The organism is Bifidobacterium aesculapii (assembly GCF_001417815.1).
In the GTDB taxonomy this organism is placed as follows: Bacteria; Actinomycetota; Actinomycetes; order Actinomycetales; family Bifidobacteriaceae; genus Bifidobacterium; species Bifidobacterium aesculapii.
In genome coordinates this window covers 1-40,748 of the sequence record NZ_BCFK01000073.1, presented here as the reverse complement: position 1 = coordinate 40,748, position 40,748 = coordinate 1, and the positions used below count along the sequence as shown (strand labels likewise).

Sequence of the window (40,748 nt, the reverse complement as noted above, 5' to 3'; positions counted from 1 at the left end):
CGAACTGGAATACGCGACGATGCGGTGGGTGGCGTGGTACAACTCGAAACGACTGCACGCCTCACTGGGCTACAGGACACCACAGGACGTGGAGAACGAGTACTATAGACAACAAGCGGCACAAGCCGTCTCACAGTAGAGGCGGAACAAAAACCAGGCCACTTCAATGCATAAGCGTCAGCACGACGAGACAAACCGACGCATTGGAATGACGCACCGGCGCCCGCGACATCAATGCTCCGACGAATCGAACCTCGATCAGCCTGCAACGAACCACTGGGAGCAAGGATGCATGAGCGAGCGCATCGCCAACGCGAACGTGGCCGCAGTCTGCACGGCAGCGAACCGTGATGATGTAACGACACTCACAGTGGCGCACGGGAACGGTCACAGTACGCTGGTGGATGGTTACATCTCACAACGGAGGGGACGCCATGGGCGACGAGGCGATATACAACACGAATGATTCCAATCATCCGGATTCGGACATGGAAGCGGCGCTTGAGGGCATGATCGCGAAACACGCGCATGATTTCGAGGACACGGACCCCACGGGCACCTCGGACACGCGGGGCACCATACACGATCCGAACGCCCCGACCTTCGACGTGAACCAATTCCTCGCGGGACTCGACGCGATCTTCGACGCGCATGACGCCGCCACGAAGGCGGGGCCATACCTCCAACAGGCCGCCATCGACGCGGAGAACGCCGGCGACGAGGCCGGTCTGCTCACCGTGCTCAACGAGACGATGGGCTTCTACCGCTCGCAGGGCCTTCACAAGGAGAACCAGTGGATCGTGCAGCGCGCCATCGAACTCGCCCTGCACATGGGGCTGGAAGGCTCCGAAGCTTGGGCGACGACGCTCATCAACTGCGCGACGGCGATGCGCGCCGCGAAACACTACGACCAGTCGGAGGACCTGTACCAGCAGGCGTTGGCATGCGCGGAGAGGACCTTCGACCCGAAGGACCGTCGTCTCGCCGCCCTGCACAACAATCTGTCGATGCTGTACAGCGAGACGAACCGCACGCCCAAGGCGGAGCAGGAACTGCGCGAGGCGCTGCGCATCATGGAATCGTCGAGCGTGAACCCGGACGAGGACATCGATGTGGCGTCGTCGCACACGAATCTCGCGCTGGTGCTGCTCGAGGAGGGCAAACTGGAGGGCGCGGACTGGCACGCCGAAAAGGCGCTGGAGATCTACGCGGCCGGGCATCTGGAGCACTCCGCGCATTTCGCGTCCGCACTGGCCGGGCTCGCGCAGGTGCGCTACGCCGAGCACCGCTACGGCGACGCGGCCGCGCACTATCGCCGCGCGTTGGCCGTGATCGAGGAGTGCTACGGCAGAAACACCGATTACTACCGCGTGACCGCGGCGAACCTCGCCGAAGCGGAACGCAAGGCCGGCGACGATACCACGGTCCGCGCCTCATCCGACGCGTCCACTCCGTCCTCCTCATCCGACGCAACCGCACCATCCGACCATAGTGCGACAGGCGAGGCGGCCACCGATCGTGGCATCGCCGGCACCGCGCCACGCACTCACGCCGCCGGCGATGCGGCTCCGGCCCACACGCTTTCCGGACTCAAACTGGCGAAGGCATATTGGGAGGAGGTCGGCAGGCCGATGATCGAGGCGAAATACCCCGAGTACGTGGGGCGAATCGCCGTCGGTCTCGTCGGGCACGGTTCGGAATGCTACGGGTTCGACGACGGTTACTCGCACGACCATGATTTCGGCCCGCGTTTCTGCCTGTGGCTCACGGACGAGGATTATGCGGCGATCGGCGCGCGACTGCAGGCCGACTACGACGCGCTTCCCCGCGATTTCCGCGGGTTCGTGCGCCCATCCGCGGATGCGGACGAGCCGACGACGCACATCGCGACGGGCAGTGCGTCAAACGTTGCATCCGGTGTCTCCGCCGTCGCACCACACGGCACCTCCAGTGTTTCACACGATGTTTCACGCAATGGCAAGACCGTTTCACGCAATGTTTCACGAGAAGACGGTGACGCCAACGCCGCTGTCAAAGCCGATGCCGACGGCGACACCGCATCCGACACGGCCGCGTCACCGCTCACGCCACGCGCGCAGGGCGCATTCCGGCGCGACGGCGTGTTCCGCATCGGCGATTTCTTCGAGTCCCTGACCGGATACCGCAAGGCTCCCGCGCAGGACGCGCCGCACGAATGGATGATGCTGGACGAAGCCACCCTCGCCACGGCCACGAACGGCCAGGTGTTCGCCGACCCGCTCGGCGCGTTCTCGAAGACCCGTCAAGGGTTCAAGGACATGCCCGAGGACGTGCGTCTCGCACTGATCTCGAAGCGGCTCGGCATGATCGCACAGGCGGGCCAGTACAATCTGCCGCGCAGTCTCAAACGCGGCGACGCGGCGGCGGCATGGCTGTCCATCAGCGAGTTCGCGAACGCCGCGTCCTCGCTCGTGTTCCTCATCAACAAGCCGATGATCGCCGGGTACGCGCCGTACTACAAGTGGCGGTTCGCGGCGCTGCGCAAGCTGTCCGGCGGGATGTTCGCCCGTCTGGGCGACGTGTGTGGCGAGTTGGAGACGGTGATGCGCCTCGCCTCCGCCGCCTGCTATGGCGGCGCGGGCTTCGGCGAGGGAGGCAAGGGCTCCGCGCCCGCGGCCGACGCGATCGAACGGGCGGTGGAGCATGTGGCGGCCTCCGTGGTCAAGGAGCTCGCACGCGAAGGCCTCACCCGTTCGGACGAGACCTTCCTGGAATGGCAGCGACCGTACGTCGAGGAGCACATCGTCTCCTCCGCCCCCTGCCTGCACAGCCTGTGACCGGCATGCCATGTCGCGCGTCGCCCGCGCGACATGGCATGAAACCGGCTCAAGACACATTGAATGCATCGAACACATCGAGCCGCACTACAACACCTACGACAAAGGAGACCCACGTGAACGCCGAATCCACCGATCTCACCGCCCTGCGCGAGCGGATCGTGCGGCATGAGTGGAACCAGTTCCAGCGCACGAACAACGAGGGAGGCCGCGCCGCATGCCAAGGCAACTGGCCGGTGTTCCACCAGATGCGACTCGCCCAGTTCCTCACCTGGGATCGGCCGCTGCTCGAATCGTATGCCGCGGACCTTGATGCCGCCGACCATATCGGGCGCAATCTCGTCACGGAAAAGTACGGGCGCATGATGGTGTCCACCGCGCCGATCGAGTATGCGCGCACCATCGAACCGTACATCCCGCGTCTCGATGCCGACCGCATCGCGCGTCAGGAGCATGTCATCGCCGTGCAGGTCGCGTGGGCGCGCGACTTCCGCGCGCGCTGGCCGCGGCTCGGCGAGGCGATGCGCGTGCTCACCACCGCCGAGGACACGCCTGCGGCCACCTCGTTCGAAACGTATCTGCGCGGCGAGCTCGGCACGTACTCGGATGCGACGTTCGCCCTGTACGAGGCGATGATCGAACACCGGAAGGCGAACGACGCCACCGCCCATTCCCCCCGCAACATCACCGAGGAGACGCTGCTGCACACGGTACGTCTCGGCGGATTCGCCGGCCTTGACGAGGCCGAGGCCGCCCAGGCCGGGTGACACGGGCCGTTCCCGCAACGGATATGGGTCGTACGGACAGGTTGCGACGCAGTTGCGATGCGATTGCCGACCATGTAGCGGATTGTCGGGTTACGAGGGGTACATTGGAGCCTCTGAAAAGACCCATCTGGCTTACAAGGGGTGCCAAGCACGGTCAAAACCGGGTAGAACACGCGTTATGCCACCGTTCATACTCGAAATACCCCGAGCGAGGCACCCCTTATAGCGCAGATAGATGTCCGTGACCGAGCGAATCAACCCCTTGAAACGTAGATAGGCCGCAAACAAGTCGCAGACGGATCGCAGACCAAGGTGCAGACCATATGCAGACAGGTCGCAGACGCACGATGACCATACGGCAGGCCATGACCCGTGAGAACGTCAGGCCCTGACGTCACAGCCTACAGCGAGAACAAGCCCCAGAAGGCCATGACCACCAGCGCGAGCAGCATGCCGGTAAGCGCGACCAGCGCGACCAGCCAGTGCCACCGCCCGACGATCCACGTGGAATGCGGCTCCGTACCCACGCCATACGCGGACACGCCACGGCGGCCGGCGCCCCGACCCGCCTGCCATGACTCCGCTTCCGGGTATATGCCATGCGCGATATAGGCGCGTCGGATGCGCCACGCATGCCATAACCGCACGATGAGCCACGCGCACAGCACGGCACTGGCGACGCCGCCGCATCGCAGCATCGCGAATCCGGCCTGCAGAAGGCCCGGCGCCTGCCACACATTCAGCGCGTTCACGCCCACATAGGAGAGGTATGCGGCGATGGCGAGCAGTGTGAACACGGCCATGCCTACACCCCAGCCGATAATGCGGCGGAGGGCGCGCGAATAGCCGATGTTGCGCAGGAACGCGCGGCTGGTGCCCGGCCATGCCTCGGTCGTGTCCGCAGCCGCGCCACCACGCCCATCAGGTTCGTCGCGCCCGGCCCGTTTCCGCCCGACGGCGGGGAACCGCGCGCGCAATCCTCCGGCCACGTGCGAGGCGCCACGCGCGACGCGTGCGGCGAGACGGCGGCGACGCGCGAGTTCGGCGACGCCGAATCCCGCCGATCCGACGGCCGCGATCGCGAAGCATGCGAGTGCGGCGACGGTGAGGCCGGCGAGCGCGCCGAGCGACCCGATGATGCCGGAAGCGGTGCTGCGCGGCGCGGCGTACTGCTGGTGCGGCACAGCGCCGGCGATCTTCGGCGTGGCCCAGCCGTCGGCCCGTGTTCCCGCGGCGATGGCGTTGACCCAGTCGGCGAGGTCGCGCGTGTAGCCGTCGGCGAGCGGCAGTCCGGGGGCGAACAGTCCCTGGCCGGCGCGCATCTGATGGTTGGCGGCGTAGTAGCGGACAGTGACGTTGCGGTTGCCGCGGCGTGCGGCGTCGTCGATGATGGTGCGCGCGCCTTGTTCGATGGGCATGGCGGTGTCGTAGGTGCCGTAGTTGACGAGCAGCGGCATGGTGAGCGAGGCGCGGGCGGTGTCGGCGTCGAAATCGGCGTAGGCCAGGTCGAACGGCGCGAAGTCGAGCGAGAGCAGTTTGGCGAGGTCTTTGACGACGGGCGTGGGTGCGCCGGCCTGGCGCACGTAGGCGCTCACCGCCATGGCCATCTGTTCGCGGCCTTTGTACACGGGTGCGGAGGTGAGAATCGCGAAGGCCACGTCGCGGCGTTGCGAGGTCATGAGCATGCTGATCCAGGTGCCTTCGGATTCGGCGTACAGTCCGGTGCGTGCCGGGTCGACGCCGGGGATGAGCGTGAGCAGGTCGTATGCGGTGCCGTAGTCGTGCGCGAATCGCGGGTAGTCGCGGTGGAGCGGCGTGTAGCCGTCGGTGCGTTTCGCGGGGACGAGCGTGACGATGCCGGCGGAGCTCATCGCGTTCGCGATGTCGCCGAAATCTTCGTCGCTGCCGGTGCCGGAGCCGTGTACGAACAGGCATGCGGGGCGGCGTCCGGGCGCGCCGACGGGTTCGCGCAGGATGGCGGGTACGCTGGTGCCGTCGTCGAGGTGGATGGCGAGTTCGCGGGTGCGCGTGCGGTAGGCGCCTTGGTGTTCGGTGATGGACGTGCGTGAGGCGATGGCGGTGTCCGATGCGGCGACGGCGATGTGGTCACGGTAGGGTTCGGGCTGCCAGCGCGGCATCATGAGCTGGCCGAGCGTGGCGAGGATGACGAGCAGTATGATGGCCGCCGCCGCGACCTGTGCCGTGATACGCCACCTGATCATCCACCGCTCCTTCGGCTCCGATTTTCGGTTCCGTTTTCGGTTCCGGCGTCCGCCGTCTCCACTGTAGCGCCCGGCGCGACGCCGGGGTACCCGTGCGCACACGATACCCGTGTGGGAATCGTGTGCGCACGGGGGTTTCGTCATCCGGCGGATGACGTGCCGTGCGGCTGGTGCGCGGTCACCTGGACGGGTCACCGCGCGGAGTCGCCGCGCAGCCTACTCATGCGGCTCGCCGGTGCGTCGTCTCGCGCCGGCCACGGCTTTGGCGACGGCCCAGACGATGGCGACGACGACGCACGCCACGCCGATACCCCCGACGGCCAGGGCGCTGACGGCCTGCGGGTTCAAGCCGACCAGCCACATCGTGACGTTGGGGAACCACAGTCCGAGGACGAGACCGACAAGGCCGACGATGACGCCGGCAAGCCCGAGCAGGATGGTCGGCAGGCTGGGCCCGGTGGGGCGGATCGGTTCGGGCGAAATCGGTCGGGCACCGCCCTGCGGGGCGGAGACGGGGCCGGGCGCGGTCGGCGTGGTGCCCGCGGCATTGTGCGGGGTGCCCGCGATATTGTGCGGCGCGGCCGCAGGCGCGGCGGACGGGTAATCGTGGCCGCCGGACCGCGCGCCCGGCTTGGCGGCGGATGCCGTCTCGCCTGTGGATGCCGCTGTGTCCGTGGATGCCGTTGCGCCGCCTTCGTCCGTCTTGCCGTCGTTTGGCGCACGCTTCGCTTCTGGCGCGGCGGCGTTCGCGATCGGCGCGGCGATCGGCTTGTCGAGCACCTGCTCGGTCGGCGGCGCCGTTTCGGGTTTGGCGTCCGCGGGGGCCGCCATCGCCTGCGTGTCGACGATGTCCTGCAGGGAGCGGTTGAGGTCGGGCTTGAAGCCCTTGTCGTCGTCAGTCATCGGAGTGCTCCTTCTTGTCGTTCCGGCTGCTGTTCTGTTCGCCGCCGGAGGTTCCTGCGTCGTCGGTTCCGACCTCCGGAGCCGGCTTATCGCCGTTCTGCACCTCATAGTGGCGTTTGGTGGTGAGTTCGACCGATGCGAGGTCGTTCTTCGTGACCTGCCGGACGAACTCCGTATAGCTGGGCAGCAGCGTTTCGGAGGCGTAGCGCACGGTCACCTTGCCGGAGACGCCGGAGACGTAGTTGACGAGGAACGAGCTTTCGTCGGTGACGCCGTTGCCCTGCCAGTCGTAGTTGCTCGGATTGTAGGCGTCGGATTTCATCATACTGTCGTCGCGGTATTCATGCCCGGCGAACGGCACGTGCGCCACCTCGCCGTTGCCGCGTACGAGCGACCCGTACCCGCCGAGATTGTCGGACTGCGAGAAGACGAAACCGCCGGAACCGAACGCGTACGGGCAGCCGTCCGGCAACGTGACGTACACGTGCGCGTTGTCGACGGACAGGTTGATCTGGCCGGCCGGGCATCCGGATTTGTACTTGTTCGCCTGCTTTCCGTCGTACGCCCAGTTGGCGTATTTGCTCAGGTCGATGTTGGCGATGCTCATGTCGTAGTCGTCGCCGCGGAAGTGCACGCCTTGTTCGAGCCGGCGGAACGTCTGCGGGCTGGAATCCGAAACCCAGTAGCTCATGTTCGGGTTGATGCCCGAATCGATGCTATAGGGTTCCGAGAAGTAGTCCACGGTGGAGTTCTTGTCGATGCGCGCCTGCAGGGAGATCGTGCCGTTCGCGTTCTCGGATTCGTGGTTGCCGGTCCGCGCCGAAAGGCTCACTTCGGCGTATCCGTCACGGCTCGTATCCATGTCGCGGTTCACGTAGCCGATGCTTGCGGTGGTGAGGATCATGCAGCATGCGGTGAATCCGGCGATCAGCGAGATCGGGATCAGACCGCCCGCGCGCCGCCCGATGGCGCCGAGGATGATGAGCAGCACGCCCATCGCGACGCACACCGCTCCGATCCAAATCGTCATCGCGGTGACGGTGGTGACGATGCCCATGCCGCCGCCGAAGTATGCGCCGCCCACGTTCCAGGCCACGCCGGCGCCGGAGATCAGCGTGATGCCGATGACGAGCAGCACAAGGAAGGGGCCGGCCGGCTTGCGGCGGGCGCGTCGGGGAACCGGCGCGGCGGCGGGCGCCGGCGACGGTTCGGGCATGGCGTATGCGGGTCCGGGGTATGCGGGGCCGGCGGCCATCGGAAAGGGTTGCGGCGCACCGGGGACAGCGGAACCGGCGGGACCGGCGGGATTATATGAGCCGAAAGGAGGCACCGGCCCCGCGTACGGCGGCAGCGGGCCGCCGCCCGGCGTGCCGTTCGCCGCTGCCGGGCCGGAGTACGGCGCAGCGGGGCCACCGTATGGACCGTTCGAACCACCGAATGATGCGCCAGGGCCACCAAATGCACCCGGCCCGCCGGGAGCGTTCGGATCACCGGAAACGTCCGGACCACCGGGGACGTTCGGTCCTCCGGGGACGTTCGGCCCACCGGAAACACCACCGGGCACGTTCGGACCACCGGCGCCTCCGGGCGCGTTCGGCGCGTACGGTCCGCCCGGCCCCTGACGGCGGTACCCGTACCCGTAACCGTGCTGCTGGCGCACGCTTTTCTGACATATCGCCCACAGCGCCACCGCAGCGACGCCGATCGCCACCCAGCCGGCACCGACCATGAGCACCGCGACCGCCAGCAGCGCGAACGCGCCGAGACAGCTCCAATCCCACCGTCCGGCGAGGAGTTCCTCGGCGAGGATGCGCCCGTCACGCGCGTCCGGCAGCAGGAGCCAGGCGAACGCGTACAGGGCCGCGCCGAAACCGAAGACGAATGTGAAGACGATCATCAGCGCCCTCACCAATGTGGGGCTCCAACCGAGCCGCGCGGCGATGCCGCTGCACACGCCGGCGGCCCACCGGTCGTCGCCACGGACCACGCCGCTGGAGCGGAACCAGGCGAATACCTTGCCTGCCATCTTGTTGTTGTCGTTCATGCCTCCATTACATCAGCAGCCCGCTTGCACGGCCGTCGGGGAAACCCCTGATTCTTCCCTGAACCCCGGCTCAACGCCCCCATTCGCACTCCCTGAGAGGGCACAATAGAAGGCATGACCCCGCCCACCAACCGGCCCGCGAACCCCACGCCACAGACGCCAGCACCACAGCCACCCGCATCACAGACGTCCACTCCACAACCACCCGCATCACAGGCACCCATGTGGCCGCAGCCCGCCACCCAGCCGCGCTACCCCCTCCAGCCGCTCCACCCCGCGAAACTGCCGCTGATGCGCCCGAGGCGGGGCCGCTGGCTCGTCGGCGTGTGCCGCGGCGTCGCCCTGCATCTGGGCGTATCGGTCGTATGGGTGCGGCTCGTGTTCGTCGCGCTCGTCTTTCTGTGGGGCGCGGGCCTCGCCGCCTACCTGTTCCTGTGGATGTTCGTGCCGGCCGGCGACCCGGTCGCGGCCGCCGCGGCGCAGGCGCGGAACGTATCGGCCGCGCAGGCGCCACTCGCAGCCGGCAACCGCGACATGCGCACCGGCCGCACACGCGCGGAAGCTGCCTCCGCGGCGATGACCGGCACCAACGAGGGCGCGGTCGCGGCGATACGCAACGCGCCGAAACCCGCTCTGGTCGCGATCGTCGGCGTCGCGTTCATCACGATGGGCATCGTCCTCGGCGGCACGAATCATGGCGAACTCATCGTGCCGCTCATTCTCGTCACCGTCGGACTGCTCGTCGCATGGTCGCGCGCCGATGCGAGACACGGGCCGATCCCGTCGATGATCATCGGGCTCATCCTGATCTTCCTCGCCTACGTGACGTACGTCATCAACGTCATGTATTCGGAACTCGCGTTCCCGCCGCGCATCATCGTCGCCGGATTCCTCATGCTCGCCGCCGTCGTGCTCGCCATCCTGCCGTGGGCGGGCGCGACGCTGCGCACCCTGACCGCCGAACGCGCGATGAAGGAGCGCGAGGAGGAGCGCGCCGACATGACCGCCCATCTGCACGACGGCGTGTTGCAGACGCTCGCGCTCATCCAGCTGCACAGCGCCGAACCGGACACGGTGTTCACGCTCGCGCGCGGGCAGGAGCGCGAGCTGCGCGAATGGCTGTATCAGGAACGTGTCGCGTCGGACCGTTCCGTGAACGCCGGACTGAAGGCCATCGCCGCCGAAGTCGAGGACGGGCACGGCAAGCCGGTCGACGTGGTCACCGTCGGCGACGCGCGTCCGAGCGCCGCGACGGACGCGCTGCTCGACGCGACGCGGCAGGCGCTCGTCAACGCCGTCACGCACGGCGGCGAACCGGTGAGCGTGTACTGCGAGGCGAGCGCGACGGCGGTGGAGGTGTTCGTGCGCGACCATGGCGATGGGTTCGACGTGGACGCGATCCCGCCCGACCGTCTCGGCATACGCGAGTCGATCATGGGGCGTGTCCGTCGGCGCGGCGGTACGGTGGAGATAGTGTCGCGGCCCGGCTGGGGCACGGAGGTGCGCATGCGCATGCCGATTGCGGCCGGCGGCGGCGCGACGCACGGCGGCGACGGCGGCGCGGCGTGAACGGACGCGCGGCGGGTGCGACGTGCGCGGTGCGGACGCGCGACGCATGCGGCGCGAGCGCGGCGTGCACGCGCCGTACGCTCGCCGCGTGGAAGCACAGTGCAGAGGCACGTTACGGAAAAACGTTGCGCAAAACGTTGCGGAAGAACGGTAAGAGAGAACGATAAGGAGCGATGATGGACGAGACGACGCAGACGGATGGCGCGGCGGAGCGCATTCGCGTGGCCGTGGTCGACGATCACGAGATGTTCCGCGCGGGGGTGAGCGCGACGCTCGCACCTGAATTCGACGTGGTCGGGCAGGGCGCGGACGTGGACGGTTCCGTGGCGATGATCGCGGCCGTGAAGCCCGACGTGGTGCTGCTCGACGTGCACGTGCCCGGAGGCGCGGGCGGCGGCGGCGCGGAGATTCTGCTGAAATCGCGGGAATACTCTCCTGCGACGCGGTTCCTCGCACTGTCCGTGTCCGATGCGCCGCAGGACGTCGGATCGGTGATTCGCGCCGGCGCGCGCGGCTACGTGACCAAGACGATCACCGGCGCCGACCTGATCTCATCGATCCGGCAGGTGCATGAGGGGTACGCGGTGTTCTCGCCGAAACTGGCGGGATTCGTGCTGTCCACGTTCCAGGGCGCGGGCGGTGCGGGTGCGGGTGGTGCCTCCGGTGCCAGTGTGGGCGTGTTCGGCGGATTCGGCGGTGCGGGCGCAGGCGGCGTGGGCGCGCATGACGAGGAGCTCGACCGGCTCTCGAACCGCGAACAGGAGGTGATGCGCCTCATCGCGCGTGGTTACACGTATAAGGAGGTCGCGGCGGAGCTGTTCATCTCCATCAAGACCGTGGAGACGCACATGAGTTCGGTGCTGCGCAAACTGCAGCTGTCGAACCGCACCGAGCTGACGCGCTGGGCCGCCGACCGCCGGATCGTGTGAGCGGGTGCTGGGTGCTGTATGGTGGACGGCGGTTACGCCTGCCTGACGAGGTCGAGCAGATCGGGCGTGGCCTGTGCGATGACGCCGTCCGCCAGCAGCCTGTAGCAGCGCTTCGACGGGTGGAAGTCGTCCGACGCCCAGAATTCGGCGTCGGTCAGACCGGTGTCGTAGTGGGTCATGTCGACGAACCTGACGTGCTTGGCGGCGCAGATGCCACGGCTGACCGCGGTCTGCGCGTCGGTCATGTCGAGAATCGCCTTGCGCAGGGTTCGGCCGAGCGCCGGCGAACGATATACCTGCCCGGAGCTGATGACCACCACGCGCAGGCACAGCGCCTTCGCCTCGTCGATGGCGGCGGTGAGGTCGGCGCGCCACTCCTTCATGCTGCGGCGGGCCATGAGGTCGTTCGAGCCGGCGCACAAGACCAGCAGGTCGGGCGTTTCCGTGACTTCCGGCAGCAGGCGGAAGCGCACGCGGCGCATCGTGGCGCCGAGCTTGCCGTGGGTCGACCATTGGATCGGCCGGCCGGTCCTGGCGGCGAGCGCATGCGCCATGGCCGGTGTCAGGCCGTCGCTTTGACGCTCTACCCCGCAGCCGACGGTGAGCGAGTCGCCGACCGTGACCAGCGTGAGCGGGCGTGCGGCGGGCGACACGGGTGCCTCGGGTGAAACTGACGCCTTACCGGACCGATCCGCTGAATTCCGTGATGTCTCGGATGCACCGGTAGCGGTTCCGTTTGTGGAACCGGATTCCGACTGCACATCGCTCGACTGCCCAGAGGACGAGACAATGACCAGCCCCTCGCGCTCCCCCGCCGGTTCCGGCGCGAGTCTGACGGTGTGCTTCGCCACCAACGCCTCGGCCAACGCTACCGGCCTCTCCCATAACGGCAACGACATGTCCCTCTCCTTGCTCGACTCGCACGCTTGCGGTACGTATATGCGCTCGTGCGTATGAAGATCCACATCCCCTGATGACGAATACTCCCTAAGTGCCATCGGTTCAGGATTATAAAAGACCGTTTCACCATCGAAAACGGTCAAGTACACGCCGTATGCGGAGATTCACGCGAGACACGACAAGGGCCGATGTTCCAGCACCGACCCTTTTGCCACCAGCTTCCGCCGGCAACGGTCCGTCATATCAACGGGGACACCGCATGTTACGGCGTCGATGTTTAGTCGATCGACTACGTCGCCAAACCATTCAGGCCTGGATTCATTCAGTCTCCATAGCCCGAAATTACAGGCTGAAATTACAGGCATTTCGACATGAAAGAAGGGTTTCAGGCAATTGCCTGAAACCCTTGGTGGCGGGCAGAGCGAGATTCGAACTCGCGGAGGGTCACCCCTCAACGGTTTTCAAGACCGTCTCTTTAGACCGCTCAGACATCTACCCATGACGTGCGCGAACCATTTCGGCTCGCGCACGACGTTCCATTATACATGCAGGCACGAAAACACCCTCGCACAACCCGCGTCCGTGCCACGTCCGTGCCCGCGCCCACGGCCATTCCCACGGCTATTTCCCATGGTGCGGTAAAACCCTCATGGTGCGGTCGCCCAAAACGGCTATATTCCGCGGATTAAGCCTGCGGCTTAACCGCACCATGGGGATAGGGACGGGCGTGACGGCCCGTCAGGCTTCCCACTTGACGAACAGTCCAGTGGACTGTTCGTAGCAGCGCGCAGCGAAAGCGTCGCGCGCGTCGCAATCGACTCGCGGGAAGCCTGATGAAATCAGGCTTCCCACTTGGTGGGTTCGATGACCTCGCGGCCGCCCATGTACGGGCGCATGGCCTTCGGGATCTCGATGGAGCCGTCCTTCTGCTGGTGGTTCTCGAGGATCGCGACGAGCCAGCGGGTGGTGGCGAGCGTGCCGTTGAGCGTGGAGACCGGGCGGGTGGAGCCGTCCTCGGTGCGCTCGCGGATGTTGAGGCGGCGCGCCTGGTATTCGGTGCAGTTCGAGGTGGAGGTGAGCTCGCGGTAGCGGCCCTGGGTCGGCACCCACGCCTCGCAGTCGAACTTGCGGGCGGCGGAGGAGCCGAGGTCGCCGGCGGCGGTGTCGATGATGCGGTACGGCACCTCGACCTTGGCGAGCATCTCCTGCTCCATCTCGAGCAGGTGCTGGTGCTCCGCGTAGGAGTCCTCCTGCTTGGCGTAGACGAACATCTCCACCTTGTCGAACTGGTGGACGCGGATGATGCCGGAGGTGTCCTTGCCGGCGGCGCCCGCCTCGCGACGGTAGCAGGAGCTCCAGCCGCAGTAGCGCAGCGGGCCGTTGCCGAGGTCGAGGATCTCGTTCTCGTGCATGCCGGCGAGCGCCACTTCGGACGTGCCGACGAGGTACTGCTCGTCGGGCTCGCGCAGACGGTAGATCTCGTCGGCGTGGGAGTTGAGGAAGCCGGTGCCGCGCATCACTTCGGGGCGCACGAGCGTCGGGGTGATGGCGAGCGTGAAGCCGTGCTGCTCGGCCTGGTCGACGGCCATGGTGAGCATCGCGATCTGCATGCGGGCGACGGCGCCGCGCAGGAAGTAGAAGCGGGAACCGCCGACCTTGACGCCGCGGCGCATGTCGATGCCCGCGACCTCGGTGCCGAGCGTGAGGTGGTCCTTCGGTTCGAAGCCTTCGGCCGCGAAGTCGCGGATCTGGCCGACCTTCTTGACGACGACGTAATCGTCCTCGCCGCCTTCCGGTGCTTCCGGCTCGACGATGTTGGACAGCTTCCACATGGCGGTGGTGTATTCCTCGGACGCGGCGTCCGCGGCGGCCTTGTATTCGGAGACCTTGGCGGCGAGGGCCTTGGTCTCGGCGATCAGCTTGGCCTTCTCGTCCGCCGGGGCGGCGGCGACCTTCTTGCCGATCTCCTTCTGCTGGGCGCGGGCGGCCTCGAATTCCTTGAGGGAGGAGCGGCGCGCCTCGTCGGAGCGCAGCACCTCGTCGACGAGTTCGACGGATTCGCCGCGCTTGCGCTGGGATTCCTTGACGACATCGGCGTGTTCGCGAATGAATTGAATATCAAGCATGCGGCAAGCCTACCGCCGTAAGCCGACACGCGGGGATGCGGTTTCCGCAGGCGGATGAGGGCAGCTGCGGCCCCACCGCACGTCCGCGCGATTCTCGTGCGCTCGCGGCGCGATTTGCGCACGAAAATCGCGCGGAGAGGACTGGGGGCATCGAACGGGACACCGAGAAGAACCGGCGGAATGTGCCGCCTTTCCCTATGCGGCCTTGCGCCGCGGTATCGCGGAATCCCGCATGCCGTTGATGATGGCGCAGATGCCGTCCAAGTCCTGTTCGTCGGGGAACAGGCTTTCCGGACCGCCGCCGGCTATGTCGCTGAACGGCGGATCGTAGAGCCGGCCCGCCTCCATGGTGCCGTTCGCGACGAGCTCGTCGATGATGAGCCTGACGAACGTGATCTGCCGCGCGTTGTACCGTTTGCCGTCGAGGAACCGGGCGAACTCGGCTTCGACGGCGGCGCGGTCGAGTCCGACGAGCGATCGGATGAACAGGCCGAATCCGCCGTCGTCGTCGTTCGCCGCGGCTACCACGTCGGCTGCGTCTCCCACGCCGTTGTCGATGAGTATGCGTTCGAGACGTTCGAGGTCCTGCGGGGTGAGCTGCCGTCCCATGCGCACGCGCGCGAGCGTGATGTCGCCGTTCAGTCCGTGCAGGAATTCGGTCGCTCTGGCGCGGAACCGTTCCATATCGACGGCGGCCACGTCCCCGCCGGGGACGACGACGCCCGATTCGTCGTAGGTGAGTTCGTCCTCGAAATCCGTGTAGACGACGTTGCGTTGCACACCGGTCGCATACCGCGCGATTCCGCGCAGCTGTTTGCGCGCGGTCTCGAGCATGGGAATGGTGACGTCACGCCACCAGTCGTCGTCGACGATCATGTCGAGCAGGTCGGCTGCGGCGGCGACGTCGGGATTGACGCGTTTCTTCGGGTCGCGCAGCTGTTCGGCGATGTCGCGGATGCCGCGTTGCGCGGCTGCGGGCGACATGCGCGGCGACGCCACGCCGTAGTCGGGCGTGGTGGGCTGCCCGGACTCTCCCGACGTGTCAGGCTGCGCCGCACGCAGCAGTGCGAGCTCGTACGTGTAGACCAGCAGGTCGAGGTGTTTCGCATCGACGCCGGAACCCGCGTCGGCACCGGTCTCCTGCGCGTCGCCGTCCGGATTCGCGCTGGGCAGTCCGGCGAGCGTGGCGGCGAGACGCGCCTTGTCCGGCGTGACCGTATCCCACCAGCCGTGCCGCGTCACGTTTTCGACGTCGCGGCGATGCGGGCGCACGAGGACGTTCTCGTCCGGGCGCATGCCGGAGACGATGCCGTCGAGCGTGCGCGCGAGTTCGGCGCGGTACCGCGCGCGATCGTCGCGCCCGCCGCCGAACGCGGCGCCGTCGGCGGCGGCGTCAAACGCGACGGACGAACCGGACGTGACGGACGCGTCGGACGCGCCGGACGCGCCGGCCCCGCCCGCACGGTCCAGCGTCTCCAGCAGGCCGAGCCGCAGCCGGAACAGGCGTTCGCCCAGCGACGGCTGCACGGGCACATCACGTTCGGGGATGTTCTCGTTGAAGTACGCGACGTTGTCGCAGCAGTCGATGACGAGGAATTCGGTCTTGTCGCGCCCGAGGCCGAACAGGTCGGGGCGCGGACGGGTGCCGCGGCCAATCATCTGCCAGTATTTCGTGCGGCTCATCACCGGTTTGAAGAACACGAGGTTCACGGCTTCGGGCACGTCCACGCCGGTGTCGAGCATGTCCACGCTGATGGCGATCATCGGGTCCTTGCCCGGGTCCTCGAAGTCCTCGATCAGGGACTGCGCGCCGCGCGTGGCGTGGGTGATGACGCGCGCGAACGCGCCGCCAAGCTCGGGCCAGTTCATGTCGAACCGGGCCTTGATCTCCTCGGCGTGGCGCTGGTTGCGCGCGAAGATGATGGTCTTGCCGAGGCGTTCGCCGTCGTCGACGTGGATGCCGCGTTCCATGAGCACGCCGAGCACCTTGTCGATGGTGTCGGCGTTGAACAGTTTGCGGTTCACGTCGCTCGCATCCACGCGGTCGGGTATGTCGCCGTCCTCGTCCCAGTCCTTGGACTCCCATTCGGCCTGCTCTTCGGGGGTGAGTTCGTCGTAGCGGATGCCGCGGTCCATGATTCGGGTGCCGATGGACACCGACCGCGCCGGCACGAGGTGCCCTTCACGCACGGCCTGTTCGAGACCGTAGGCGTAGGTGGGCACGCCGCCGGTGCGCGCGTCGTAGTCGAGCCCGAAGAGACGGTACGTGTTGCGGTCCACCTCGTTCTTGGGCGTGGCGGTGAGGCCGACGAGCAGCCCGTCGAAGTAGTCGAACAGGAACCTGTATTTCGCGTACACGCTCCGGTGCGCCTCGTCGATGATGACGAGGTCGAAGAAGCCGGGGCCGAAACGCCGCGTGCCGTCGCCGCCGCGCGCGTTCACGAGGTTCATCATCGTCGGGTACGTGCTCAGGTAGACGCGGCCCGACGCGTTCCTGTCTTCGAGCAGGTTGACGACGGGCACGCGCTCGCCCAGTCCGTTCACGCGGTGTCTGAACGCCTTCGCAGCCTGGTTGACGAGCGCGGTGCGGTCGGCGAGGAACAGCACGTTGCGCACCCACCCGGCCCGCATGAGCTGCTGGACGAGGGCGATGGCGACGCGCGTCTTGCCGGTGCCGGTCGCCATGACGAGCAGCGCGGCGCGGCGGCGGCCGTCGAACGCCGCGTCCACGGCTTGTATGGCTTCCTGCTGGTACGGCCGCCCGGCGATGTCCGCGGAGATCGCGCGCCCGGAGAGACGTGCGGCGGCGCGGCGGGCGAGAAGTCGTTTGAGTTCGTCTTTCGCGTAGAAGCCCTGCACGACGCGCTGCGGGTATCCGCCCTCCGTACCGTCCGCGGCGCGCCACTCGTCCCAGATGCGCGTCTCGTAGCCGTTGGTGAGGAAGATGACGGGGCGTTTGCCGGGATCGTGCGTCGGATTGTAGCGCAGGTCGAGTGCGTCGGCGTAGCGCAGCGCCTGCTGTTCGCCCGCCGCGACGCTCACGGACGTGCGTTTTGCTTCGATGACGGCGAGCGGCATACCGTCGTCGTCCCACAGCACGTAGTCGGCGTATCCGACGCCGGTGGGCTGGTCGGGCGTGGGCGGCATGCCTTCGACCTTGACCTCGCGGTTGCGCTCGGTGAGGTTCCAGCCTTCCTCGGCGAGCAGGTCGTCGATGAGTGCGGCGCGCGTCTCCGCTTCGCCGTACGTGTAGTCGTGCGTGTCCTCGCGCGTGTTGCGCGCCTGCGCGGCCTTGATCTGCGCGCGGAGGGCCTCCGTCTGTTCACGGTATCGCGCGAGTTCGGCATCTTTGCTGGCGAGCGCCTCATCTTTGCGCGCGATCGCCTCGTCGCGTCGGGCGATGTCCTGTTCGCGACGGTCCAGTTCCTCCGACTGTTCCTTGATGCGTTGTTCGCGCTCTTCGATGATGCGCCGCTGCTCGTTGAAGCGTCCCTGCGTCCGTTTGAGCAGCGTGGCGGCTTCGGCCGCGTTGAGCGCGCGTGCGCGTTTGGCGAGTGTGGGATCGAATTGTGTGTCGAGCGGCACGGCTTCGGGATGATCGGACATGTGGTAGCCGGTCCAGACGAGCACGTGGAACAGCTCGTTCATGACGGCGAGCGATGTGCCCGTGTCGATGTCGGGCCGCTTGTCGTGGAGCGCGTGGTTGCCGATTTTGCGGATGAAGTGGAGCTTGCCGAGGATGTTCCGATCGACCTTCCGCGTGAATCCGTCCGCCTTGAGCAGATCGAACAGGTCGTCGCCGCTACTCGGCGTGCGCAGTCCGAGCACGTCGTAGTAGAGGTGCGGGACGAGGACGTTGATGGCGCGGCGCGCATAGGCGCAGCAGGTGACCGGGTCGGACTGCACGTAGGATTCCGCCTTCGCGCAGTCGGCGTGCGCGTCCGGGAACACCGTGTGCACGAAATCGAAGTTGCCCATCCGGAACCTCCTCATCCCGTCACCGGCCGGGCGTGGCTTGCGGCGACGTCTCTTATCGTACCTGACGCTTCTCGGAACCGGACAATTGTTGCCGAGGCGCGACGCCGGGAACGCACGCGGAGCGGTGGAACGCACTATTCAACGAACAACTATGGGAAAATGTCATATGCTACATTTTTTCATATATAAAATTGTTTGATACGACAATAATTCACAGTTAAAGGTAAGGACCGCAATGCGACGGAATCTGATGATACGGCTGAAGGATTGGGCGGCCTCTCCCAATCGCAAACCGTTGCTGCTGTACGGGGCGCGCCAGACGGGAAAGACGTACCTGCTGACCGAATTGGCCGAAACCATGTTCTCCGGGGAACACGTCAGATTCGACGTGGAACGCGACGCACGCGTGCGGGCGGCGTTTGAGCGGGATCTCGAACCGTCCATACTGCTTCGACGGCTGTCGCAGATCGCAGGACGCGTCATCGAGCCGGGACGGACGCTGCTGATTCTTGATGAGGTTCAGGCCTCGAACCGCGCGCTGGCCGCGCTCAAGTACTTCTGCGAGGACATGCCGCAATTACATGTCGCGGCGGCTGGAAGCCTGTTGGGCGTCGCCGTCAATCGACAGGGGTTCAGCATGCCGGTGGGCAAGGTCGATACGCTGACGTTGCGCCCCATGGGTTTCGACGAGTTCCTCGAGGCCGTGGGGGACGGCGCTCTGATTGCGGAGATCCGCGATTGCTATGAGCATGGGGTCGCATGCTATCTGCACGAGGCGATGCTGGAGCGCTTCTGGCAGTATCTCATCGTCGGCGGCATGCCCGAGGCCGTCTCCACGTTCGCCGAAAACGGCGACTATGCGTCCGTGCGCGACCGTCAGCTGAATATTCTGGACCTGTATGCCGCCGATATGGCGAAATACGCCACACCGGTGGAATCGGCGCGAATCCAGGACACATGGAACAGCATTCCCGCACAACTCGCCAAGGAGAACCACAAGTTCCAGTACAAGCTGGTGAGGAGCGGCGGGCGAGCGGCGGTGTATGGGCCGGCGATCGCCTGGCTGCTTGCGGCCGGTCTTGTGGAGCGCTGCGTGCGGGTCTCGGATGGGCGGCTGCCGCTCGCCATGCATGAGGACGCTTCGGCGTTCAAGATCTACATGGGGGATACGGGGCTTCTTGCGGCGCGGAGCGAACTCGATCCGGCACTGGCCACCGATGCCGGATACCGCAGACGCATCGATTTGGGCGGCGTGGTCGAAAACCATGTGGCGCAGGCGATGACGGCGAATGGGATACCGTTGCGGTATTGGACGAGCGGCAACACCGCGGAGCTGGATTTCGTCATTCAGATGCCCGGCGAACCGGTCGGGGTGCCGGTCGAGGTCAAGTCGTCCGACAATACGCGGTCGCGCAGTCTCACGGTTTATCGCGGAAAATACGAACCGACGCAGGCCATCAGGCTGTCCACCAAGAACTTCGGCGTCGAGAACGGCATCCGCAGCATCCCGCTGTACGCCGCATTCTGCATAGGCGGATAACCGTGTGACGCCGGGAACAGTACCAGAGCAGGCGGCCCGTCACCCATGACGGGCATCCGCACCTTGCCGGCACGGCCTTTGTTCTATTTGTTCTATTTCCTACTTGCCAACATGGCTGAAACCATTGGAATGACTGGGGTTCGCGGCGCTCTGTGATGCAGTGGCCGTTTGTTCTATGGATTTTCTATTCTGTTCTATTTGTTCTATTAGCGCTTCGGACGATCGATTATCTCGAAGCGATGTCCGTAGACGACGGGCCGTCCTCGACCGCCGACATCGCCCGGCGCATGGGCGAGACCATGGACTACGCGAACATCTACCGCCAGCGGCTGCTGGACGAGCACGTCATCTCCTCCCCCGCACGCGGCACGGCGGATTTCGCGATCCCGTTCCTGCGCGAATACCTGCGCAGCCGCCCGCGCGACTGAACGCTTCATCACCCTCTCTGCGCGATTTTCGTGCGCTATCGGCACGATTTGCGCACGAAAATCGCGCAGAGAGATGAACGCCCGAGCGCTCCACGCACGTGGAACAAAGCGTCATCCGACGTCGAAGAACCAGCTTCTCATTCGACTTTGTATAGTTACGACTATACAAGTCGTGACTATACATTGATGCGGCATGCAACAGCAACGGCGGCGGATGCGACCGACTCCAATACGCGATACGCGCACAGACCTTCAAAAGCCGTACGATTTGCATAGTAGAGTCTGTAGGATACGCACAGTAGAATCTGTAGAATCTGCATAGTAGAGTTTGTAGGATCTGTACATTAGAGTCAGTACGGTGTGCATAGGGACAATTCCGAGCACCTTTACGCCAAACAACTTCGAGAAGAAGGAACCCATGATCCCCCGCACCCTCGCCAACGAAATAACGACTTCCATGCGAGAAATGCCCGCAGTCACCCTGACAGGCCCCCGCCAAAGCGGCAAAACCACCCTCGCACGAAACCTATTTCCCGGCTACAGATACCTTTCGATGGAAGATCCGTTTACAAGGGAACAATTCCTAGACGACCCGAGGTCATTTGTTTCCATATACAACGACCATGTCATATTCGACGAAGCACAGCGCACGCCAAATCTATTCTCGTATCTCCAAGGAGTCATCGACGCCAACAACCACCCCGGCCAATTCGTCATCACCGGTTCCCAGAATTTCCTGCTGATGCGCAGCATCTCACAAAGTCTCGCAGGCCGCGTCGCAGTCCGGCATCTTCTACCGTTCGCCTATTCGGAACTCGCCGACGCAGGACTGGCACCCGAAAACCTATCCGAGTGGATCATCAAAGGAGGCTATCCCCGACTCTACGAAACCACGATCCGAACGTCGAACTACTACCGGGACTACGTGGAGACTTACGTGAACCGCGATGTGCGAACCGAACTCGGCGTGCGAAAACTAGCAGATTTCCAACATTTCCTGACACTCTGCGCGTATCAAATCGGACAGACCCCACAGACAATGATGCTGGCAGATAAGTGCGGCATCACACGCGCCACCGCGCAGGACTGGCTTTCCATCCTCGAATCAAGCTTCATCCTGTTCCGCATCATGCCCTACTACAACAACTACGGCAAGCAACTGGTGAAATCCCCCAAAGTGTATTTCTACGATACCGGTCTGGCCAGCAGCCTCATGGGTATCACCGACATCGACCGGCTCTATGACTCCCCCATGAAAGGCCACCTGTTCGAAAACGCCGTAGCCTGCGAGATCATCAAGCACTTCCTTATGCGGGGAGAACGCCCCGGGCTCTTCTACTGGCGCGACAACCACGGCACGGAAATCGACTTCCTCATCGAAAGAGGCGGAGTGCCCCATTACATCATCGAAGTCAAGTCCTCGACCACCTACGATCCACACGCATGGGCGACCATCGACAAACTGGCGGAACGCATGGACGTGGATGTCGAACACCGCATTCTGATATATGGAGGGAACGAATCCATGATGACCCGACACGGACATGTCATCACATTCACCGACATCGGACATCTCGTCAACTGACGCGATACGCATAATCGCATACGATCATCAAGCAACAAGGAGTACTGACCGGAAAACAAGGTTGACCGTCACGGGACGGCCTCATAGACTATCTACTATCTATACATAGATAATAGATAGGAGGAGTGTGATGGCTACTGCGACAGTCTCCGCAAGCGTCGACGCCAACGTCAAGGCCGTGGCCAACGACTACATCAGGAAGGCCGGACTCACCCCAAACGAACTGATCCGCGACCTGTGGGAGAGCATCGCCAACACGGGAGTCGTTCCCGAGTTCGACGATGCGGGCGACAAGCGCAGGCAGGCGCGATTGGCCGCCTTCAGGAACGCCCAGAACATCATCGCGGACCTCCCCCACGGCACCGTGCTGGACACCATGACCTACGACGACATGCGCAGGGAGTTCGAGAACCGTGACATCTAAGCTCCTGCTCGACACAAACATCCTCGTGGACTACGCCGTCGAGAACCGACCGGAACACGATCCGGCAGCCACGCTCATGGAACGGATCGCGAAGTCCGAGATCGCCGGGCACGTGACCTCCGGCTCCCTGAAGGACTTCCACTACCTATGCAGGAAGCCTCTGGGCGAGCCCGCATGCCGACAGCTCATCCGTCAATTCCTGGTACTGCTGGACGTCCTCCCCGTCGGACAGAGGGAATGCGACGATTCCGCATACTCCGACGAACCCGACTTCGAAGACGGCCTGATTCGCGCCGCCGCCGAACGCAACGGCATCGACTTCATCATCACACGCGATTCGGATGCGTTCGCCCATTCGCCCGTACGAAGCATGACCGCACGCCGATACCTCGCGCTGTTCGGCCGGTGACCACTCAGGCTCAGGCTTTCGGAATCGCAGCCGAAACAGTGTGACGTGTGGCGTGATGTCCCTTCCGCAGCGTCACAGGGCGCCACGGAAGGCGCGGGATTGGAGGGAAGCGAACAGCTCGTCGTCCAAGGCGAGCGCACGCTCCGCCTTCGCCCGCGCCGCCGCGATCGCCTCCACCCGCCGCGCAAACTCCCGCTGCAGCGCAAGCGGCGGCAAAATCACCTCCAGCTTGCTGAGAATCTTCAGATTGATGTTTTTCTGTGCAGATTCAGGGGCTTGACGTTCCAGTATTTCCTGAAAGAACGTAAACCAATAATGGATAAAGAGGTTATTGGTGTTTTCATTCGCGACAAATCCCACCACACTATCAGGAAAACAGGCATCAAAATCGAGGATAGCCGTTTGCGCAATATTGGCAGCAATGGTAATGCAGAGCGTTCCGCGATGCCACATTCGGCTTTGCGACAACCCCAATTCGGAATATGTGGATGTGTAATCTCGTATATACAGCTTTGCATGAGTGACATCGCCAGTTTGAATAAGAGGATAGGGGCCACCAAGCAGCTCGGGCGCATTACGCGGTCTGAACTTCGACACTCCACGCTCAACGCTTCCCAATGCTGATAACGCCGCATATTCCCACCCTTTAGGATTGGAAACCGGATCACCGAACATCTCGACGAAGAGAGAGCGCGGGAGTTCGTCGTAGTCGGCGAGGAGCTGGCGGCGCTTCGCGCGAATCGCATCCGCCCTGTCCAGGATTTCCACGATTCTCCGCTGCTCAGATAAGGATGGTAGCGGAACCGGAAACGCAAGCAACTCTTCTTCTTTGATCCGCTGACGATTGGTAATGCCCTTGCTGCGCTGTTGAATGGCACGTTGCAACTGACCGGCTCGGAAGAAATGCATCAGGTATGCCGGCAGCACCTGCGATTCGTCAATGCGAAACACCGGGAAATCCTTGCTTACCACAGCGCCGTCAAGCTCATCGGGCACGATGGCGAATGCGTTATTCCGCGCATCGATGCGCGAGTAAACCAACTGCCCCGCATGAATACGATATCCGGTGAACGCCACCGGCGTTTTCCCGTCTTTGATGGGACGCTCGACGGCACCGCCGCATTTGGAACGAACCGTCACGAAGGTCTCATCAGCGGTGTCGACGATGCGTTCCGGAACCGCATCGAAGGTCAGCAGTTTGGCCAGCTTGACCATGCGAGATGTCGCTCCATCGCCGCCATGCGCCGCACGTTTCCCCATCGGCGAGGTTCCAACCACGGAATCAGTCATCGAGCAACCCTTTCAATCCACAAAACGCAACGAACCGCCCGACGAGTGGCGGGGCGGCGTGTGCGATGCTCGACCGTAGGCTTGGCCGAGCGGCCTGGAGCGTGTCGAGCGTCGTATACGCCGCCCCGACACGGCCACCGCCGAAACTAGAACGATTCAGGACTCCACTCACGCCAGCATCTCCCGCAATGCCGCGACATCGGCCGCGATCGCGGCGTCGAGCGACGCCATCTCATCCAGAATCTCCGCGGGCGCGCGATGCGTCTCCTCCTCGTATTCGATCTCCTTGTACCGGTTGAGGCTCAGGTCGTAGTCCTGTTCGGCGACCTCCTTCTTCGGCACGCAGAACGACTGTTCCGTTCTCGCCCGCGAGCGCTCGGGCTCCTCGCCGCGCCGCGCCCATCGCGCCACCATGTCGGGCAGGTCGTTCGCCTCGACGGGCGTGCGCTTGTCGTCCAGCGAGTATCCGTCGGCGCGCACGTCGTAGAACCACACGTTGTCGGTGCCGCCGCCGTCGGTCTTCGTGAACGCGAGGATCGCGGTGCTCACGCCCGCATACGGTTTGAACACGCCCGCCGGCAGTTTGACGACCGCGTCGAGCTTCTGCTCCTCGACCAGCGCGCGGCGCAGCTTCTTGTGCGCGGTGGTGGAGCCGAACAATACGCCTTCGGGCACGATGACGGCGGCGCGCCCGCCGATCTCGAGCATGTCGAGGAAGTGCGCGAGGAACAGCAGCTCGGTCTTCTTCGTCTTGGCGCGGCGCAGCAGCTTCGCGCTGGTGGCCTCATAGTCGAGACTGCCGGAGAATGGCGGATTGGCGAGCACGAGCGAATACCTGCCCGCGTCCTCGTCGCCCGCCTCGCTCAATGAGTCCTTGTAGTGCACGTTCGGATCGTCGATGCCGTGGAGCATGAGGTTCATGCTGCCGATTCTGAGCATCGTACGGTCGAAGTCGTAGCCGTGGAACAGGTCGGTCGCGTACCGTGCGCGCAATCGCGGGTCGCTGAACGTTTCGGGATGGTGTTCGCGCACGTATTCCGCGCTCGCCACGAGGAAGCCGCACGTGCCGCACGCGGGATCGCAGATCGTGTCCTCGGGCGTGGGCGCCATCATCGAGACCATCGCGTCGATGATGTGGCGCGGCGTGCGGAACTGTCCGTTGACGCCGGAGCTGGCGATCTTGGAAAGCAGATACTCGTACAGGTCGCCGTTCACGTCGGAGTTCGTCATGTCGATGTCAGAGAGCATGTCGACGGTCTTGGCGAGCAGCATGGGCGTGGGGATCGTGAAGCGCGCGTCCTTCATCTGCTCCGCGTAGGAGGATTCCTCGCCGCCGAGCGCGCGCAGGAACGGGAACACGCGGTCCGCGACCGTGTCGTACATGGCCTGCGTGTCGGTGAGCTGGCTGAAACGGCTCCAGCGCAAGTCCTGCTGGGTGTCGTCGAAAACGGCGTGTTCTATGGGTTTGCCGGTGCGTCGGGCCTTGTTCTCCGCACGCTGCTGGTTCATGTCCAGCCTGCGCATGAACAGCAGGTAGGTGATCTGTTCGATGACCTCCAGCGGATTGGAGATCCCTCCCGACCAGAACGCGTCCCATACGCGGTCGATCGTGTTGCGCACTGCGGAATCAAGCATGCGTTTCATCTTACCGGCCATGTGCGGACGCGGGAATACGACGGTTGCCCGCCGCAGCGTTCGCATGCTGCAGCGGGCAACCGGGTATGCCGGGTCAGCGGTCGCCGGAGCGACGGCGACGGGCCGTGGCGAGCGCGATGCCGGCACCGGCGAGCGCCGTGGCCGCGAGCGCGCCGAGAGCGACGTCCGCGCCGGTCTGGATCAGCTTGTCGCCTTGCGTCTTGTCGCCATCCGTCTTGTCGCCATCCGGCTTGGTCGCTTCCTTGGCCTTGACGGTCACGGTGCGCACCACGGTGGCGGTGGCGCCGCCGGAATCGGACACGGTGTAGGTGAGCTTGTAGACGCCGGGCTTGGCGGTGTCCACGGAGCCTTCCACTGCGATCCGATCGGTGATGGTGCCATCCTCCTCATCGGTGGCGGTCACGCCGGCCAGCGCGTCGAAGGTGGTGCCTTCGGTGATGGTCACGTCACCCGCGCCGTGGATTTCGGGAATCGCGTTGATCGGGGTCGGGTCCGGATTCGGGTCCGGGTCCGGATCGGGATCCGGGTCGGCGGCTTCGACGGTCACCACGGCCTTCGCCCGCAGCAGGGTCGAGTCGATGCCCTCCAGATCGCCGCCGAGCGTGACGGTGCCGGCCGCGGTCTCAGCGGACCAATCGTGCGCGTCCCACGTCACCTTGACGTCCTTGACGGAGTCATCGGAATACGTGACCTTCACGGTTTCCGGCAGCTTCGGCGTCTCGCCGGCCTTCACCGTGGCGGTCGTCTCCGCTGCGGAGACCGGGGTGGCGGGAGTCGGGTCCGGATCAGGCACGGAGGTGGCCTTCGTGGCGGAAATCCAGCTCAACACCGGACCGGTACCGGTGGCGGAGGTGAGCGTGAACGTCACGGTCTTCGCCTCGCCGGCGGGAATCGTCACGTCGCCGGAAGCGATGACCTTGCCGCTGTTCACGGAGGCGTAGGCGAGCTCCTGCGCCACGGACATGCCGTCGTAGCTGTAGGTGATGGACGTGCCTCGCGTCTGGCTCCACCAGTCGTGCATGCCGAGGGAGACGGTGTGCGTGCCGGGCTCGAGCGTGAGCTTGTAGCTCAGCGTGCCGTTGTTCCCGTCCTCGCCCGCGTAGATGCCGGACTCGTACGGGTCCGCGTTGCCGTCGTTCTTCACGCCGTAGTTGGAGGACGCATTGCCCCAGCCGTCGGCTTCGGTGAACGCCTGATCGGCCTTCGCGTTCTTGAGGCCGCCGTCGGTGAGCTTCGCCGCGGAATCGTACGTGGCGGACGCGTCGCCGCCGTTCACGTCGATGAAGTAGTCGAGGTTCGATTCGATCTTCTGCACGGTGGCGGTGGCGGGCAGCGTGGTGCCTTCGACGATGCCCTGCACTTCGGTGGGGGCGTACGCCTTGAGCTTGGACGCGTCGGCCTTCCAGTCGACCTTGCGTTCCACGGTGCTGCCGTCGGCGAGCTTGACGTTCACCTTGTCCGGCAGGGCGGGCGTCGTGCCGTCGACGAACGCGACGGTGCCGGCGACCGGCTCCACCGAGACGGCGGCGTCGTCGGCCTGACGCTGCACGCTCACCCAGCTGAGCACCGGATCTCCGCCGGAACGCTGCGAGGTGACGAACGTGACGGTGGCGTCCTTGTCGAGCGTGAAGGTGAGCGCGCCGGACGTGGAGTTCCACGCGCCGGTCTTGTTGCTGACGGTCACGTCGGCGCCGGCGAGCCAGTCGTCGCCGTTCCAGGCGGCGAAGTTCACCGTGCGGCCGTTGTACTGGCCCCACCAGTCGCGGTAGCCTGCCTTGACGGTGTAGGTGCCGGCCTTGAGATCGGCCTTGTAGAGGATGTCCTTGCCGCTCTTGGCCCAGTAGCCGGTCTCATAGGTGTCGTTCGACGTGGCGTCGTAGCGTTCCACGTCGGTGCCGATCTCGCTGGCGAGTCCCCAACCGTTGTCTTCGGAGTAGACCTGGTCGCTGGCCTGCTGCTTGGCGACATCCTTCGAATACTTCTTCAGGGTGGTGAAGTAGTCGGATTCGTCGCCGGCGGTGGAGGCGGCGTCCATGAACAGGAACGTGTTCTCCGGGTAGATGGTGGCGGTGTGGGCGACCGTGACGCCATTCAGTTCGGGCAGCGTTCCGGTGACGGTGACCTCGCCCATCGGCTGGTCGTCGCCGACATACGCGTTCCACACGACCTTGGTGGTCGTGGTCTTGTCTTCGCCGCCGCGCTGGACTTCCAGCTTATCCGGCAGGGAGGCGATCAGCGAGGAGACGGAACCCGCGGTTTCGGGCAGTTTGGTGACCACGTTGACGGCCTCGTACTGGTTGAGTTCGTCAAGCGTCCAGTCGCCGCGCGGGATGACGCGCAGCTTGTCGCCGCTGAACTGGATCGGGGTCATCACATAGCGCGACTGGCTGATGTCGGCGCCGGTGTCCGGGTTGAACCAACGGTCGCCCCAGTAGATGAACAGGCCCTTCTCGGGGTCCACGGGAATCACGGAGCTGGACTGCGTGTAGAACGAGTTGCTCGGGGACTGCTCGTAGCCGTCGCCGGCCACGAACGGCACGCCGCCGTTCGAATACGGTCCCATGATGTTGTCGCCTTCGGAGACCATGTACTCGTTCTGGTTGGGCGCCCATCCGGTGGTGTGCGAGTAGATGATGTAGTAGCGGCCGTTCCACTTGACGGGCGCCGGCGATTCACGGCTGTCCCAGGAGACCGTGTTGTACGTGTCGCCGTCCTTGACGGAGGTGCCGCGCTGCTCCTCGCTGATCGGCTTGGCGAGCTTGGTGTAGGTGGAGTCGAGCAGGGAGATCGTCATGTCCGTGTTCTCGTCGCTCGCGTAGACGAGGTAGGCGTCCTCGACGCCGTCGTTGTTCTCGTCCTTGCCTTCGTCGGTGTACAGGTTCATGTCGCGCAGCATGCCGGGGTTGCCGGAATTGTCGCCGGTGTTGAGGCGGAACGAGCCCAGGTACTTGTACGGGCCGGCCGGGTCCGAGGTGGTGCTGATCGCCACGCCGCCCTTCGCCTTGGAGTAGGTGGCGGTGTCTTCGTCGCCGTACTTCGGTCCATCGGCGTGGAACCAGATCACCCAGCGCTTGGTCTTGGCGTTGTAGATCATCTTCGGACGTTCGAACACGCAGCTGGTCTTCGTCGGGTTGGATCCGTCGCCGTACAGGGCCTTCAGGTCCCACAGCAGTTTGTCGAGCGCGGCCTGCGGGCTGTCGACGTTGTAGTTGGAGGCGTCGTTGGCGAAGACGCTGAAGTCCTTGCCGTAGATGTTGGTGTAGTCGGGGTCGCTGGCGATGTTGTCGACGTTGTAGTACTTCTGGTAGATCTTGTCGGCGCCGTTCAGCTTGTCCTGCAGATCCTGGTCGCCGAGGTAGGTCTGGAATCCGAGTCCTTTGTCCACCCAGTTGAGCAGGTCGTCCGAATAATAGATGCGCACGCCGTGGGCCACGAGACGGTCGGTCTTGTCCTCGCCGCACCAGATGTACACGTAGCCGTCGCCGTTGGCGTCGAGCTTCTGGTCGGCCGCGGCGAGCGTGGAGGTCTTCGCGCGCACGATGCCGGCGCCGTGGGCCTGGATGAGGTCGCCCTTGTCGTCGAACATGCGGGCGCCGTTCGTGCCGGTGATGCCGGTGTAGTGGTAGATGAAGCGCACGGCGTCGAAGGCGGACTGGAGCTTGTCCGCGGCGGCCGTGATCTGCTCTTCGGTGGCGGAGCCGTCGTCCACGATCTTCTGCGCGGCGGTGCGGGCCTCCTTCAGGGCCTTGAGATCGTCCGCGTTGGCCTTCCACGTGTCGTACGGCGCGGTGCCGGAATCGTCGGCGCGCCATCCGGAGGCGAGCGGCTTCAGGTCGCCCTCCTCGGTGGAATCAAGCAGCGTCTTGAGCGATGCGGTGTCCGCGACCGGCGCCGGAGTGGCGGCGGCCTTCTCCGCGGATGCGGTCTCGTCGCCGGACGCGGAGCCCGCGGCATTCGCGGAGTCAACGGATGCGTTGGCGGAGTCGGCGGATGCGTTCAGCGCATCTTCGGTCTGCTTGATCGCGGCATCCGCCCCGTTGGACGTTTCCGGTGTTGATGATTGAGACGTCGACGCTTCCAGCGCGGACGAAGCGGACGCGGATGCGTCCGTGCCTTCCGCCGCAGTCGCGGGCATGGCGATTGACGAGCACAGCAGCAGCGCTGCCGCTGCGGTGCCGACGATTCGCTTTCCCCGTGGCATGGTGTTCCTTTCCTCTATGATGCCCCCCTCGGGAGCCGACGATGCGCGCCTATGCGGCATCGGCATTGGGGTCATCCTCCGATGTGTTGCGAGGGTTCCCGCCTCCTTTACGGCGAGGGTTCCCGCCTCCTTTACGGGATGTCCTCTCGTCGGCCTCATTGACTGCAGGTACATCATCGGTGATGACGTTCATGAATGGTTACGCAACCATTCATGTGGCGAAAATAACACTAGCAAAAACATGAGAAGACCACAACAAAGCGCCGAACTCCGCGATTCCTACAGTGAATCACCGTTGCTCTTGACTGACATTCCACTACTGGCAACGCTAACACAAGGCGGTTGCCAATGCCAGCAATTTCATACCTGACGCTATCTGGCCTCAGTGCCCGACATCCCCACCCGACCTCAGCGTCCCTGCCCGCCCAGGGCTTCGCTCCGACCACCACACCGCCCGCACACGCGCACCACCCGCACACGCGCACCCGCGCAATCCACGTAGAGGAATCGTTCAATTATTCCGTGGCGATGCGGCGATCCCGCCGCCGCGTGAGCAGAATGGAGGCTATGCCCACAGCCGCCATCATCATCGCAGTAGTCATCGGTGTCGTCGCCATCATCATCGCGGCCGCGCTCGCGTTCCGTGCGTACCGCAAACGTCGTCTCGCGGAGAGGCTCGTCGAACGCGACGACGACCAGGTGCACTACGCGTTCATCGTGAACCCGTCGAAGCCGCAGGCGGACGCACGCCGCGCGCACATCGAACGGTTCTGCGAGGAGAAGGGGCTCACGCAGGTCGAATTCATCGACACGCAGCTCGACAAGGACGGCCGCGCGTGCGCGCTCGAAGCGCTGGCGCACGGCGCGGACGTGGTCGTCGCGGTCGGCGGCGACGGCACGGTGCGCACGGTCGCCTCGGCGGTCTCCGGCACCGGGCACGCGCTCGGCATCGTTCCGATCGGCACCGGCAACCTGTTCGCGCGCAACATGGGCATTCCGGTGGACGATATCGACGCGGCGCTCACCGTGGCCACGTCGCACGGCTCGCGCCGCGTGGACATGGGGCGTCTCGCGCTGCTCGACCACCCGGATGAGGATCACGCGCACGCGTTCCTCATCATCGCGGGCGTCGGCTTCGACGCGGCGATGATCGACGACACGGATCCGGCACTCAAGAAGAACATCAGCTGGCTCGCGTATTTCGTGGGCGGTGTGAAGAACCTGTTCGCGCCGAAATACCATGCGGACGTGACGGTCACCAGCTGGAACGGCGAACGGCACGAGCGCAAGGGGCTCGTGTTCCGCACGTTCATGGCCGGCAACTGCGGGCAGATTCCCGTGTTCTCACTGATGCCGAACGCCTCGTTCAACGATGGCCTGCTCGATTTCGAGGTGATCGACACGACCGGCGGCATTCTCGGTTGGGCGAACCTCTTCGGCGACGTGGTGCATCAGACGATCACGGGCAGACCGGGGCAGAACCCGCTCTCGACGAATTCCACGATCGACCAGATCCAGGGCGTGAGCGCGGAACTGCTGTTGGACGAGCCGGCGCTCGCGCAGGTCGACGGCGACATGTTGCCGGAGACGCGGCACATCCGGTTCACGGTGGAGCGCGAGGCGCTGATCGTGCGCGTGCCGGAGGTCATGCCGGGCGATCCGTCCGCGACGGGCACGATGGAGCCGATCAAGTAGGCGTCAAACGGCGGCACCGTCGGTGACGCGGGCCACGTGCAGGGTGAGATAGGCGATTTCGTCCGCGGTGAGCGTCGCGTCGAGACGCAGTTCGATGAGCGCGGCGATGTGGCGCGCGCACGCGAACGCATCCGGATAGGACTGTTCGATTGACGCGACGATGGCCTCGGGCTCGCGTTCCAGCTGCTCATGCTGGTGGACGCGCACGAACAGGTAGCGCAGATGCGTGATGAACCGCCCCACATTCACGGAATGCTCGTCCAACGTGATCCGGTACGTGCTTTCGATGACGGCGAGCAGCTGCTGGATCACGCCGGTCATCGCATACGTGTTGCTCAGGTCGCCGGTCGCGAACCCGGCGTTGACGAGGTGCAGCGCGAACGCGACGCTTTCGCCGTCGGGCAGGACGCCGCCGAGCCTGCGGTTCAATGCGTCGCGCAACGCGCGTCCCTGCGCGTATTCGCGTTCATAGAGCGAACGCACCTCTTCGGCGAGCGGGTAGGTCACGGCGGGAATGCCGTTCTTGATGCGCCGCAACGCGCCGCACACGTGGTCGGCGAGCGCCATGACGAGCTTCGGGCTTTGCGCGGATTCGCCGCCGAGGCCGATCTCATCCATGGATTCGGAGACGAGTCTGACGATTTCGGGAGGGATGTCGCCGAGCAGCTGCGCCATGTGGTCGGGGTCGCGGCCGTCCGCGGGGACGAACATGCGCGCCACTTTGGCCGGGTCGACGCTCATGCCGGGTTTCGCTTTGAAGCCGAGTCCGCGGCCGGTGAGGATGACTTCGCGGCGGCCGTCCTTCGCGAGAACGACGTTGTTGTTGAAGACACGAAGTATTTCCATGGCATCCCTTTCACACCGCAGGATTCGTCAATGGTACTGCATGCGCGGCCGCACCGGCCCCCATGGGATCCGATGGATTCCGGGGAGCCGGTGCGGCGCGTGGTGGGCGACGGCCGGTGGGGCCGCCCGTCACCGTCAGTGTTCGACGGCGATGACCTCGTCGCCGGCCTTGACGTCCACGTCGGTCTTCGGCGTGACCGCGGTGAGCATGGCGGTGTTGAGGACGGTCATCAGCGTGGTGGTGCTGTAGCCGGCGGCCTTCACCTTGTCGAAGTCGACGGTGACGAGCTCGTCTCCGGCGTTGACGCGGTCGCCCTTGGCTACGGCCACGGCGAAGCCCTCGCCGTTCATCTTGACCGTGTCGATGCCGACGTGCACGAGCACTTCGACGCCGTCGTCGGTCTTGAGACCGAACGCGTGGCCGGTTTCGGCGACGGTCTGCAGCACGCCGGAGACGGGCGCCTTGACGACGGAGGCCGACGGCACGACGCCGACGCCTTCGCCGAGGGCGCGGGAGGCGAACACCGGGTCGCCGGCGTCGTCGAGGGAGACGACGTGGCCGGCGACGGGGGCGAGCACCGCAGTGGTCGCGGCTGCCGGCGCGGGCGCGGATGCGGCGGGCGCGGCAGGGGCCTCGACGGCGGCGGGCGCGGCCTCAGCGGCCTCAGCGGCCTCGCCCTTGCCGACCTTGGCGGCGACCGCTGCGGCGGCACGGGCCTTGACCTCGGCCTTCTGCTCCGGGGTGCGGTAGTCCATGACGATGATGAGCACCATAGAGGTGATGAACGCGGCTGCGATGGACACGGCGTACACCCACATCTGGTTGAAGACCGGGATGGTCAGCAGGGAGGTGAAGGCGAACGCGGTGGTGGTCACGCCGTGCACGATCTCGCCGGAGGCGACGGTGGCCGGGAACAGCCAGCCGAGGACGGCGATCACGACGCCGCCGACGCCACAGCCGACGAGCATGCGGGAGTAGATGAGCTTGTAGCGCAGGTGGATGCCGTAGAGGGACGGCTCGGAGACGCCACCCAGCAGGCCGGCGGCAAGGGCGCCGATGGAGGTCTGGCGCATCTGGTCGTCATGGTCGCGGATGGAGAGGAACAGCACGCCGGCGGTGGCGCCGAAACAGGCGAAGTTCCACGTGCCCATCGGGCCCTGGATGAAGTCGTAGCCCATCGACTGGATGTTCATGAGCATGAGGGCGTTGAGCGGCCAGTGCAGGCCGAGCGGCACGAGGAACGGGTAGAGCAGCGGGATCGCGATGGCGAAGATGAACGGGGCGTGCGAGTTCATCCAGGCGAGGAAGACGCCGAGGCCGTTGCCGGCCCACACGCCGATCGGGCCGATGATGAACGCGGTGAGCGCGCCGACGATGATCAGCGAGAAGAACGGCAGGAAGACGAGCTGGACGCTTTCGGGGATGATGCGCTTGAGTCCGTGGTAGACGAGGGCGAGCACGGCGGCCATCATCAACGGCACGAACACGTTGCCGGAGTAGTCGGACAGCTGCATCGGCAGGCCGAACACGGTCGTGGTGCAGGAGGAGGTGCCGAGGGTGGTGTTCTCCACGCAGCTGACGGCGTCGCCCCACGTCTTCGTATCGGACAGGGCGGTGAACTGCGGGGTCATGAGCGCGGCCATGATGGCGCCGCCCAGCCACGGGTCCACCTTGAGCTTCTTGGCCGCGTTGTAGGCGACCATGATCGGCAGGAAGTAGAACACGCCCTTCCACAGCGCCTTGATGAACATGAGGCCGGTGTTCGCCTCGTCATTCGGGATGACGCCGAGGGAGATGAACAGGTTGACGAGCGCGATGATGATGGACGCGCCGAGCAGCACGCCCAGGATCGGGCGGAACGAGTCGGCGAGGTATTCGAAGAAGTTGTCGAGCCATGCGACCTTGCCGCGCACGCCCTGGTTGCGCTTGGCGGCCTTGAGCTCGGCGTCGCTCATCTCGCCGTCCGAAGCGTCCTCGGCGGACGCGCCGGCGCCGACGCCGGCCATTTCGGGCAGGTGCATGATCTCGTCATACACACTCGCCACCTGGCCGCCGATGACGACCTGGTAGCGGTCGCCGGACTGGGGCACGCCGCCCAGCACGACCTTGTTGGCGTCGAGGGAGGCCTGGTCGACCTTGCCTCCGTCCTTCAGCTCGAAACGCAGTCGGGTGGCGCAGTGCGTCAACGACTTGACGTTGGCGGCACCACCGACGGCGGTGATGATCGCCTTGACATCGTCCTGATGCGACATCGTGTTCTCCATTCCTTCTTTCGTGTTGCACGGTTCCCCATGCGCCGGGTCAACGTTGGCCCAGATAACGAAAAAGACCTGAGGCAAGAGTCTGGGACCATAAGCGCATATGCATATGGTTCGGCTCACGCCTCAGGTCTTGCCTCGAAATCTTGAGTAGCAACCCTGCTAAGGAAACTGTCGGAGACTATAACAGAACGGTAACGATTGCGCAAGCCCTTTCGCACCGCGCCGTGTCGTGAGGGCTCACATCTTGGCGCCCGCATGTTCAACGACTGTTCACACACATTTCAGAACAATTGGTCACAAAAAGTTACGTGTTGTCCACCGTCACCGCCGTACAATGGGGTTCATGGTAGCAAACAACGCGGGACTTCCCGCCACCCCAGCAGATCTGATCAACGTCGATGAGGTCATCGGCAAGTACTATGACCTCGTCCCCGATCCGTCCGTCCCCGAGCAGCGTGTCATCTTCGGCACCTCCGGCCACCGCGGATCGTCCCTGAAGACCTCGTTCAACGAGGCCCACATCGTCGCCATCTCCCAGGCCATCGCCGAATACCGCAAGAAGGCCGGCGTCACCGGCCCGCTGTACCTCGGCTCCGACACGCACGCGCTGTCCGCCCCGGCGAAGAAGACCGCCATCGAGGTGCTCGTCGCCAACGGCGTGCACGTGCGCATCGACTCCCGCGACGACTTCGTGCCCACCCCGGTCGTCTCCCAGGCGATCCTGACCCACAACCGCGCGGCCGACGGCACGCAGCGCTTCGAGGGCGAGGGCCTCGCCGACGGCATCGTCGTCACCCCGAGCCACAACCCGCCCACCGACGGCGGCTTCAAGTACGATCCCGTCACCGGCGGCCCGGCCCCGGCCGACGTGACCAACGCCATCGCCGCCCGCGCCAACGAGCTGCTCGGCGACTACAAGAACGTCAAGCGCGTGCCCTACGAGGAGGCCGTCAAGTCCGAGTACGTCGAGGGCTTCGACTTCCGCGAGCACTACGTGGCCGACCTCGGCAACGTCATCGACTTCGACGTGATCCGCAACTCCGGCGTGCGCCTCGGCATCGACCCGCTCGGCGGCGCCTCCGTGAACTACTGGCCGCTCATCAACGAGAAGTACGGCCTGAACATCGGCGTGGTGCGCCCCGAGGTCGACCCGACCTGGCGCTTCATGACCATCGACCACGACGGCAAGATCCGCATGGACCCGTCCTCGCCGTACGCGATGAAGGGCCTCGTGGACCAGCTCAACGCCGGCGCGTGGGACAAGTACGATCTCGTCGGCGGCACCGACCCGGACGCCGACCGTCACGGCATCGTCTGCCCGAACTGGGGCGTGATGAACCCGAACCACTACATCGCCGTGTGCGTGGAGTACCTGTTCGGCGGCAACCGTCCGGGCTGGCCGGAGGGCGCGGCCGTCGGCAAGACGCTCGTCTCCTCCTCCCTGATCGACCGCGTGGCGGCCTCCATCAACGCGAAGGTCATCGAGGTGCCGGTCGGCTTCAAGTGGTTCGTCGACCCGCTGTTCTCCGGCGAGGTCGCGTTCGGCGGCGAGGAGAGCTCCGGCATGAGCTTCCTGCGCCGTGACGGCCGCGTGTGGACCACCGACAAGGACGGCCTCATCCCCGACCTGCTGGCCGCGGAGATCACCGCCAAGACCGGCAAGAACCCGGCCGAGCTGCACAAGGACCAGGTGGCCCGCTTCGGCGAGTCCTGGTACAAGCGCGTCGACACCCCGACCACGCTCGAGCAGAAGCAGAAGTTCGCCAAGCTCACCGGCGACGACGTCACCGCCACGCAGCTCGCGGGCGAGGACATCACCGCCAAGCTCACCGAGGCGCCGGGCAACCACGCCAAGATCGGCGGCCTGAAGGTCACCACCAAGGACAACTGGTTCGCGGCCCGCCCCTCCGGCACCGAGAACATCTACAAGGTGTACGCCGAGTCCTTCGAGAGCCCCGAGGCCCTCGACAAGGTGCTCGCCGAAGCCACCGAGGTCGTCGACAAGGCCCTCGCCGAGTGACGACACCCGTGACGCGTTAGATCGCGTCCATCGCAATGCAATAAGGCTCTGCATTGGATACATCTCCAGTGCAGAGCCTTATTGTGTTGAGGTTTCCGCCGTCGTCGTGGGCGTGCTGTGCCGCAAGGGACTGCAGGGGCGTAGTTGAGGGCGACTGCGTACCGCCGTCGCCAGGCATCGCATGTTCCGACGAGCCGCGGCAAGGGATGCGCCCCGGCCCTACCGCGGCAGTCGTATGCGGATGTGCCATGTTCCGTGCCGGAATGTGCGGGACATGGCACCGCCGAAACCGGTTATCCGTTCCTCAAGCAACGCAAGGCCGAATCCCGATTGCAAGTTGCGTCGGAATTCGCCGGCCCCCTCCTCCGCATCACCACCAGCACCACTCACAATTACGCCATTGCTTTGTTCGATGACGATGCCGTCGTTCCCGCATTGCAGGACCAGCCGGTACGGCGTCTTCATATCCGCGTGACGAGCGATGTTGGCGCACAGTTCCTTGATGCATTGACGAATCACCCGCGCCAAGGACGGGGACAACGCGCATCGATCAGCCTCCACTCGGATCGTTCCGTGGAACCCCAGATTCCGCAGCCACTGCTTCTGGCTTTCGCAATATCGGACGATATCCGCGGCATTCGATTCCACATCCTCGGTCTCCGACAGCAGTCGGATGACCGCATGAGTATTGTCCAGCGCCGCAAGCGACAACCCGTTGATGTCACGCATCAGCGCGCGGCCGCCATCCCCGGAAGCAGCCTCGGAAGCGCTCCTGTGCACATCACCGGGATCATCACCGAAATCACTCTCGCCCGCGCTTTGCGACAGCAACGCGATCGCGGACAGCTCGCCGGTGACGGCATCATGCAACGCACCAGCCGCATGCAGCTTGTCCGTCAGCCGACGCTCACGTGAAATGCGACCACGATAGGCGAACATCGTACCGACCATGAACGCCGCCGCGTTGATGAGGAACACCGCACCCAGCCGTTCCACCGGCTCACGCCATACCACCACGGGAACCCCTTGCCCCACCCATATCAGCAGCAGGCAGCAGAGCGCCGCCCATGTGCGCAGCCGGTACGAGAGATACCCGACGCACGTCATCACTCCAAGGGCCAGCATGTCCGGCTGGCTTCCGGGAACAAACGCCGCAATCACATATTCCCCGACGCACAACACGCACGCAGGTATCGGCAGCCACACGAGCAATGCCAACGCCGCCACCTGCACGGCGGCGAACGCAATGGGCACCGCATCGGAGAGCGCCGATTCCGAGAACACCGCATCCGCGTCCATCCACCAGGCGATGGCGCTGGCGAGTACGGTCAGGCATCCAAGCAGCATGCGCCATCGCACGCCATGCCCGGACATGTCGTCGTCCATCGGCCGCAACAAACCGGTTCCGGCGTTCCCACCCATCATGCGGTCCAACATGCGCCCCAGCGTGCGGCCCATCGTCCCACTCATCGGTGTTTCGCCTGATTCCATTTGACAAGGGCCTCTCCCAGCGTCCGCGCGTTCAGTTTGATGCGGGCATGCCGTGCGTGCGACCGCGCGGTGGATGGCCGCACGCCGAGCCGCCGGGCGATCTCGTTGAGATTGAGCCCTTGCGCGCTGAGATTGAGCGTCTCCATCTCCGGCCATGTCAATGTCGCCGCCGGTTCGGCGGGAGCGCGTCGGATGCGCTGGAACGCGGTCACGGCATCCTCGAAATGCACATCGGGAGCGTCGCTCGACGGCATCGTTCCGCCGTCGGCAACACGTCTGACGGCCTGTTGCAGCATTCGCATGTCCTTCTTGCCGATGATTCCCTGCGCGCCCGCATCGGCTGCATCCGCCGCATACAGTTCAATCGGATACGAGGTGATCGCCAGTATCGGCGGATGCGGGGAGTCGGACCGGATGAGCCGGCACAGCATCGGCCCGGGCATGTCGGCGAGTCCCATATCGACCAGCAGCACGTCGGGCCGATCGTCATCCTCCACGCATCGGACGAACGCGTCATGCCCCGAAGCCGTCTCCCATGCCAGCCGCGTGCCCGGCATCCGTGAGATGATCACGCGTAGCGCATACAGCGTGATGGCGTCATTGTCGATGATGCCGACCGCGACGCTCGTCCCGTCTCCGTCGCCGTTTCCACGCGCTTCATTGGACTGTCCCATATCCGCAGTGTATCGCCGATGCCGGCGCGACGACGACCGCCGGCGCCACCGTTCTTCCGATTCGTCATCAAACGTTGCGCGCACATATCATCGCCGGTGTAGCGACGACCGCCGCGACAATCGTTGATGTCTCCACGCGACTTCGTATGAGCGGAAGCCTTCCTGGATACGATGGCATCGCAAGGCATATCACCGCAGAGAACGCCGGGCGGTATGCGCCACGACACCCACCGATGATGCTTATCAGACGACGATGAAGGAGCCTCCATGTCCGCCTTTGCCTCACTTCTTGCGCGCGCCCCTCATGTTCCCCTCTTCCGGCGAATCGCGCTCACGGCAATCGCATGCACCGCCGCCGTCGCGTGCTGTCTGACTGCCGTCATCACGGCGTCGGCGCTCGACCGCGACGGCACTGCCGCCGCCGCGTCGTTGCGCGACAACGCCTGTATCGGCGACGCGGCCGCGCTGGCGTCCACGACCGACGGCCGTTCCCTGTTCGTCTTCAGCAAAGACGGTACGATCTGCCGCGTCCGAGCCGAGGACCTGTCCGTGGCGGGCGTCGCGCACGTGGACGACGGGTTCGCGACGGCCACGCCGCACGTCGAGTTCACGCCGGACGGCGGCACGATGCTCGTCAACGGCACGGGAGGCGTCGTCGCCGTCGACGTCTCCGATCTCGGCACCACGTTGTTCCCGTCATCCGCGGACGACTACATGCCCTCCCCGGACGGTACGCACATCAGCGTGATCGAGTCCGCCGGCGACGCCGCATCATCCCGCTCATGGACGGTGCGCACGTTCTCCGCGACGGACGGCGGCGGCAGCGTCACCGTGCCGCTGCGGTTCCCCGGTTCCTTCGACGCCGCGCGCGTGCGCGACGTCATGCCGTACACGATGAATTCCACGGGAACGGTGTGGTTCGTCGGCGTCGATGACGGCGACGACGGTTCCGTCGGCACCAGCACCGAACAGTCGCTGCGGCTGATGGCGGTCGATGTCGCCACCGGCGCAATGACGGATATCGCGGATGACGCGTCGGCCACCATATATGCTGTGGGCGCCTACTCCGCAGGGGCGGACAAGCAACGCGTGTTGTATATGGGGACCGCCGATGCTCGCGTACTCGCCATCGACGTCGACGCCTACGAATCCGGTTCGGTTGGAGCGACGGTCGTGCGCACGGTATTCGAACGGCATCTTCCGCTCGACCGTATCCTGCTCGCCTCGAACGGCGCGCGCATGCTCGTCGGCATGACCAACGGCAAACTCGTGGTCGACGCGGGTACCATGCAATGGCTGGATGCGGGAGGACTCGTCTCGTCCATCAATCCCGACGGCACGCTGTTGTATTCGCTCGACCGCCAAGGCTCGTCCGACACATCACGCGCGGGCGATTCAAGCGGGACGACGGACGGTGCAGACGATGCGGTCGTGCTGAGAGTAAACACCTTCGACGAAGACGACCCCGCGGTCACACGAGCACTGCGATTCGCCGGCTCCGGCGCCATCTACGACCACGCGGCCGGATGGACGTATTCGCCTGACGGCGGTACCTGGTACGTGCTGCTCGCCGCCGCGGCGGGTGGCGGGAACGCCGTCGCGGGCCAACAGCACGGTGCAGACCGTCCGGGCGTGCTGCTCGCGGTGGACGTGTCACCGTTCACTGCGGAATCCGTCAGCCGCGCGGATACCTCCGCCGAACGGCAGGCACCTCCGCTCAGTACGACGGCGATGGCCGTCGTCATCGCCGTCGCCGCACTACTGGTCGTACTGATAGCCGTCATGCGACGCCGCACCTCCTGGTGACGTGGCGGCTTAGAACGAAGACCCGTCGATATTCCGGCATCGGTTCCGTGGGCCTGCGGTGCCGCTGTGACCGAACCTGCGCAGTCTAGAACGCAACCTGCGCAATTGGAGACCGAACCTGCGCAGTCCGGGCAGCAACCTGCGCACAGGGGTGCTGAAAGAAACCC

Annotated in this window: 27 protein-coding genes and 1 tRNA gene; 14 read left to right on the top strand and 14 right to left on the bottom strand. The window is 65.1% G+C overall.

Translation table 11 applies throughout. The features are described from left to right. Positions 1-4: 4 nt before the first annotated feature. The 3 genes from BFAL_RS10805 to BFAL_RS09980 all read left to right on the top strand — a co-directional run bounded on the left by BFAL_RS10805 (position 5) and on the right by BFAL_RS09980 (position 3,583). Positions 5-139: an integrase core domain-containing protein gene (locus BFAL_RS10805; protein WP_370696077.1), complete on the top strand. Its 135-nt coding sequence runs from the start codon at positions 5-7 to the stop codon at positions 137-139. A 349-nt stretch (positions 140-488) separates the two neighbouring features. Continuing rightward, a complete protein-coding gene (locus BFAL_RS09985) occupies positions 489-2,816 on the top strand; it encodes a DUF4037 domain-containing protein (protein WP_370696076.1) in 2,328 nt (775 codons plus the stop codon). 116 nt (positions 2,817-2,932) lie between these two features. Further along, positions 2,933-3,583, top strand: coding sequence for a DUF4125 family protein (locus BFAL_RS09980; RefSeq protein ID WP_055428229.1), 651 nt, complete (start codon positions 2,933-2,935; stop codon positions 3,581-3,583). Between the two features lie 401 nt (positions 3,584-3,984). Here the strand turns inward: BFAL_RS09980 and BFAL_RS09975 are convergent, their stop codons facing one another. The 3 genes from BFAL_RS09975 to BFAL_RS11450 form a co-directional block, all read right to left on the bottom strand. Next, positions 3,985-5,805, bottom strand: coding sequence for an alpha/beta hydrolase family protein (locus tag BFAL_RS09975; RefSeq protein ID WP_055428228.1), 1,821 nt, complete (start codon positions 5,803-5,805; stop codon positions 3,985-3,987). Between the two features lie 216 nt (positions 5,806-6,021). Further along, positions 6,022-6,708 carry a hypothetical protein gene (locus tag BFAL_RS09970; protein ID WP_055428227.1) on the bottom strand — a complete coding sequence of 229 codons (687 nt, stop codon included), beginning with the start codon at positions 6,706-6,708 and terminating at the stop codon, positions 6,022-6,024. Then, positions 6,701-8,752, bottom strand: a complete 2,052-nt coding sequence (locus tag BFAL_RS11450) for a PspC domain-containing protein (RefSeq protein WP_055428226.1) — start codon at positions 8,750-8,752, stop codon at positions 6,701-6,703. Before BFAL_RS11450 ends, BFAL_RS09970 begins: the two co-directional genes overlap by 8 nt. 222 nt (positions 8,753-8,974) lie before the next feature. On the opposite strand from BFAL_RS11450, the gene BFAL_RS09960 reads away from it, so the two are divergent. Next, positions 8,975-10,321 (top strand): ATP-binding protein, encoded by a 1,347-nt coding sequence (locus BFAL_RS09960; RefSeq protein ID WP_055428225.1) that lies wholly within the window; start codon positions 8,975-8,977, stop codon positions 10,319-10,321. Between the two features lie 176 nt (positions 10,322-10,497). Continuing rightward, positions 10,498-11,250 carry a LuxR C-terminal-related transcriptional regulator gene (locus BFAL_RS09955; protein ID WP_055428224.1) on the top strand — a complete coding sequence of 251 codons (753 nt, stop codon included), beginning with the start codon at positions 10,498-10,500 and terminating at the stop codon, positions 11,248-11,250. 32 nt (positions 11,251-11,282) lie between these two features. Here the strand turns inward: BFAL_RS09955 and BFAL_RS11290 are convergent, their stop codons facing one another. Continuing rightward, positions 11,283-11,903, bottom strand: coding sequence for a GDSL-type esterase/lipase family protein (locus tag BFAL_RS11290; protein WP_055428223.1), 621 nt, complete (start codon positions 11,901-11,903; stop codon positions 11,283-11,285). A gap of 136 nt (positions 11,904-12,039) precedes the next feature. Here BFAL_RS11290 and BFAL_RS11285 point away from each other — a divergent pair, with 136 nt between their 5' ends. Further along, positions 12,040-12,207, top strand: a complete 168-nt coding sequence (locus BFAL_RS11285) for a hypothetical protein (protein ID WP_160319059.1) — start codon at positions 12,040-12,042, stop codon at positions 12,205-12,207. Positions 12,208-12,560: 353 nt separating this feature from the next. Here the strand turns inward: BFAL_RS11285 and BFAL_RS09945 are convergent. The 3 genes from BFAL_RS09945 to BFAL_RS09935 form a co-directional block, all read right to left on the bottom strand. Next, positions 12,561-12,648 (bottom strand) — tRNA-Ser (locus BFAL_RS09945). Between the two features lie 341 nt (positions 12,649-12,989). Continuing rightward, the gene (serS, locus tag BFAL_RS09940) at positions 12,990-14,276 is read right to left on the bottom strand and encodes a serine--tRNA ligase (RefSeq protein ID WP_055428222.1); all 1,287 of its coding nucleotides are present in this window, start codon (positions 14,274-14,276) and stop codon (positions 12,990-12,992) included. Between the two features lie 195 nt (positions 14,277-14,471). Beyond that, the gene (locus tag BFAL_RS09935) at positions 14,472-18,254 is read right to left on the bottom strand and encodes a DEAD/DEAH box helicase family protein (protein WP_055428221.1); all 3,783 of its coding nucleotides are present in this window, start codon (positions 18,252-18,254) and stop codon (positions 14,472-14,474) included. 235 nt (positions 18,255-18,489) lie between these two features. On the opposite strand from BFAL_RS09935, the gene BFAL_RS09930 reads away from it, so the two are divergent. From BFAL_RS09930 to BFAL_RS09910, 5 genes are all read left to right on the top strand, one after another. Continuing rightward, the gene (locus tag BFAL_RS09930) at positions 18,490-19,794 is read left to right on the top strand and encodes an ATP-binding protein (RefSeq protein WP_082440528.1); all 1,305 of its coding nucleotides are present in this window, start codon (positions 18,490-18,492) and stop codon (positions 19,792-19,794) included. Between the two features lie 155 nt (positions 19,795-19,949). Continuing rightward, positions 19,950-20,222, top strand: a complete 273-nt coding sequence (locus BFAL_RS09925) for a DUF8462 domain-containing protein (RefSeq protein ID WP_503089873.1) — start codon at positions 19,950-19,952, stop codon at positions 20,220-20,222. Between the two features lie 418 nt (positions 20,223-20,640). Further along, entirely contained in the window at positions 20,641-21,807 is a 1,167-nt protein-coding gene (locus BFAL_RS09920) for an ATP-binding protein (RefSeq protein ID WP_055428218.1), read from the top strand. A gap of 130 nt (positions 21,808-21,937) precedes the next feature. Further along, entirely contained in the window at positions 21,938-22,231 is a 294-nt protein-coding gene (locus BFAL_RS09915; protein ID WP_055428217.1) for a type II toxin-antitoxin system RelB/DinJ family antitoxin, read from the top strand. Next, a complete protein-coding gene (locus tag BFAL_RS09910; protein WP_055428216.1) occupies positions 22,221-22,640 on the top strand; it encodes a type II toxin-antitoxin system VapC family toxin in 420 nt (139 codons plus the stop codon). The genes BFAL_RS09915 and BFAL_RS09910 overlap by 11 nt, the downstream gene beginning before the upstream one ends. A 72-nt stretch (positions 22,641-22,712) precedes the next feature. On the opposite strand, the gene BFAL_RS09905 is transcribed toward BFAL_RS09910, so the two are convergent. From BFAL_RS09905 to BFAL_RS09895, 3 genes are all read right to left on the bottom strand, one after another. Next, entirely contained in the window at positions 22,713-23,930 is a 1,218-nt protein-coding gene (locus BFAL_RS09905) for a restriction endonuclease subunit S (RefSeq protein WP_152973643.1), read from the bottom strand. A 168-nt stretch (positions 23,931-24,098) separates the two neighbouring features. After that, positions 24,099-25,565, bottom strand: a complete 1,467-nt coding sequence (locus tag BFAL_RS09900) for a type I restriction-modification system subunit M (protein ID WP_055428231.1) — start codon at positions 25,563-25,565, stop codon at positions 24,099-24,101. Positions 25,566-25,659: 94 nt separating this feature from the next. Then, a complete protein-coding gene (locus BFAL_RS09895; RefSeq protein ID WP_055428214.1) occupies positions 25,660-29,787 on the bottom strand; it encodes an immunoglobulin-like domain-containing protein in 4,128 nt (1,375 codons plus the stop codon). A gap of 567 nt (positions 29,788-30,354) precedes the next feature. Here BFAL_RS09895 and BFAL_RS09890 point away from each other — a divergent pair. Continuing rightward, positions 30,355-31,482, top strand: coding sequence for a diacylglycerol/lipid kinase family protein (locus BFAL_RS09890; protein ID WP_174514777.1), 1,128 nt, complete (start codon positions 30,355-30,357; stop codon positions 31,480-31,482). A gap of 3 nt (positions 31,483-31,485) precedes the next feature. Here the strand turns inward: BFAL_RS09890 and BFAL_RS09885 are convergent, their stop codons facing one another. Both BFAL_RS09885 and BFAL_RS09880 read right to left on the bottom strand, forming a co-directional pair. Then, on the bottom strand, positions 31,486-32,328 hold the full coding sequence (locus BFAL_RS09885) for a PRD domain-containing protein (RefSeq protein ID WP_055428212.1): 843 nt from the start codon (positions 32,326-32,328) through the stop codon (positions 31,486-31,488). A gap of 135 nt (positions 32,329-32,463) precedes the next feature. Further along, positions 32,464-34,581, bottom strand: a complete 2,118-nt coding sequence (locus tag BFAL_RS09880; RefSeq protein WP_174514776.1) for a glucose PTS transporter subunit IIA — start codon at positions 34,579-34,581, stop codon at positions 32,464-32,466. Positions 34,582-34,933: 352 nt separating this feature from the next. On the opposite strand from BFAL_RS09880, the gene pgm reads away from it, so the two are divergent. Then, positions 34,934-36,610: a phosphoglucomutase (alpha-D-glucose-1,6-bisphosphate-dependent) gene (pgm, locus tag BFAL_RS09875; RefSeq protein WP_055428210.1), complete on the top strand. Its 1,677-nt coding sequence runs from the start codon at positions 34,934-34,936 to the stop codon at positions 36,608-36,610. 219 nt (positions 36,611-36,829) lie between these two features. On the opposite strand, the gene BFAL_RS09870 is transcribed toward pgm, so the two are convergent. Both BFAL_RS09870 and BFAL_RS09865 read right to left on the bottom strand, forming a co-directional pair. Continuing rightward, positions 36,830-38,068 (bottom strand): sensor histidine kinase, encoded by a 1,239-nt coding sequence (locus BFAL_RS09870; RefSeq protein ID WP_152973642.1) that lies wholly within the window; start codon positions 38,066-38,068, stop codon positions 36,830-36,832. Between the two features lie 8 nt (positions 38,069-38,076). Beyond that, a complete protein-coding gene (locus BFAL_RS09865; protein WP_055428208.1) occupies positions 38,077-38,775 on the bottom strand; it encodes a response regulator transcription factor in 699 nt (232 codons plus the stop codon). Between the two features lie 267 nt (positions 38,776-39,042). Between BFAL_RS09865 and BFAL_RS09860 the strand changes: the two genes are divergently transcribed. Next, positions 39,043-40,581 (top strand): hypothetical protein, encoded by a 1,539-nt coding sequence (locus tag BFAL_RS09860; protein WP_055428207.1) that lies wholly within the window; start codon positions 39,043-39,045, stop codon positions 40,579-40,581. Positions 40,582-40,748 lie beyond the last annotated feature (167 nt).

What these genes read in the sequence shown, in the direction of transcription:
- BFAL_RS09985 (WP_370696076.1), top strand. Translation starts at nt 489, where the DNA reads ATGGAAGCGGCGCTTGAGGGCATGATCGCGAAACACGCGCATGATTTC.
- BFAL_RS09975 (WP_055428228.1), bottom strand. Translation starts at nt 5,805, where the DNA reads ATGATCAGGTGGCGTATCACGGCACAGGTCGCGGCGGCGGCCATCATA.
- BFAL_RS09970 (WP_055428227.1), bottom strand. Translation starts at nt 6,708, where the DNA reads ATGACTGACGACGACAAGGGCTTCAAGCCCGACCTCAACCGCTCCCTG.
- BFAL_RS11450 (WP_055428226.1), bottom strand. Translation starts at nt 8,752, where the DNA reads ATGAACGACAACAACAAGATGGCAGGCAAGGTATTCGCCTGGTTCCGC.
- BFAL_RS09960 (WP_055428225.1), top strand. Translation starts at nt 8,975, where the DNA reads ATGTGGCCGCAGCCCGCCACCCAGCCGCGCTACCCCCTCCAGCCGCTC.
- BFAL_RS09955 (WP_055428224.1), top strand. Translation starts at nt 10,498, where the DNA reads ATGGACGAGACGACGCAGACGGATGGCGCGGCGGAGCGCATTCGCGTG.
- BFAL_RS11285 (WP_160319059.1), top strand. Translation starts at nt 12,040, where the DNA reads ATGACCAGCCCCTCGCGCTCCCCCGCCGGTTCCGGCGCGAGTCTGACG.
- serS (WP_055428222.1), bottom strand. Translation starts at nt 14,276, where the DNA reads ATGCTTGATATTCAATTCATTCGCGAACACGCCGATGTCGTCAAGGAA.
- BFAL_RS09935 (WP_055428221.1), bottom strand. Translation starts at nt 18,254, where the DNA reads ATGGGCAACTTCGATTTCGTGCACACGGTGTTCCCGGACGCGCACGCC.
- BFAL_RS09930 (WP_082440528.1), top strand. Translation starts at nt 18,490, where the DNA reads ATGCGACGGAATCTGATGATACGGCTGAAGGATTGGGCGGCCTCTCCC.
- BFAL_RS09925 (WP_503089873.1), top strand. Translation starts at nt 19,950, where the DNA reads ATGCAGTGGCCGTTTGTTCTATGGATTTTCTATTCTGTTCTATTTGTT.
- BFAL_RS09920 (WP_055428218.1), top strand. Translation starts at nt 20,641, where the DNA reads ATGATCCCCCGCACCCTCGCCAACGAAATAACGACTTCCATGCGAGAA.
- BFAL_RS09915 (WP_055428217.1), top strand. Translation starts at nt 21,938, where the DNA reads ATGGCTACTGCGACAGTCTCCGCAAGCGTCGACGCCAACGTCAAGGCC.
- BFAL_RS09905 (WP_152973643.1), bottom strand. Translation starts at nt 23,930, where the DNA reads ATGACTGATTCCGTGGTTGGAACCTCGCCGATGGGGAAACGTGCGGCG.
- BFAL_RS09900 (WP_055428231.1), bottom strand. Translation starts at nt 25,565, where the DNA reads ATGCTTGATTCCGCAGTGCGCAACACGATCGACCGCGTATGGGACGCG.
- BFAL_RS09895 (WP_055428214.1), bottom strand. Translation starts at nt 29,787, where the DNA reads ATGCCACGGGGAAAGCGAATCGTCGGCACCGCAGCGGCAGCGCTGCTG.
- BFAL_RS09890 (WP_174514777.1), top strand. Translation starts at nt 30,355, where the DNA reads ATGCCCACAGCCGCCATCATCATCGCAGTAGTCATCGGTGTCGTCGCC.
- BFAL_RS09885 (WP_055428212.1), bottom strand. Translation starts at nt 32,328, where the DNA reads ATGGAAATACTTCGTGTCTTCAACAACAACGTCGTTCTCGCGAAGGAC.
- BFAL_RS09880 (WP_174514776.1), bottom strand. Translation starts at nt 34,581, where the DNA reads ATGTCGCATCAGGACGATGTCAAGGCGATCATCACCGCCGTCGGTGGT.
- pgm (WP_055428210.1), top strand. Translation starts at nt 34,934, where the DNA reads ATGGTAGCAAACAACGCGGGACTTCCCGCCACCCCAGCAGATCTGATC.
- BFAL_RS09870 (WP_152973642.1), bottom strand. Translation starts at nt 38,068, where the DNA reads ATGGGCCGCACGCTGGGGCGCATGTTGGACCGCATGATGGGTGGGAAC.
- BFAL_RS09865 (WP_055428208.1), bottom strand. Translation starts at nt 38,775, where the DNA reads ATGGGACAGTCCAATGAAGCGCGTGGAAACGGCGACGGAGACGGGACG.
- BFAL_RS09860 (WP_055428207.1), top strand. Translation starts at nt 39,043, where the DNA reads ATGTCCGCCTTTGCCTCACTTCTTGCGCGCGCCCCTCATGTTCCCCTC.